The organism is Vibrio sp. 10N.261.45.E2, assembly GCF_002875705.1.
GTDB lineage: Bacteria > Pseudomonadota > Gammaproteobacteria > Enterobacterales > Vibrionaceae > Vibrio.
On record NZ_MCZZ01000008.1, the window covers coordinates 1 to 43,264 of the forward strand.

A 43,264-nucleotide genomic window follows, 5' to 3' on the forward strand; every position below is an offset into this window, starting at 1 on the left:
TGTGTATAAGAGACAGCCTCAATTGAGGAGCCTTTGCTTATTAAGTCGCTTTATTGGAGCTAAACAGAGTAGGGGGATTAAGCCTCTGCCGTTACTTTAGAGCCGCTCATCTTTTTAAGTGCAGCGTAACCAAAGCCAGTTACTAGCGTACCTGCTGCAATCGCCACTAGGTACATAAGCACTGGAGAGATAGCGCCAGGAATCAGTAGTACGAACAAGCCGCCGTGTGGAGCCATTAGCTGTGCACCAAACATCATTGATAGAGCGCCAGTTAGTGCGCCACCTGCCATACATGCTGGGATAACACGCATTGGATCTTTCGCTGCGAATGGAATCGCACCTTCAGAGATGAAGCATAAGCCAAGAACAAATGATGCTTTACCTGCTTCACGCTCGCCTGCTTCAAACTTGTCTTTCACTAGGAAAGTCGCAAGGCCCATACCTAGAGCTGGAACCATACCTGCTGCCATGATAGCGGCCATTGGTGCGTAAGTTTGCGAAGCCAGTAGACCAACACCGAATGTATAAGCCGCTTTGTTTACAGGACCACCAAGGTCGAAACACATCATTGCGCCTAGAATTACACCCAGAAGAATCGCGTTAGACGTTCCCATGTTGTTTAGGAAAGTCGTCATCGCGCTCATCACGCCAGAAACAGGACCACCTACGATGTAAACCATCACAAGACCAGTAAACAAACTCGCGATAAATGGAATGATCAGGATTGGCTTGAGGGCTTCCATAGATTGTGGGAGTTGAACTTTGTCGGCAATGAACTTAGCAGAGTAACCTGCAATGAAACCCGCCGCGATACCACCTAGGAAACCTGCGCCAGTTGAGCTAGCCAGCATACCGCCGATTAGACCTGGAGCCAGACCCGGACGGTCAGCAATCGAGAATGCAATGAAACCAGCAAGAACAGGAATCATCAGTGCGAATGCAGAACCACCACCGATAGTCATCAGTGCTGCAGCTAGTGTGCCTTCTTCTTTAAACGCTTCGATACCGAATACGAAAGAAAGAGCGATGATCAAACCACCCGCAACAACTACAGGAAGCATGTGAGATACACCTGTCATTAGGTGCTTGTACACGCCTTTCTTCTCATCAGCAGGCGCTGAATTTGAAGAGGCTGTGTGCTGGTATGGTTTAGCTTCTGCGAACGCTTTTTCCATCTCTTGCTTTGTTTTCTTCAAAGCAGGGCTTGTCGTTGTTTTGTATAGCGCTTTGCCGTTAAAACGATCCAGTGGAACGTCGATGTCGGCTGCGATGATAACCAGATCAGCGTCTGCGATTTCTTGGTCTGTCAGTTGGTTCTTCGCACCTACAGAGCCGCGAGTTTCCACTTTGATTTGGTGACCTAGGCGTTTGCCTTCTGCTTCAAGCGCTTCAGCTGCCATAAAGGTATGTGCAACACCCGTTGGACAAGCCGTAATCGCTACGATCTTTTTGCTGCCTGTCGCTGGAGAAGTTCCTGTCACTTCAACAGTGCTTTCAACTTGAGAAGCCTCTAGTACCGTTGCTTCTGCTACCGCTTTCTCTAGAAATGCTTTTGCATCTGCTGTGCACTCAGAGATAACTGCTTGGTACACTTTTTTGCCCACGAAACGTGTTTTATCAACGTTTGTGTTAGCTGCGATAACTACAACGTCGCTGCTGTCGATAGCGTCTTGTGAAACTGGAGATTCAGGTAACACGCTTGATTGGCATTCAATAGCGGCGTTCCAACCCAGTGCTTTTGTCGCTTGCTCTAACAAGCCTGCGGCGATGATGCTGTTTGCTACGCCACTTGGGCAAGCTGTGATAATGGTAATATTCATAATAAACCCTTTGTCCTATTTGGTTGCGTCTAACTGGCTAGTTGGAGCACTAAGCGACTGTAATTGGATATTTTGTAGTACTGAATCCAGCTCTTGTTGGCTGGTGATGCCCACACCTACCTGTGAAACTGCTAGCGCAGATAGGGCGGTTGCGAATTTAATAAGTTCTGGTTTTGGCATTTGTTGCATGTGACCCCAACATAGGCCAGCAACTAAGGTGTCACCTGCGCCTACTGTGCTCACCACTTGCATACGCGGTGGTTGAGCATGTAGCCATTCACCTTGGTTAAGCCACATCACGCCTTCAGCGCCAAGTGATACCACGATGTTATCGATGCCTTTTTCACTTAGGGCTTGGCCTGCGTGTAGGCATTGGTCACGTGTTGTCAGTTCGGCATTGAATAACTGAGACAGCTCTTCATCGTTTGGTTTGATTAACCATGGTTGTGCATTGATGCCGGCTTTAAGTGCGTCACGGCTGCTATCAAACAGCACCTTCTTACCTAAATCGTGTAAGCGTTGAACCCAAGAAGCGCAAAGCTCAGGAGAGATGCCTTGTGGCAAGCTGCCCGCAATCACGAAGTAATCGTGCGTTTTCGCAAGCTCTAATAAGGTTTCTTCAAATGCTTTAATTGCATCAGCATCAACAGGAACACCTGGGAAGTTGATGTCACTTACTTGGCTATTGTTTTCAACCAGTTTTACGTTGATACGAGTAGCACCATCAACACGAATGAAGCGGTCAGTTGCACCCATCTGTTCGAACAGTTGACAGAACGCTTCTTCGTTATTGCGGCCAAGGAAACCCGTTACGGTCACTTTAGCGCCAAGCTCTGAAAGCACTTTTGCTACGTTTACGCCTTTACCTGCTGCATGTAGAGAGCCTTTATTGACTAGGCTAACTGAGCCAACATTCAGTGCGTCGATAGCACCCGTCAGGTCTAGGGCTGGGTTTAGCGTAACGGTAACGGCTTTGATTTGTTTATCAGACATATCGACTCCTTAACCTTCACCAAGGCCTGAAGCGATCGCTTTGCCAATCGATTCAAGTGCTTGTGCTGCATCATCACCTTCAGCAACAAACTGAAGCTGGTGGCCGTGTTTCACGCCAAGTGCGATCACTTTCATCAAGCTCTTCGCGTTCACTTCTTTTCCATCGCCGTCTAGGTTTGATACGCGGATGGTTGATTCGAATTTCTTCGCTTCTGCTACCAGCATTGCGCCTGGGCGAGCGTGTAGGCCGTGTGCGTTTTTGATTTTGAATACTGCGCAGTTGTCATCGTCTTGAGATGCTGAAGAAACCGCTTCACCTTTTAGAAGGCCAATCACTTGTGCAACATCAGCAGTTAACAGTTGTTGCTGTTTGCCTTCGAATACCATTTTGCTTAGGTTTGCCAGAATAGATTGGTGTGCGCTGTTACAAGCAGCAAATGCCACCAATGCTTTAACTGGTGTGCCTTCGAATTCGCAGTGGTTTGCGGTAGAAACAAACGATACGCCAGTGCGAGTTACGCCTTTATCGCTACCCAACAACCACAAGCCTTGGCCTAGGTGAGTCGGTGTTTTTGTTACTAGGTCAGCAACGAATGCATTGTCTGTACAGCCTGTATTCTTAAGTAGGCCGCCCGCAACTGCAGACATTTGAATCATATCGCTTGCTGGGAACAGTAATTGAACCAAAGAAGCATCTAAGTCAGCTTCAAGCTGAACTTCGCCGTTCAGTAGGACGATAATTTCGTCTTCTGATTTCGCTTGCTTTAATTTCTCTTCAACACCGTCTGCCGCTAGCACTTTCGTTAGCTGCTTAAGGATGCCTAAGTGCTCGTCTGATTTCGCTGCAATACCAATCGCTACGTAAACACGGTTGCCGTCTGCCCAATCAATACCTTCAGGGAAGTGGTGTACCGCAACGCCTGTCTCTTTTACTAGGTCACGAGTGTCAGTGGTGCCGTGAGGGATCGCAATACCGTTGCCTAGGAACGTAGAGTTCTGGTTTTCACGGTTCAGCATTCCTTCAACGTAGCCTGAATCCACTAAGCCTTTCGCGGTTAGGTCGCCAGCAATGTTCTGGATAGCTTTGAATTTGTCATCGGCCGTTTGACCAAGAGTGATGTCAGATTTTGATAATTTAAGCATGGTGCCTCTTTAGCGTATCGCTTGAGAATTTGTGTATCGCTACGATTCAGTCTGGAGCAATATTTGCGCGTTGCTTGCTCATTGTTTTATCTTGGCTGAATCGGTTCAGCATTCAGTGTAAAAAAATTCAGCAAAGCCGATTTTGATAATCAAAATAGTTTTGCTGCGTGTCGTAATTTTAGTTTCGTTAACAACGAGAAGTTGAATCACGACAAATGACGCTCAATCCATACAAAAGGATGATTGAAGTCACTTTTCAGATTTTGCTGAATCCTTTCAGCTTTTATACTGAATCGATTCAGCATATAATTCAACTAATCCAAGGATCAGAAGATTGGTTATATGATCCTACGCACAAAATACAGGTCACCCATATGACACTAGATGAGATTGCCAAACTAGCCGGTGTGTCGAAAACCACAGCCAGCTATGTGATTAATGGCAAGGCGCAGAAATACAGAATCAGTGAAAAGACACAACAGAAAGTCATGGCAGTAGTAGAAGAGTATAACTACCGACCAGACCATGCTGCTTCGTCGCTGCGTGCTGGTAATAGCCGTTCATTTGGTTTGATTATTCCGGATCTCGAAAACAGCAGTTACGCGCGTTTAGCAAAATTGATAGAGCAGAACTCGCGTAAAGTGGGCTATCAAATCCTAATCGGTTGCTCTGATGATGATGCTGAAACCGAACGTAAAGTAGCCGAAGCTTTGGTGAGTCGTCGTATTGATGCCTTGCTGGTAGCGAGCTCCATGCCAGATGCCAATGAGTTCTACTTGAAGCTGCAAAACTCGGGTACGCCAGTCATCGCAATTGACCGTCCGCTAGACGATGAACACTTTGCCTGTGTGATCAGTGAAGACTTTGAAGCGGCGTTTGAACTGACGCATTCGATCCTTGATGACAATATTCATAGCGTTGGCTTGATAGGCGCACTGCCTGATTTGAACATTTCTCGCGAACGTCAGTTGGGTTTTGAAGCCGCAAATAAAGCACATACTCAACAAACAGGGTTAACAGAAAATAAGCCAACCGTTGTCGGTTACGGAGAACACTTTGATCGTGAATCCGGTCGAGAAGTGTTTGAGGAGTGGATTGCTAAAGGCACCGTCCCTGATGCGATTGTCACCATGTCTTACACCTTGTTAGAGGGTGTGTTGGATGTGATGGTCGAAAAGCCAGAATTGATCAATCAAGTGAAGTTGGCGACCTTTGGTGATAACCGCTTATTGGACTTCTTACCATTCAAAGTTCATTCACTGCCACAGCAGTTTGAAGTTATTGCGGATAGTGCGTTTGCACTTGCTTTGAACGCTTCAGCTAAACGCTACCAAGCGGGTATAGAATTGGTGCCAAGAAGCTTAGTCAAACGAGGCTAAACGCGGTTAGCTTGGGGCTTATAGTTAATTTAAGTTCAACAACAGCCCTAACTCTACAATAGCCACAACGCCTAGCAACAGAGCCAACACTTTCCAAAACTGGATTGGGTTTCGGTTGATCAAAGGTTGCTTGGCTTTGTGCTTTATTAGGCTCTGGTTTGGCGTGTAGAGGTCAGTAACAAAATCGCCCAACACTTGATATCTCTCATTTGGCGATTCAGCACACGCTTTTTGCAAAACCAAATCAATCCAAGCCGGCAGATCTGTTCGCTTCTGTGTGAGCGGTTGATATTCCCATTGATGGTGACGAGATTGCGCCAATGATTGTACGGTCATTTCAGAATAGGGCAGTTCGCCCGTCAGCATTTCATAACCGATGACAGCAATAGAAAACAGATCAGAGCTTGTCGTGGCCGTGTTGTACTTGATGGTTTCTGGTGCAATGTAATTAACAGCGCCGAGTGGTGTTGAGTCTTTCTCTGTTTGTTCTCCTTCCTCAATCCCCCGAACTAATACCGCACCAAGGTCGATGATTTTGATGTCACCATCGCGCTGTATCATGATGTTTTCAGGTTTTAAATCTCTGTGCACCATGTCTGCGCGTTGTAACACTCGAACGCCTTGAGTGATTTTGTCGAGTATCTCACGTACTTGTTCTAGAGAAGGGTTGGGATTGTCGTACATCCACTGTCTCAACGTGACTCCTTCAACCAATTCGCAAATTTGATATAGGAAGTGTGAATGTTCTGGCGTTGGGTAGACCTTCATTACTTTCTTGTTATTCAACAAGATGCCAGCCCATTGTTCGTTAAAGAAAGCCGTCAGTTGTGTTGGATCATCATGGTATTGAACAGAGGGGACCTTGAGTACGAATTCGGTTTGTGTTCCTTTTTGCATTACGCGATACACATGGCTTCTTGAACCTGCGTACAGCACTTCAAGCACCATAAAGTTATCGATACTTTGGCCTAGCTTTAATGCTGGTGGAATAGCGCGTTTAGAGAGCTTTTCATGAAATTCGATTAATGAAGGCGTGGGTAATTGAGTGACTTCAACAATCAAGCAGCTTACGTTGTCTGAACTGTTATGGCTTAAAGCCGTGTTACAGATGCTCTGCGCGGCATGTTCGAAATCCACATTGGGTTTGTCTATGTGTTCCCTGAAGGTGTTCGGAGAAACAAATTCATGCACACCATCGGAAGTGAGAATGAAGCGGTCGTTCTTTTTGATTGCTAGAGTTTGATAGTCAACATTAAGCTGATTATCCATGCCTAGTGCTCGGGTTAGGTAGTGTTTTTGCCCCATGTTTTTACGAGTATGATCTCGCGTAAGCTGACGCAGTTCACCGTCTCTCAATAGATAAATACGGCTGTCGCCAACATGGAATAGGTGGGCGGTATTTGATTTCAATATCACGCTGCTAAAGGTGGAAACGAGCGCGTTATGGTTAACTTGTTGAGTAGGATGAATATTCGAAACTGAGGAATTGAAAAGCCAAGAGTTGAGTGAGGTTAGGACTTTTTGGGCTGAACGTTGAATGCTCCAACTTTTCGGCGTCGCATAATAGTCATCAATAAACTGCATCACGCTGGTGTGGCTGGCTTTTTGCCCATGTTCACTGCAACTGGCACCATCGGCGATGCAGGCAACACTACCTTTGAGTTCCTGCTCTGAGCGAGTTTTAGGATACTTAACGATGATGGCGTCTTGGTTTTCATCACGCACACCTTTATTCGAATAACCGCCAAACTTCAGGGTAAGTTGGTTGTTGGATTCTGCTTTAATAGCTTGCCCTTGGCTGAATGAAATCGTCATAACTGGCCTTCTTGTTAGCGGGTCTTATTCTCACTTCCTTGAGAAAACATCTGAGAAAGAACAAAAGCTCTAGTGAACATAGAGCCTTTGAACGCAGTACCAAAGTGGTGAAACACCTTGGTACTACTCCCGATTCAATAATATCAATGCTGATACTAGCTAGAGACGTTGATTAGCGTAACGCTACCGTCATCGTTCACCTCAGCAATTTGACCATTTGGTTCTTCCATGAATAGCAGTGTGACAAAACCAAGTACGGCTGTTGCTGCAATCACTAAGAAGAAGGTTTGGTAGCTAACAAATGACAGCACAGTAAGATAAACCACTGCACCCACGTTACCGTAAGCGCCCGTCATACCGGCAATTTGACCTGTCATACGACGCTTAATTAGAGGCACTGTCGCGAAAACTGCACCTTCGCCAGCTTGCACGAAGAAAGAACATGCCATTGCTGCAACAACCGCTAACCATACCGGCCATGTGCCATCTACTTGCCCCATCGTAAAGTAACCCGCAGCAAGACCAATCGTTAGTATTAACAGAGTTGGTTTACGACCGAATTTATCTGAAATCCAACCACCGCCCGGACGAGACATTAAGTTCATAAAGGCATAAGCCGAAGCCACCATACCAGCCAGAACAGGCGTTAACTCGAAGGTGTCTGAGAAGAACAATGGCAACATAGAAACAACCGCTAATTCAGAGCCAAAGGTCGCGAAGTACAGTACGTTAAGCACAGCCACTTGCTTGAATTTATATTGGTGAATCTCAGGTACTTCTTCTTTGAATACGTTCTTATTCACTTTCCAAACTTGTGATACTTCGTAAACATACAAGGCTGCAAGTACGGCATATACACCGTAAACCGCAACGTCTGACAACATGCCAATACCTGATGGAGACAATTTCCAAGCCAGCAGAGCCAGTGCCGCGTACATCGGGATCTTCATAATGAGTAGGAAGAAAAAGTCACCCTTTGATGTCACTTCCATTGCGGTTACTTGAGCCGGTTTAAAGTAAGTCGAACCTTTTGGCGTGTCTGACACGTTTTTGTAGAAGATAAACGAGAACGCTAAGCTCATAACGCCCGTGATACCAACGGCATAACGCCAACCGTCTTCACCACCAAATGCTAGAGCGAGAGTTGGAAGCGTAAATGCCGCCGCAGCTGAACCAAAGTTACCCCAACCACCGTAAATGCCTTCTGCTGTACCTAATTCGTTGTGTGGGAACCACTCAGACACAAGACGAATACCGACAACGAAACCTGCGCCAATGAAGCCCAATAAGAAACGAGCGATGGCCGCTTGAATGAAAGAGTCTGCTAGCGCAAACATAAAACAAGGGATGGAACAGATTGCGAGAAGCGAAGAGTAGACCAGTTTAGGGCCGTATCTGTCGGTTAGCATACCAATTGCAACGCGAGCTGGAATAGTTAGGGCAACGTTGAGGATCAGGAGTGTTTTGATCTCTTCAGTCGTTAGACCAAGTGTGGTTTTTACCATTTGCAAGAGTGGGGCAAAGTTGAACCACACGACAAAGGTGATAAAAAAGGCCATCCAACTCAGGTGTAAGATTTTCATCTTGCCTGTAAATGAAAGCAGCGAGAATTTTGTGTTATCCATGGTTTAAATCCTTTAAATCTGGAAAGTATTTGCACATGCTTACTCCATAGCTCCAGTAACCCGTCGCTGGTTAGTTCAAGAGCCAAGCATGTTTTCAAATTGAAACCGAGTCACCGAAAGCTTGTTTATTACGTGCTTGTCTATTACGTATGGTGACTAAACGAGGGTGATTAACTTGCCAACGTTTGTGGTGCTAGAACCTGAATATTTGAGCCTTGTTTTCTCACTTCAAAGCGAATGAGTTGATGCTCCGGCTCTTCCAAACAAGCCCCTGTTTCCAGATGGTAATGCTGCTTGTAAAGGGGTGATGCGACATAAGGTTCACCGCTTAGAGAGCCGATGATACCACGTGACATTACGTTTGCTTTTCCAATTGGGTCGTAATTAGAAAGACCGTAGATCTTATCATTGCGTGTGCAGTAAAAGATCGCGACTTGATGCTCTGCGACTTTTGCACAGATACCAGCATTCGGGGTTAGGTCTTCTTGAGAACAGACAGTTGTCCAATTTTCCATGACAGTCTCCTTGTCGAAACATAAAACGAATATTCAATGTAATTAGGGTGATAGCCGACAGCAGTTTTCTTGGGCTGCGCCACTGTCGACTATCGATATTGGGTTTACGACACTTCCATAATCTCGATTTGATCCGCGCTAACCAGTTTTTCGTCTCTTTGGGAATCCAAAGATGGCTTCGCGGGTTTAGGGAAACGTTGCTCGCGCTCTTTAATGAATGAAAGGCTAGTGTCCATTTCTGCGCTGTTGATGTAGTGTTGGAAGCGTTTCATTTTCGCTGGGCTCTCAATGGTGGTCTTCCACTCACACTGGTACTTCTCGATGTTGAGGGCGATGTCAGCTTCAAGTTCTTCAGCAACGTTGAGCTTATCTTCAATCACGACTTGTTTGAGGTATTCAATGCCGCCTTCAAGGTTCTCCATCCATACCGATGTACGTTGTAGGCGATCTGCGGTGCGTGTGTAGAACATCAAAACACGGTCGATGTATTTAAGCAGTGTGGTTTCATCTAAATCAGTGGCGAATAGGTCAGCGTGACGAGGACGCATACCGCCGTTGCCACAGATGTACAGGTTCCAACCTTTGTCGGTTGCAATGACGCCAATGTCTTTCGATTGCGCTTCTGCACATTCACGAGTACATCCAGAAACCGCAAACTTGATCTTGTGTGGAGAACGTAAGCCTTTGTAGCGGTTCTCAAGTCGAATCGCTAAACCAACACTGTCGTCGACACCGTATCGACACCAAGTGCTACCCACACACGACTTCACGGTACGAACCGATTTACCGTAGGCGTGGCCAGTTTCAAAACCTGCATCGATTAGCTTTTTCCAGATGATTGGCAGTTCGTTAAGTTGCGCGCCAAACAAGTCGACACGTTGACCGCCTGTGATTTTGGTATAGAGGTCGAACTCTTTAGCGACTTCGCCAAGTACAATCAGTTTGTCTGGTGTGATTTCACCGCCGGCAATACGCGGAACTACAGAGTAAGTGCCGTCTTTTTGCATGTTGCCAAGGTAGATGTCGTTGGTGTCTTGCAGCTCGATGTGTTGATCTTCGAGGATATAATCGTTCCAGTAGGACGCCAGAATTGAACCGACTGTTGGTTTACATACAGTACAGCCCAATCCATTGCCGTGAGATTCCAGTAATTCATCGAAGGTTTTGATTTTGTTTACACGGATGATGTCAGTCAGTTCTTGACGAGAGTAAGCGAAGTGCTCACAGATATCGTTAGAGACTTCCACACCTAGGTTACTCAGTTCGCTATCAAGTACTTGTTTAGCAAGGGCAGAACAACCGCCACAACCCGTTGAAGCGTTGGTGGTTTCTTTTAGTGCGGCCATGGTGGTGCAACCAGCAGATACCGCGTCTTTGATATCGCCTTTGGTCACATCAAAACATGAACAAATCACAGCACTGTCTGGTAGTGCTTCAACACCCATAGCAGAGCCCGAATCGTCGGCTACGTTTGGTAGAATCAGCACTGATGGGTTTTCAGGAAGAGGCATATCGTTTTGCTTGATTTGCAGCAGTGAACCATAAGCTTCTGCATCGCCAACCAATACTGCTCCGACAATCTTTGTACCGTCTGCCGAGATGATCAGGCGCTTATAAACTTGTTCGATTTCATCGTTATAGGTATACGATTGAGCGCCTTCCGTCTTGCCGTGTACTTCACCAATACTGGCCACATCGACACCAAGCAGTTTGAGTTTGGTACTCATGTCTGCGCCAGTGAACTCAGACTCGTCAGTGCCGTCAGAGACAATATGCGAAGCCGCGATTTTTGCCATGGAATAACCAGGAGCGACTAAGCCGAAGATCTTGTTGTCCCAAAGCGCACATTCACCAATGGCGTAGACGTTATCGATGTTGGTCTGACAGTGATTGTTGATAACAATACCGCCACGTTCGCCAATCTCGACATCAGAGCTTCTTGCCAGTTCATCTTGAGGGCGAATACCTGCAGAGAATACGATCATATCGGTTTCTAAATGGGTGCCATCGGCAAAGTTCATGCGGTAACGAGCATTTTCTCCATCGACTATTTCAGAGGTCGCTTTCTCGGTATGAACCTGCACCCCAAGGTCTTCAATTTTTCTGCGCAGTAGGGCACCGCCACCGTCATCTAGTTGAACGGCCATTAGGCGAGGTGCGAATTCAACTACGTGGGTTTTTAAGCCAAGGTTTTTGACTGCGTTTGCGGCTTCTAAGCCAAGTAGACCACCACCAATGACCACGCCAGATTTACTGTCTTTGCTTGAAAGTTCGATGGCGTCTAAATCTTCGATAGTACGATAAACGTGACAGTGTTCTTGGTCGTTACCGGGAATAGGAGGAACAAAAGGGAAAGAGCCCGTTGCTAAGATCAGCTTGTCGTAGCTTTCAATGTGACCACTTTCAGTGATGACTTGCTGATTCGCTGTGTCTAGCTTGGCAACCTTTTGGTTCAACAAGTAGTTCACGCTGTTGCTTTGGTAATATTCTTCACTGGTTAATGACAGGTCATCAGCGCTTTTACCATTGAAGTAAGCCGTCAGCTGAACACGGTCGTAGGCCAGCCTTGGCTCTTCACTAAAGGTAATCACATCAAACTCATCACTCTCTGATTGTAAGATGTTATCGATAAATTTGTGTCCAACCATGCCGTTACCAACAACGACGATTTTCTTCTTGCTCATAATCCATTCCTTATTCTCGGCATCACCATCGCTCGCATCTAATTTCTAGTCGTTAGCAGATGAATACCGGGTTGAGATTCCACTCAATTCATAACCATAAAGAAAAACAAAAATGTTTTTTCTAAGTCTTGGTTTCTAGTGGAGCAAGGAGGGTGCCAGATCGAAGGTTGTTCGTTGAAATAAAATATAATGTATATTTTTCAACAATTTAAATTTTCACTGTGATACGCAATTACCCCTAAAGTGGTATGTAAAATTTTTGTTAGATTTATATAAATGAGCGTTTGTGGTGCAACTTTCTGCAAGATGGTGCAAAAGTTAAGTTTTTCTCTTGGTTGAATTCCATTTCTTCGATTGTCTCTGTTTTTTCTTTATCTAACTAATTGTTTTTATTGCAAAATATTTCAATTCCGTCGACTGGTGTTAAGTGGCGTGTTATTTGCTTGGTTTGAGTTATTACAATTATGGATAATTGAGCGAGAAACGGATGACCGATTCAAACAACGGCTGGATAAAATCGACCTGTGCTTATTGTGGTGTGGGGTGTGGAATAGAAGCGAGACCAACATCGCTAGGAAAGCTAGAAGTACGTGGTGATAAAGATCATCCATCAAACTATGGAAAGCTATGCACTAAAGGGATTGCGCTCGGTGATACCGTTACGCCCTTAGGTCGTCTTACACAGCCTGCTTATATTCAGGATGAGCAAAAACAAGAACTGGATTGGAGCAGCGCCACTCAGTCGGTCGCAGATAAATTTAACCAAACGATCGCAGAATTTGGGGCCGATTCAGTTGCCTTCTATGTTTCTGGCCAGCTGCTTACCGAAGACTATTACGTTGCCAATAAACTGATGAAAGGCTTTATTGGTAGTGGCAATATCGACAGTAATTCAAGGCTGTGTATGGCTTCAACTGTGGTCGGGCATAAGCGTGCATTTGGCGCAGACACAGTACCAGTTTGTTACGAAGATCTTGAGCAAGCCGAATTGGTCGTGATTACAGGTTCAAATCTAGCATGGTGTCACCCTGTTCTCTTTCAGCGCCTACGTGCTGCCAAACAAGCCAACCCTGCATTGAAAGTGATCGTCATTGACCCGCGCTACACCGACACCTGTGAAATTGCTGATATACATTTGGCATTGGAGTCTGGCTCAGACGTAGCGCTGTTCAATGGTTTGCTAGCCTACTTAGATGACAACGACAAACTCGATGCTGATTACATTGAAAAACACACCCAAGGCTTTACTGAAACGATTCGATCTGCAACTCAATATCGCTATACTGAATCAGGCTGGGGTGACAAAAGTGTTCCTGAGATCACAGGCTTAACAGAGCAACAGCTAAAACAGTTCTATGAGCTGTTTGCATCTAACGAGAAGGTGCTGACCATTTACTCCCAAGGTGTAAACCAATCTACCCAAGGGTGTGACAAGGTGAATGCTATTATCAACTGCCATTTAGCCACCGCGAAAATCGGTAAGCCGGGTATGGGGCCATTCTCTGTGACGGGTCAGCCGAACGCGATGGGTGGGCGTGAGGTGGGTGGTTTAGCCAATACCTTAGCGGCGCACTTCGAGTTTGGTGATCCACAATCACACCAAACCGTCAGTGAGTTTTGGCAAACTGACAGCCTAGCCACTCATGCCGGTTTAAAAGCGATCGACCTGTTTGATGCCATGAATGAAGGTAAGATAAAAGCGGTGTGGATCATGGCTACTAACCCTGTTGTGAGCCTGCCTGATAGCGAAAAAATTAAAAGTGCACTGGAGAAGTGCCCATTTGTGGTGGTGTCTGACTGTATTGCCGATACTGAAACCACGCGCTTGGCCGATATTGTGTTACCTGCACAAGGGTGGAGCGAAAAGTCAGGAACCGTAACCAACTCTGAGCGTCGAATCTCGCGCCAACGCCGAATATTGCCAAGCCCTGGAGAGGCAAAACCCGATTGGTGGATATTAAAAGAAGTGGCACAAAAAATGGGATTCAACGAGCAGTTTGAGTATCGCCACGAAGGTGAGATCTTCAAAGAGTATTGCGAGATGACTTCGCTCGATAATGAAACAGGTAAAGCGCGTGACTTATGCTTAATCGGGCTCACACAGCTGGATGAAAAAGGCTATGGTGAACTTACTCCACAGCAGTGGCCAGTGCTTGAATATCAGCCAGATATCATTGAGCAGCGCATGTTCACCAATGGCGAGTTCTTTACCGAATCAGGCAAAGCGCAGTTTATCTCGGTTGAGCATGACAAGCCTGTCGCTGATACCAGTCTTGAATTCCCACTAATCATGAATACAGGTCGAATCCGAGATCAATGGCATACCATGAGCCGCACAGGCTTGGCTGCTGGCTTAGGTGAGCATACCCCAGAACCGTTTGTCGCTATGCACCCAGATACGGTTGCTGAGCTTGGTTTAGATGAATTTGGGCTAGATGCATTCAACCACGACACGATTAATCCAGTAGTGAAGGTGCGCAGCGCACAAGGGGAATGCCAAGCGCGCTTAGTAGTGACCAAAGAGATGCGCCGTGAACAAGTCTTCATGCCAATTCACTGGAATGCCCCAACCGCCAAAGACAGTAAACCGTGTGACCTGATCTTACCTCATACCGATGCTGCATCAGGCCAGCCAGAATTCAAACACACCCCTGTGGTGGTTGAACCGTGTGGCTATCGCAGCGAAGCGGCACTGGTCAGTGACAAAGTGATGGATTGCAGTGGTTTTGATTACTGGGTTCGCCAAAGAGTGGAGGGCGGCTTTCTGTACCGAATCTCTTCATCCAAGAACCCAATGGAGTTGGTGATTCAGCTTGCAAATACCCTTGATGCCTTACCAGAACCTAACGCAGAAGCGATCAAATCACTCCATTACCACGGCAATAAATCGTTCAAGAACTACGGTTCGGCCAAACTTGGCGAATTCGGTGTGAAGCAAGCTTTTGTGGTGAACAGTAAGCTCGATAATGAAAGCATCGATTGGCTGGTGGAGTGCTTAACCCGAGAAGCCGATGAAGAGTTCGAAGCCGAGTTTTTGAGTACCATGGCGAAGTAGTTACTACTTCTCACTTTTCCATACCTATAGCAAAAACGCCGACAATTATCTCGGCGTTTTTGTTTGAATGTATAGCCCCCAATACGTGACAATTCATTGCCTGAACTGCGGTTTACTCATCATCCAACTCAAAGACTTAGGTCAAAACTGCCTAGGATTTGGTCAGTAAATCACCGAATAAGGTAACGACTCACTCACACACTGAGCTGTTTTCTGCATTTTGCTGAAACTATATGGAAAATTTCTGCTTTTCATCATGTTTGATACGGAGATAAGTAGGTAAGATTATGTTATTAAATGGATTATTGGACCTAGTGCAGCGTGCCTTGGAAACTAGACAGAATTGTTTCAGGGACAAAATGCAGAATTATTCTGTCTAATATAGCTGTTAGCTTTTCGGGGATAGCGTCGAATGTTGGAGTAAATTCAGGATAAGGAAATTGTATGATGTTTTTAAGGTTGTTATCGGTTTTAACTATCGGATTACTATCATCTGGTGTTTCAGCCGCACCTTCTCAAATAATTGGGGCTTGGTCATGCGGTGTCACGTTGCCAGTATCTTGGCTTGATGCAGTTAGTATATATGCTCCAAATGGAAAATCTACGGGAGTTGCTAATTCGCTGACCTTACAGGCAGAAGGTGATGAATTAATAGAGTTTGATCTATATGTTGAAGGCACTTGGTTAAAAGATGGTAGTGTTCTTAATACTAATATTGAGCATTTCGATATTGTCCCTAAAAATCCAGAGACTCAAAGTAAGTTACATATTATTGAGAAAACACTTGTTAATTCTGGTTTATTAAACGCAGAACAGAAAATTATCATTTTAAATGACGACACTCTAAAAACAGAAAGTAAAGATGGTATTGTAGATACTTGTAAAAGAGCGATTTCTGCGCAAGGAATTAGAGAAAAAAGCTAACAAGCATTTAAGACGGATTCTCAACGCTTGGCAATTTCAGTTTAAGTCTGCTTCAGTGCTAAATGTGGCAAGGTTTAAGGTTGGGTGGTCGCGTTGTTCACCACTTAATTCGGCTACATGGATTCCCCCCAGGTTGTCAAACATCCACTAAACTTATGTTGATGGGTTTTGGACTGCCGCTCTACATTCGGCCTACTTGTCGACGATTCGCATACGTCGTGGCCCTGATGACTTGCGCGACTGCGGTGCCTTATTCGTTAGATGACATCTAGTGTGTCCGCCGCATTAACAGGCTCTCCGCAAGTGGTCTTAACCTATCTCCATCATTAGCGTCTGCAATGACCCGGTGGGTTTAACTCTTTATGCTGCTTAAGGTTTTACTTAAGCAGCATAGTTTTCATATTCTGTTTGATTGTGTAAAAGCGACCATATAATTCGTGCGTTCTTCGCGGCAAGTGCCACTATTGCTCGGTTCATTCCTCTTCGTTCCAGAACGCCTCTGCACCACTGATTTAACTTATCTTGCTTGTCGCCAAGGTTGGCAATCACGGTCCTTGCGCCGTGAACTAATAGTGTTCGTAAGTATTTGTCGCCGTGTTTGGTTATCCGACCTAACCGAGGTTTTCCTCCTGTGGAATATTGCTTTGGTACTAGTCCTAGCCAAGCAGAGAAATCACGGCTTTTATCAAATTGAGAACCATTGCCTATCGAAGCGAGTATCGCAGTCGCGGTCTGAGGACCAATGCCCCGAACCTTCATCACTCGTTGAACATTAGTGCTGACCTTAGCAAAAGAATCGAAGACTTGCTCAGTATCGGCGATACGTTGATTGAGTTCGTCAAGGTGGTGATAAGCATCGGCTATCACCGTTCTTGCGAGGTGTGGCAGTTCATTTTCTGCATCTTCGAGCATTAAGGGAACGTGTTTCATTAACGAAGAGCGGCCAACAGGAATGATCAACCCGAATTCAGAAAGCAGGGCACGCATGCGATTCATAAGCGCGGTGCGTTCACGAACCCAATGCTCTCTCATTCTATGTACCGATAGGATGGCTTGTTGCTCGGGGGATTTTACGGGCACAAAGCGAGTTGATGGCCGCTGAACAGCTTCGCATATGGCAACAGCATCATTAAGGTCGTTCTTTCCCTTAGTTCGATAAGGAACTACGTATTTAACGGCCATAATACGGGCGTCGTGACCCAGTTTATTGAGTGTTCTTGCCCAATAATGTGCACCACCACACGCTTCAACGCCTATACGCATGAGTGGCATATTTGCTATTGTAGTCAGTAGTTTAGAGCGAGTTACCGACTTATGAAGTATGACCTTACCATTTTGGTCTACGGCATGAAGACTAAAGTGGTTTTTAGCTAGGTCGATACCGCAGAAATAAGAATAATCAGACATGGTGCCTCCGATGCATTTAAGTACCACATAAGTGTGGCATATCCTCGGTAGGGGGAATCCATGTCATTCGTTAGTTGCATTTGAATACGAATAAACAAGAATATTGGGAATATACAAAATGTGGAAAAAAGTTTATCTAGTGATTATCCATGTATTAGCTGTTATCGGTATTTCCACTGTTTATCTGTCTGTATCCGCTAGCCTAGGAGTCGACAAGCAACGCACTGTTGTTGAGCGTCCAGAAGGGTGCTTAACTGGGGAAAGCGATAAAGTATTTAGCCCAGAGGGAAAACGAGCAATCCATGCAAAGTTTTCGCAGTGCCCAGACAGTGACAATATAATGCAAGTGTGGCTTCAACCAGATGTAACTGTGACTAGGTACGAACTTATCTACGAGTCAGTGTATAACTCTGATGAGGTCATTGATATTTCATGGCGTAATGCGGGTGAAATTGTCATTGGAATTCCAAGTACCGTATATCCCTCATCCGTAGTATCGAACCAAAGTGATGTAGACGTATACGTAGAGAATAAATAGCGTTGGTAAACAACAACTAACAAAGAATTTAAGAGTGATTCGCCCTTACACTGTCGTCGTTCTTACCTGCTTAGTTAGAATCAAATAGCTAATTATTCCACCGAAGACGGGGATGCCTAACGAGAGAAATAGGATAATCCCTTTTCTCTGAACTTCACTGTTAGCTAGTACGATTATGAGGGGCAATAGCCAAGTAATGACCGCAGATATGAAAAGAGATGCACCTAAAATTGTAAAAGCGATTTCATTGTGAACGCCTGAATAGTTGACTACAAAACTTAGTATCAACATGAGCCAAAACATAGCAATAGATTGTTGTAGTAACCTCAGCATTTTCATTAGTCTAGAATTCCTACTCAAGCAATAAATGTGGTCAATGTAAGCTTTTGTTAATTTGAAATCTAGGGTTGTTCCATTCCAGGTATGGGAGTGTGATGTTTACGACGTGCATATACAAAGCATTTTAGAGGGATTCGTAACGCTTGGCGGTTTCGCTTCGCTCACAGTATGGCAAGCGTTTTTCACCCCTAAATTGGGCGTCATACCTCAATCAATCATCTAACCTTTTCATCGCTTTACGGTAAACATCGTTACGTTCGCGTTTTCCTACTGCTAAGACGGTTACGATGATGACATCGTCTTCAACTTTGTAGACGAGACGGTAGCCCGATTGACGCAACTTAATTTTATACATGTTGTCAGCTCCAGAAAGCTTTGAAGCTGGAACATGTGGGTTATCTAAACGCTCGATTAGCTTTTTCTTAAATTGTTGTTGTAGAGTAGAGCCAAGCTTTTTCCACTCCTTGAGTGCGCTCTTTTTAAAGTCGAGTTTATAGGTCATCAATGTTTACCGAAATGCTCTCTTCAGATTCACGCTCTTTAGCGATAGCCAGTAGTTCGAGATCTTCGAGTCTGTCCATCATCATTTCGTACGCTTCGGCAGGTACACAATAAAATGCTGGCTCATTTCGGTTTAATACAGCAACAGGTTCACCGTAAGCACTAGTCGCAACTTTCATAGGGTTAGCCTTCAACTCAGTAATGCTTGCAGCAACATCGGCTAAAATTCTAGTGGTCATACAATCGGTCTCTTAAATGGTCTTTATTTTGGTCATTTTAGCCTTAGCCAAGCGGTATAACAAGTTGCTTAAGAGTGATTCGTAACGTGCGGTATTTTTACTATGCGTCGGTTTATGTGTTTAAGATAATATGCGGAGGCTAAGATGTTGCGTTGTGCACATCTTAGCAAGGCGTTCTGAAAATCACCTAAAATAGGGAACATCATGTTTGAACCAATTGAAATCGATATGGATGAATTGCAGCTAGCCATTTCTCTTCCTGAGTTGGACTCTGTGCCAAATGGTGTTTTCATCCCACTTGAAGATATCTTGGACTTTTCATCGCAGGATTCTAATTTTGATGCGCTTTTCGTTTCTGGACTGTACCCAGAACAAAGTAAAACGTTAATTCAAGCATGCGCAGGTAAAGCGCTTGAGTTGGTTAATTTTGAAAACCCTTCAAATGATTTAGCTGCAATCCATGATGTTGTTCTGAATTTAGTTGGTAAGCTTTTCTCAGATGAAATGCCGAATAATATCGATATTGCTGATATTAGAAACCTCAATCAATCTTCTGATTTCCTATTTGCTTTTAATCGTAAGAGCTCCGCTCTAGATTTTATGGCAGCTCAGGCGCTTGGAGTGATAGTGGGTGGAGTTTATCTTGCTCATGGAGGGACAGAGCTAGATGAGTATGAAGCTGTAAATAAAGAGCTCACTAACCACATTTCTGAATATGGTTTTCTTTGTTCCAGTTTTTACGGTCTAGGACGTTCAGAGTGTACAATCTTGCTTGGTGTTAAAAGTTAGGTGCACGTGGTGAAGCATTTCCATCGTAATGCATTTAAGGCGGCTTACTGAGGCTTCTGCGTCGCGTTGTTCACTAAAGGCTAGCGGTTTAACTAACCTATGCTTGCTCTTACATCTGTAATCGTGATGAAGAGTTTGTTTTCAGTGTCTTGTAATGCTTGAAAGCCATAGTGTTCATAGAAATGCTTTGTGCCGCCTTTGGCATTAACGATAACAACTGGAAATGCAACACTATCGTTAATTGCCAATAGTTTCCTGAGTGCGTCGATAAATAGCCATTCACCAAAACCTTTCCCTTTATATCGGTCGTCGACAGTAAGACGAGCAATCAGGCCACATCAAGATGTCAAACAGGGCGCCACTAATAGGCGCCCTTTGTGTTAGTTGGAAACGCTGTAAGTGTCGTAGTCGCGAAGTAAGAAGAGTGCGATACAGGCTGCGAGCATTGGCCAAGAGGCAAAAACAGTAGGTTATTGAACGGGTCCATGTATTTTCCAAAAGAGGCGAAGGTGGAACCTGCGTGCAGGACTAAAATCGCACCGTAGGTGTACTTCTTCCACATGCCCACGACGAATGCGCCTAGAAATCCGAGCTGAGCAACACCCATAGCCATTATCGCGTTGTCCGAGATGTTGATGCCGTAAAAACCGGACAGTACTTTTGTCGCGTGCTCAGGGACAAGGATCTTATCCAAGCCCCAGAACAAGAAAACGATAAAAATGCCAATTCTTAGCAGTAGTAGGCTGGTCGCCAGTTTGGTTTGAAGTGTCTTTTCCATGCTATTCCTTTAATGCATTCAAGATGCGATGACGTTAAATATTCATCAAAGGAGACCCATGGTCTTCGAGTTTTCTTTCGCGGTTTTTCAGTGCCTTATGTAACAGGGCGTTTCTGGTTGGTTTGTACCTCAGCGTTATCGGACTCAAAATACTGTTGCTTGAGTAGGCTGATGGTTAGGCTTATTGGCATTGGCTTATAGAAATAGAAACCTTGGATATAGTCGACACCTAGTTTAGACAAGACTTTCACTTGTGATTCGTACTCGACACCTTCAACGATGACTTGCATGCCGAGCGTGCGTGATAGTTGCAGCATAGACTCTAACAAAGGGATACCAAAGCTGGATTCGTCGGATATGTTTTTAACGAATACACGATCTATTTTGAGAATGCTAAAAGGGAACTGTCTTACGAAATCTAACCCTGCGTAGCCTGTACCAAAATCATCAATCGCAACTCTTACGCCCATATTCGATAGCTTGGTTAGGTTGTCTCTAATTTTGACCATATCGGCATCAGAACACTCACCATCTTCTGTTACTTCAAATACCACCTGCTTGAGAATCTCAGGGTGTCTTTTGAAGATGCTAATCACTTTGTGAGAGAAGTTACTGTTGGATACTACGTTGCGGCTGATATTGACGCTGATGTACTTGGATTCAAATACATCTTGGTTGCTTTTTAAGGTAGTTAATACTTCACGCAGCACAAAATAAGTCAACTCTTCAATCAACCCTAAGCTTTCAGCAAGCGGAATGAAAATAGCAGGGGAGACGTTGCCTTCAATCGGGTCGTTCCACCTCAAAAGCGATTCACATCCAACAATTTCAGTGGTTTGTTGGTTCACGATAGGCTGCATATGAACATGTAGATGGTTGTTTTTTAATGCACTAGACAGTGAATATTCTAAGCTGCGTTGGCTCTGTTTTTTGTGCTTGATAGAAAGGACACAAATGGTCGTGATTCCGGCAACAAGAAAGCCGAACCATAAATGGCTCACCATAAAGTGTAGGTAAAATTCATACCCAATATACGAGGTAATGGTCAGTGGGTAGGTGTCTGACTGTATGCGTACCTTGGCAAAGTGTGAACCAGGGTCGGAAGGGTGGATATCCCTTTTTATTACTTCGACCTTAGCGTTAATTCCATGGCTATTGAGGCTTGTCTCTACAATGTCATAGATGAAGTGTGGGGGAATCATTAGGCTCACACCAGCATCGTCTTGGTTTGAGAAAATGAGCATGATGGACTGAACTTGGGTGATGGCCGAGTTGGAATACGACAGCGTCGTTAAATTCGGATCGTCATTAAGGCGTTGTCTGATGGTGCTGTACAGGCGAAACGAAACATCCCCATCAGTCGTTGAACAGTAAAATCGATTCTGTTTATTGAATACGGCTGCTTCTTTTACCCAATCGGCTTCAAAAACATTTTGTCTAAGTTGCCTCACTATCATGTCGCAGGATTGATCAGGTTGAGTTTCAGATAGAAAACGGTCAAACCTTGATTGGATTCCTTCCAGCCTTGTTTCGACTAACTTTGATGAGTCTTCGGTTAATGTTTGGTAGTGAGATGGCGTAAAGGGAATGAGCAGTGCCATGGAAAAAAAGAAAGAAATGGCAAAGAAGAACGAAGTCTTGGCAAAGTGTTGATACTTAATATCCATATGAAGAAGAGCATGACCGATTGGTGTGAGCAATCAATTTAATTTATAAATTTAACGATTACGTAGCAATAGCAATAATAAATATTGTGAATGCGCGCATGAATTATTGATAAAGATAATGTGTTTTGATTTTTTACCAGAAAAATCTTGATGTTATCTCGATTTTTCTCAGTAAAGTTTACGTTATTTTACAGTATTCATACGAATAATAAATATTTATAACCCCATAAAATATGCTGTTATTTGGTGTGCGAATCGAGGAAACATTAAGCAATAAACTGTGTTTTAATTAATAGGAATATATCATCGTCAAATGTACTGACGACCGTATTAAGGGTTTTTATGAAAAGAGTGCTATCCGTGTTCGCATTGGCTTATTTCTCATGTTTTGTATTTGCAGACGAACGTATGGTCGACTGCGACAATGCGATGAACACTTTAGAGATCAATCACTGTGCTTCTATTGAACTTGAATCTGTACAAACAGAGCTAGACAAGTATCTTGAGGCTAGCTTTGAACACAACGCGCATGACGCAGAGTTGGTAAAGTCAATTAAGAGTGCTCAAGAGACTTGGCAAGCTTACATGACGGCGCATTGCGACTCTGTGTATACCCAATGGCGAGATGGCTCAATTCGAGGGCTGATGGCGCTCTCATGCAAAACTAAGTTAACCAAGCAACGCACACATGAGGTGTGGGAAAACTTCTTAACTTATATGGATAGCACGCCCGCGGTTTTACCTGAGCCTAAGTTAACGCCCTAGGCAGTTTTGAAGTGCGTACAAGACTGTGCGCTTGCTTCAACCTTTGCTATTCGAATAAGAAAGCGATAATGGATTGTTTTATTTTTCCGTTCTTAGTTTCAAGTTTGAAGCATTACCCAGCAAGGATTCGATTTTGAATAATGTCAGCATCACCCTTATTCAGCTTGAAGTTGAATATAAAAACAAACAAAAGAATATTGATTCGGTCTCTGACCTTTTAGAAGCGGAGTCTTCAGTCGGTGATATTACTTTACTGCCTGAACTGTTCACTACTGGATATATTTTTAACGATGCGGAAGATATTCATGAACTGGCCGAAGACTTCAATGACAGTACGACTATTGATTCATTAACTCAGCTAGCAGCGAAGCATCACACCTTGATTGTTGCGGGTATTGCAGAGGAAGAGCTAGGCGAGTATTACAACAGTGTGGTAGTTGTCGATGCTTCTGGCTTACGACATAAGTATAGAAAAGTCAGCCAAACGAAGTTTGATAAAGCGTACTTTTCTAGAGGGAGGGAGCTCCTTACTTTTGAGCACAAAGGGTTTAAGTTTGGTGTCGCGATTTGCTTCGATATCTGGTTCCCGGAGATCATGAGAAAGTATCAGTCGGTTGACGTTATTCTTCACCCTGCCAACTTCGGCGGGCATCATAGCTTTGCTATTGCTCAAACAAGGGCGTTAGAAGAGGGTTGCCACATCCTAACGTGTAATCGGGTTGGACAAGATGTGGTTGATGCCTTTACCGCGACTTATTGCGGTGGAAGCAGAGTCTACTCACCGAAAGGAGAGTTAGTTGCTCAACTCAATGAAAAACAATCGGTAGAAACCGTGAGTATTCAAGATCTTTCGATTGCTCCGCAATACAACGGCATTGATGTCGAAGAAGAGATACTGAAAATTACGGCTTTGTTAGACCGTTAAGCCGTTAGAAGGCGACTCGAGCGACATAAGATCGAAAAGCGCAAGGTGTTGATACCTTGCGCTTTTTTTTGGTTGAAATTTTGCTAAGCCTTATCGTTTACTTGATTCTGGTACTTTGATGCAGTGGCATTTTTCATCCTTTGAGCTTGATGGATATTTACCATCAGTCGGTTGAGGAGTTTTTGTAGCAGTTCAATATCGGGCAGTTGTTGATTTTTTGCCTGAACCTCTAACTCAAGCGCTTGTTTAGAAAGCATATTCAAGCCTAGGTTCAGCGACATCCCCTTAATGGAGTGTAGGGTACGGCATAGTGGCTCTAGTTCTTTCGCTAAATAGTATTGGATGACGCGATCAACCGATTGTTCAAACTCAATAATGGTTGAATCGATAAGCAAACTGAAGCCTTCTGCGTCGTCTTTAAGTATGTGTATCACTTCTGAATGGCTAATCTCTTCTTCCGTTAATCTTAATGTCTCAATAGGCTTACGGTGAAGTTCGACGATGTTTTCACTATGGCTCGCGCTTTCGGCGGAACCTGTTTGTTTAGGCAGTCTACTCGAAAACTGTTGTAGGGCATCAAAGAAGCTCTCTTGTTGCAGAGGCTTGGTAAGAACATGGTCGACGCCCGCGTGAATAAAGTTGTCATGTGCTTCGCGGAACACATCGGCGGTGTAGGCGAATATTAAGGTGCCGAGCTTGAGCTTCTCGCGAATGTAATGGGTTGTCTCGACGCCATTCATCTCAGGCATGTGGTTGTCCATCAAAATCAGGTCATACTGAGTGGTTTTGAGGCGCTCAATGGCCAGTTTACCGTTCTCTGCGTGTTCAACATGGTGACCAAGCTTTTCGCAGAAACCTTGTGCCACGATCGCGTTAATTCGGTTGTCTTCCACCAATAAAATACTTAACGAATCACAAGTCAGGTCTTCTGTATTGGTTGCGGGCGTGATGGTGTTGGTTGTTTTACTTTCTTGCCATGCGATAGGCAGTGTTATTTGGAATTTCGTTCCAAGCCCAACCGCGCTCGTTAGTGTGATTTCTCCGTTCATGAGATTAACAAGGTTTTTTACGATCGCTAAGCCAAGCCCCGTACCGCCGAATTTTCTTGTTGTCGAAGTGTCTGCTTGCTCAAACGAATTAAAGACTTGTTCGTGTTTCTCTTTGGGAATGCCAATCCCTGTATCCGTTACTGTAAGAGTTAGCTGATTGTTTGCTCGGTTGAGATCGGCTTGAATGGCGACATGTCCCTCTTTAGTGAATTTTGTCGCATTGCCACCCAAGTTGAACATGATTTGGCGTAGTCTTGCACAGTCACCAATAAGTTGGGTGTTTTTCGGTATGTTGTTTTCGATTAATAGACGAATCCCTTTTTCATCAGCCAAGGGCTTGAGGGCGCTGCACACTGGTTGCATTACTTGGACAAAGTTAAAGGGTGCAATGTCTAGCTCGAGTTTGTTTTCCTCAACTTTCGAGAAGTCTAGAATGTCGTTGAGTATCGTCATTAAGTGGTGGCCAGAATCGAGAATGAGGTTGATGTTCTCTTTGGTGTCTGGCTCTTGGGTTTGGCTTGCTATGATCTGAGAGATCCCCAATACGCCATTCATTGGTGTCCGAATCTCGTGACTCATGGTGGAAAGAAATTCACCTTTCGCTTTTACGGCCGCTTCTGCTTTGGTTCGCTCAACGATCAAAGCGTGATTTTTTTCCCTCATTTCAAGGTCACTTTGTACTAAGTTCGTCGCCATTTCTTGGAAGCTTCGAGCGAGCTGAGCGACTTCGTCTTGGGTATTTTTATCAGAATCTAATTGTAGCGTTGATGCACCTTGCTTAAGGTGACCAGCGGCTACTTGGTTGGCGGCTTCTAGCAGGGTGTGCAGTCTTCGTTTGATTCGCTTCGAAGACCATGTCGCGACCAAGAGCGAGATAAACACAGAAAACAGTGTGCCGAGAATCAGCACATAACTGGTTTGATTGGCAGAGCTTTCAGATTTTGCAGCTCTGACACTGATGAGTTGTGTCTCAACTTCAATGAATTGAGCGATTTCTTGACGGATCTTGTCAATCAGTTGTTTTCCGGTTTGTTTTTGAGTGAGATAGACGACACTTTCCATGTCTGCCTCACCTTTATTGACGAGGTTTCGCTGCATGATCTCTTTCTGTCCGGACTCTTTTAACCATGTCTTGTGGATTTGATCTATTTGTTGGAGGCGTTTTACTTGAGGTGTGTTATCACTCACTTGATCTGCGAGGGTTTGAATTTTTTGCGGCCATACATCTAATGCCAAGTGGTAGGGTTCTAAAAATACAGGGTCGCCAGTAATTAGATAACCACGTTGTGCCGTTTCCATATCAATGGTTAAGCTGAGTAGTTCTTGTGCGCGTGCGATGGCTTTATGAGTGTGAATCACCCAGTTATTGTCTTTGACAATCGTGCGGGTATTCTCATGAACAGAAAAAGCGACGATAAGCATCAATGCAATAGGGATAAAAAAGCTAAGTAACAGCTTTTTTTGTAGGGGTATATTGTCGAACCAACCCGCGATCATAAAACAGCGCTCTCCATGTCGATGTTATTTTTACTGTTAGTGTAGATGATAATGAGTCGCTAAGTGAGTAAATAGTTGCTTAGGGCTTGTATGCATATTTTACTGAACGGCGATTGTCTCTAAATAGGGGAGGCAGGCTGTACTCCGTTTTTGTGTCCCGGGCACAAAAAAAGCTAGCTCGATAGCTAGCCTTCAATTTTGCCTTTGGCGTGTTAGCACAATGAATTTGGACTTCTTGCCATGCTCAATCAGCTTTACTCGCTAAATCGCTTTTACGCTGCTTCGTTCTACAAGAGTCGGCTCAAGCTCAACGACTTGCGGATAAGCGTCTGGAGTTTGTAATCTGCTTAAAAGCGTATCCACGGCCGCTTTACCCAAACGGTGTTTTGGCTGGTGGACGGTGCTGAGCGCAGGTGTCATGTATTTAGATAAGTGGATGTCATCGTAGCCAATGATCGACAGGTCATTCGGGATAGATGTGCCATCTTGAGCAGCCGCGTGAATCACGCCCATTGCCATCATGTCATTGCTTACAAATATCGCCGATGGCATTTCGCCACGCGCTTTTAATGTTTGGTAAGAATCAAAGCCGCCATCACATTCAAAGTTGGACTCAACAATCCAGTCAGGGTTGATCTCTAATCCCACTTCTTCCATTGCTTGCTTAAAACCTTGATAACGAGACGAGGCTTGGTTGCGATGCAGTGGACCCGTGATACAACCAATTTTAGAATGACCGTTATCAATCAAGTGCTTGGTCGCCATGTAGCCACCTTGGTGCGAGTTATCTTGAATCTTGTCGCTGGCAAACAGCATTGGGCCCCAGTCCATGACCACAACAGGCAGTTCTGGATAGCGTTCAAACACATCGATATGTTCACCTTCAAGGGTCGAGCACATCAACATCAAGCCATCGACACGCTTTTGCAGCAAAGTGTCGATGGACGATTTCATACGCTCGCTGTCACCTTCGGTGTTGCACAGGATAAGGTTGTAGCCTTTTTCGTAGCAACGACGTTCAACCCCTTTCACTACTTCACCAAAGAATGGGTTGGTCGAGGTAGTAACCAACATGCCCAAGGTTTTGGTTTGCTTCATTTTCAAACTGCGAGCCAATGCCGAGGGTGCATAATTGAGTTCTTTAGCCGCATTGTTGACACGCTCAGCAATCTCTTCACTGACAAAACGTGACTTGTTAATCACATGGCTCACGGTAGAAGTCGAAACCTTTGCGAGCCGAGCGATGTCTTTCATTGTTGCCATAAAAAATCCTTGTGGGAGTAACTTGCCACGTTGCGCGATATTCTGCCTGAAAACAGGGGCTTATGCTTACTTATTTATAGTTTGAGAGCTAATGACTAAGCCGATAAACGTTCTGCTAAAAACGCGTCTGTTTCTGCTCGGCTTGGAATAGACGTTTGAGCGCCAAAGCGAGTCACAGAAATTGCTGCCGCAGCGTGAGCAAACTTAATTGCGCGCTCAAGTGGCATATCTTCAAGTAAGCCTGTTACCAATGCACCGTTGAAGGTATCACCCGCAGCGGTTGTGTCCGTTGCTTCAACGCGGAAGCCTGCGATTAGCTCGCCTTCACCAGCTTCATTGCCTTGACCACCTTTTTTACCTTGACCGCCATGACTTACCCAAACACCTTTAGCGCCAAGTGTGATCATCACAGTCTCGATGCCTTTTGCATGCAAAGCCAAAGACGCTTGGTGAGCCGATTCATTGTCTGTCACGGTAATGCCCGTCAGTACCTCAGCTTCAGTTTCGTTTGGTGTAATCACATCAACACAAGCAAGCAGTGAATCTGATAAAGGGCGAGCAGGGGCAGGGTTCAGAATAACTTGAGTGCCACTTTCTTTCGCTATTTTTGCAGCGTATTCAATACCTTCAATTGGGGTTTCAAGTTGAGTAAGAAGATACTTAGCCGCGCGGATTTTTTCTAGGTGCGGTTCGATTTGTTCACAAGTCAGTTTGTTGTTTGCTTCTGCAGAAAGGCAAATACTGTTTTCGCCTGTTGCGGATACTTGGATCATCGCAATGCCAGTCGGGGTGTTGTCTGCAACGATAACACCGTCGATGTTGATGCCATCTTTAGCGAAGTCTTGACGAATGTTGATGCCGAATGGGTCGTCGCCTACGCAGGCGATAAAGCCAATGTCTGCGTTTAATCGCGCAGCTGCAACCGCTTGGTTTGCGCCTTTTCCACCAGGGATGACCTGATAGTTACCGCCAATCAAGGTTTCACCCGGACGAGGGAACGAAGGAACTTGCAGTACGTGGTCAGCGTTTACGCTACCTAAAACAATCAGTTGAGTCATGATACGAGCCTTATGATATATCGTATTTGAAAATGCATGGGTCTTTCTCATGGTGTTAAGTGCGCTCTCGTTTGTGAGCGGCATGAGAAACAGCGATGCACTGTCGGGTTTTGCTTTTTGTTTTGAGTCAGTGAGCTAATGAGTTAAGCAAAGCAGGGGATAGGGGACCCCTGCTTTATATCGCGTTATCTAGTCACTATTATTTAGCGATGATTTTTAGAGGTACTGGTACGTACTCGTCTACTGTTTCGCCTTTCAGTACTTTGTCTGCCATTTCGATACCTAGAGAACCGATTAGGTCAGGCTGTTGTGCAACCGTTGCGCCAAGTAGGCCACGGTTAACAGCTGCGATGCCGTCGTCTGTACCATCAAAGCCAACGATCATCACTTCTTTACCTGAAGCTTGAACTGCGCGAAGTGCACCAAGTGCCATCTCATCGTTTTGAGCGAATACAGCTTGAACATCTGGGTTAGCTGCAAGCAAGTTTTCCATTACGTTCAGACCTTTAGTACGGTCGAAATCAGCGGGTTGGCTTGCAAGAAGCTCTAGGTTGCTGCCGTTTACTGCGTTCATGAAGCCTTCACCACGTTCACGAGCTGCAGACGTACCAGCAATACCTTCAAGTTGGATTACTTTTGCTTTTTCGCCCACTTTTTCCATGATGAAGTGACCTGCCATTTCACCACCGATTACGTTATCAGAAGCGATGTGGCTCACTACGTCACCACGGCTTGCGCCACGGTCTAGTGTTAGTACTGGGATGTTTGAACGGTTAGCCATGCGAATTGCGTTAGACACAGCATCTGAATCTGTTGGGTTGATCAGGATTGCCTTAACACCACGAATGGTTAGATCTTCAATGTTCGAAAGCTCTTTGCTTGGGTCGTTTTGAGAATCAAGAACGATAAGCTTATAGCCTAGCTCTTCAGCTTTCGCTTCTGCACCATCTTTCATGGTTACAAAGAATGGGTTGTTCAATGTAGACAGAACGATTGCCATTGTATCTTGCGCCTGTGCAGACACGGATACGGTTGTAGAAAGAAGAGCAGCAGAAATAAGAGTCGCTATTTTTTTCATGGTGTAAGTCCTTTGTGTAGGGTGAGCTAGGAGGTGAGTCCTAGCTCGTTGTTACATTATTTATAGATTTAATGTTTATAGGTTTATTACTGATAGATCTTTTATAACGATGCTTTTTTGTAGAAAAAGCAGGGTGTTGCATTGACTCAAACTAGAGCCTTATTTGTTTTTGTTGTCGACCAATACCGCCAGAAGAATAACCACTGCTTTTGCAATCATCTGGTAGTAAGAAGATACGTCTAGTAGGTTTAGGGCGTTGTTTAGGAAGCCGATAATCAGTGCACCAATCAAAGTGCCCATGATGCGACCACGACCGCCAGCTAAGCTTGTGCCACCTAATACCACGGCTGCGATAGCGTCTAGCTCATAACCCATACCTGCGGTTGGTTGAGCAGATGACAAACGAGATGCCACGATGATGCCTGCCACTGCTGCTAGCAGACCACAGATTGCGTAAACGCCGATTTTCACTTTGTCTACGTCGATGCCTGATAGGCGAGTTGCTGATTCGTTGCCACCAAGCGCGTAAACGTAACGGCCAAAGCGTGTGTGGTTAAGTAGGTACCATACTGCTGCGAATACCACGACCATGATCCAGACTGGAACAGGGATGCCCATTGCATAGCCTGTACCGAACCAAGCGAATGCGTCTGCTGTGTCAGTGAAGCCTGTTGAGATAGGGCGACCGTCGGTGTAAACCATGGTCACGCCGCGTAGTAGAGTCATGGTAACAAGCGTTGCGATGAAGGCTTGAACCTTACCCTTGGCGATAATCACACCACTGATAGCACCTAATGCTGCACCAGCCACTAGAGCCGTTGGCACTGCGATCATCACTGGGATTTCCATACCAATCATGCTGGCTGCGAATGCGCCACAAAGCGCAAGAACAGAACCAACACTCAGGTCGATACCTGCGGTTAAGATAACCAGCGTCATACCCACAGCGATGATTGCGTTAACCGAGGTTTGGCGCAGAATGTTTAAGATGTTGTCGACAGTAAAGAAGTTCGGGTTTAAGAAAGAAACGACAACAATCAGGAAGATCAAAGCAATCAATGACTTTTGATCAATCAGCCACTCTTTGCTGATTAACGGTTTTTTCGTTGGTGCTTCAGTTTCGTTTGTTTTGCTCATGGTTTTGGTACTCATGCTGCGTCCTCGTTGATCTTTTTACCGACCGCACACGCCAGTAATAATTCTTGGTTTGCTTCTTTAGCATCAAATTCACCGCTTACACGGCCTTCATGCATCACCATGATGCGGTCACTCATTCCTAACACTTCTGGCATTTCTGATGAGACTAAAATGATGCTCATGCCGTCCGCTTTAAACTTATTAATGAGTTGGTAAATCTCTTTCTTCGCACCGACATCGACACCACGCGTTGGTTCGTCGAGAATCAGTACTTTTGGTTTGGTCATCAAGCCTTTAGCGATAGCCACTTTTTGTTGGTTACCACCAGAAAGGTTGCCAATAATCTGTTCGCGAGTCGGGGTCTTGATGTTGAACAGCTTGATGAAGTCATCTACCGCAATTACTTCGTCTTTATGTTGGATTTGACCGCTTTTGGTCAGCAGATCCAGTGAACAAAGAGACATGTTCTCTTTCACTGAAAGCCCAAGCACTAAGCCGTCACCTTTACGGTCTTCAGAGATGTAAGCAATACCATTGGCCAAGCCATCTTTCGGGCTTATTGGGTTGATGGTTTTGTTCTCTAAGTTGATGACACCGCGCTCACTTGGAAGGGCACCGTAAATCACTTTCATTAGTTCAGTACGCCCTGCGCCCATTAGGCCAGATACACCTAAGATTTCGCCACGCTTTAGCGTAAAGCTCACATCGTGAACACCAGCCCCTGTCAGGCCGATGACTTCAAGACAGGTTTCACCGTGACTTTGGGCGATACGTGGATATTGTTCGTCCAATTTTCGGCCAACCATCATTTCGATTAAGCCATCTTCGTCTGTGTCTTTTACTTCGCATTGACCAATGAACTTGCCGTCACGAAGCACAGTGATGTCGTCACAAATCTCGAAGATCTCTTTCAAACGGTGAGAAATGTAAACAATGCCGCAGCCTTCATCACGTAGCTCGTTAATCACCTTAAACAGAGATTCGGTTTCAGTATCGGTTAGGGCATCGGTCGGTTCATCCATGATGATGACCTTAGATTCAAACGATAGGGCTTTCGCGATCTCTACCATTTGTTGCTCACCAAGACTTAGCTGACCTAAAGGTGTTTTTGAGCTGTGTTTTACATTAAGACGTTTAAGTAACTTGTCTGCTTCTTGGTACATCTCGTTCCACAAGATGCGACCCATGGTGCCGGTGATTTCACGACCTAAGAAGATGTTCTCGGCGATGGTTAACTCAGGGATTAGGTTCAATTCTTGGTGAATGATACTAATGCCTGCTTGTTGAGAATCACGCGGCCCTTTAAATGCAGCAGGCTTTCCTTGGTAGGCGATAGTACCGCCATCTAAGTGATAGATACCCGTAAGCACTTTCATCAGCGTTGATTTGCCTGCACCGTTTTCGCCCATTAACGCCATTACGCGTCCTGGGTAAACGTTGAGGCTTGCCTTATCCAGTGCTTTCACACCAGGGAAGGCCTTCTCAATTGAGCTAAGTTCTAAAATGGCTTGAGTCATGTCGGTTCCTTTACTCGGGGCCAGTTGTATTTGGTTGTTCTGTCTATGTATTGTTTTTGGTTCAGTGATGACACTGAGCTGTCGTTGCGTTTTGTTTGAGCTAAAAGGTTACGCCAGCTTGGAAAATGACATTTGCATATGGCGTGCATTCACCAGTGCGAATAACCGCACGGCTATCATGAGTGCGCTGTTTGAACTCTTCATGAGTGATGTAAGTAATCGAAAGCGATTTGCCACAACGTGCTTCCTCGGTTTTGATTAAATCGATCAGCGCAGCGTGGTGTTCTGGGCTTACTTTCGCAAACTCTTCTGCAATCACAACGCCTTCAATTTGAGATTCATCCAGCATGGTTTTTACGGTTTGCTGAAAGCTTGGTACACCGTGAGTCAAAGCAAGATCAATACGAGTTACTTGATCCGGAATCGGCAAACCTGCGTCACAAATCGTGATTTCATCTGTGTGGCCAAGAGTCGCCACTAGGTAAGAGAGTTCAGAGTTGATTAGAGTACTTTTTTTCATATCACGACCTATCGAAAAATAACGCTTGATGGGTTGAGAACAGCTCAAGAAAAGCCATCGAAACGTTTCGATAGTGATAATAGTGTCTGATTTATCATTTGCACTATTCACTTTCTTAGAGTGTGATAATGATCATCGAAACGTTTCGATGGGGTGTTTTTTGGTGATCTCAGTCACCGCTATTGATTGCATAAATCTTTTACATGGCTTCAATTGATAGCACATAGCCGAACTTGCTGATGGTGATTATCTGAATGTTTGGTGCTCTCAATCGTGCGAAAACATTGCGCAGGTTATAGATGACGTTTGCAAGGGCATGAGGTGACGACAGTTCTCCATTCCAACACACATCAACAATATGCTCTCTTGAAATCGGCCTTCCCACATTTTCCAACAACAAACAGAGCACTGCCAATAGGTGAGGGCGTAAGATGATTCTGTTTCCTTGTTGATTGGAAATCGTTCGAGAGTCGATATCAATGATTAAGCCGTTGAGATTTATGATTTGGGTCATCGTGTTGTTGTTCGTCTTATGTTGAATGGTGGAGGTTGATCGGGGTGTTCGTTAGGTGTGCTAATAATTCAAAGCGCGCGGATTATGCGAAATAACACCACTCGTGAAAGTAAGCGTTCGTAAGCTCGCGAGAAAAAATCTAAAAATGGGATGGTTTGAAAGTTAAAAGGGAGTTTTTCTTTAGAGGTGGCGGGGTTTTATTTCTTTCTTATTCAGCATGTTATTAAGTTTTTACTGTTTGTGTTGGCTGAAGTTACAAAGTGATTATGTTTTTATTTATTTTTTTGTTTTCTGTGAGATTAACCTGCTTGCCAATTCGACGGGGTGTCGGATAACTCTAACAAGATTGTGCAGCACAGGAAGGCGAAACAATCTTGATTTGCAATAAGTAAGGTCAAGCAGTAATGAACAACAAATTTATTCTAAGCATTGCGCTTATGTCAGCATTTGCAGCAAACAATGTAATGGCAGCGGATAGTGGTTTCTACCTAGGCGGCGCAATCGGTACGTCTGGTGTTGATGATGGCGGCATTTTTAATTCTGTAAATGTACCCGTTAGCTTTGAAGCAGAAGACAACACATATCGCTTGATTGCAGGTTATAAATTTGATCGCATCATTGCGATTGAAGCGCAGTACACGGACTTTGGTGATGTTGTTGCTAAAGTTCCAGGTAGTAATGATGGTTTCGCTTGGACACCTCAAATCTTTTCGGTAACGGCTAACCTTGGTTACACGTTTAATAATGGCGTTCGTCCATTTGGTACGATCGGTTTATCTTCAGTTGACTTAGACATGAAGCTTGCTGATGGTTCTCGTCCTTCTGGTTCGGACTTTGATGATACGGGTACTGGCGTGCGTTACGGTGTTGGTGTCGAATATACGTCACCTACAATGCCTTCACTGAGCTTTCGTCTAGCATACGAAGCTGATGCTTTTGACATTGAAGATTACGAGTACGGACATAAGACAGAAAATACTGTTGTTCTGGACTCTTTCTACCTAGGCGCAACTTACAACTTCTAAGTTTCACACTTTGTTAAACGGTAAATCGGTTTCTAAATGGGACGTCGGTTGGCTCAATCCGTTTGGCTAAAGTGGAAAGCCGCAGTTATTGACTGCGGCTTTTTTAATACTTATCTTTTGTGAATCACGATTGAGGATGTTATCGAATCGCTAAGCCTCACGAATATGAGCGGTAACAGAGACGACCGCATGATCAGTACTGAACTGGTCGTGTTCAAAGCTTGGATTGATCAGGTGATGGTCTAACACCGTGTAACTAGAGATCTCCATTAAGCTTGATGAGTTCTGACAGTCAAATTCGTTCGACATCAAGATGTAATCCAGTACAGAACCAGAGGCGCCGTAGTAGTGAGTTGGTATGCGCTGTTCAAGCAAGTCTTCTTCATGTAACTGATGGTAGAGAACCCAACTGTCTCTTAATCGGAAATGCGATAACCAATGTCTGCTCGCTTCATCTCGGTTCAACGAATAGCTCAACAGCCCTTTGAACTCATCGTTGAATAGGGGCTTGTTAAAATCGCCCATCAACACAACAGGTTGGTCTGTTTGGTAGCGTTGATTGGTGATGTATTGATGCAGCATTTGAGCTTCGAGACCGCGTTGGACACTCGATAACCAAGAACCAAGTTGTTCCTGATGAAGCTTAACCAATGTGTCGCTTTGCGGTTTATTATCTGTTGAGTTGCCACTGGATTCTTGCGGTTCAGCTTTGGGTTCTGTCGGACGTTGCGATTTGAAGTGCACTACATAACAATCGGTTGAACCTAAATGGGGTAACGTAATCGTTGCGTGGACAGGCGTTCGGTTGAATGAGAATTTGTCGCCAAGGTTGAAGGCTGCCAGTAATTTTGAATCCGGTGTCACAGGCTGCACATTTTCAATCGGGTAACGGGAAGCAATACCAACGACAGGTGAGGTGTATAGGTAATCATCTTCAACGTGTGCGCTATCGACTACTGCAAAGTAAGGGTAGCCAAGCTCATTCATCAGTTGTTCTAAAGAGTGCGGGCTAAATATCTCTTGAAAGCCAATCACATCACAGTCAGATGAGCGGATCGCTTCGACTATCCAGCCTTGTTTCTTTTGCCACTCCTCGAAGCTATAGATGTTCTCAAAATCATAATAAGCATTCGGTGGTTCGAGGTAGTTCAAAAGGTTGAACGTTGAGAATGTTATTTGGTTTGGTTTGTTCAAAGTGTCATTCCATTTAGACCTAGGCAGCAAGGATACTCCAGTAAAGTATAGTTTGTTGATTATTTAGAGGTTAAATTTCACTTTCGAAGCGAATGCCAGTTTTCGGGAGTTGATGTCATCCGAGTGAACGAGATTACAGTGTTCCAGTCTTACCCGACATATTGCCAATGCAAAGACCACCAAAGCTAACTGTATCGAATTACTTCGAGTTGAACCGAGTAATTTGTAAATAAACCGTCAGAGATGAAGTGCTGATGGTTTTATTAGTTATTACATGATGTTAGATTTGAACCTATACTTGATTTAACGGCATGCATTCAAAGCCGATTAATCAACTTGAATATAGAATTCACGACATTTGAAGGGAGAGTCAAATGGGAACAGTTTTTCGACGCAAAGCCTCGCAACGCACTCAGTTTTTCAGGTTTAATTTGAAGTCATGTGCAGTCATGTTGCCGCTAATTGCTTTACACCCCTCCGTTACTCACGCTTCTGATACCGAATCAAACCCTGCTGTCACTGTTATTGAAACCACACAATTGGTTGGTTTTGGTGAAGCAAAATATCCAGCCGATTTTACTCACTTCGATTACGTTAATCCTGATGCGCCAAAGCAGGGCAAAGTGACCTATGGCAGCATAGGTACCTACGATAGCTTTAATCGATTCGGTTCCCGCGGCGTTGCTGCAAGTTATACCGGAGAGATTTACGATACCTTGATGTTTTCTCCGAGCGATGAGATTGATGCCTATTATCCATTGATCGCTTCAAAGGTTCGCTATGCCAGTGATTTCACCTGGATGGAAATCGATATCAATCCAAAAGCCAAATTCAATGATGGCGAACCTATTACGGCTCATGATGTGGCATTCACCTTTAATAAATTTTCAACCGAGGGTGTGCCTCAATACCGTGTGTATTACAAAGAAATTAAGTCAGTCACCGCGGTGTCTGATTTAGTAGTTCGTATTGAGATGGAGAAGCCAAACCGCGAGAAGTTGTTCAGCTTTGCTCAGAGCACTCGTGTATTGCCAGAACATTATTGGAAAGATAAGAAGCTGTCTGAACCTCTAAGTGAGCCGCCGGTAGGTAGTGGCCCTTATAAGATCATCAGCTATAAATCGGGTCAAAGCGTGACTTACGGTTTAGATGAAAATTACTGGGCAGCCGATCTGCCTGTTAACGTCGGTCGTAATAACTTCAAGGAAGTGCAATACGATTACTACCGTGACGACACCGTAATGCTAGAAGCCTTTAAAGCAGGGGAGTTCGATCTTCGAACGGAAAACTCGGCTAAGTTTTGGGCCAACTATTATACAGGCGCAAACTTCGACAAAGGTTACATCATCAAAGAAGAGATCAACCATGAGAAGCCAGAAACGACTCAAGGTTTTGTCTTCAACATTCAATCTACTGTGTTCTCAGATCCTAAAGTGCGTGAAGCGTTAACCTACGCGATGGACTTTGAGTGGATGAATAAGAACATGTTTTATGGACAGTACAAGCGTACTCGTAGTTATTTCCAAAACACCGATTATGAAGCGAAAGGCTTGCCAAGCGAAGCTGAAGTTGAACTGCTGTCTCAGTACAAAGACCAAATCCCACCGCGAGTGTTCACCGAAGAATTCCAACCACCTGTAACCGATGGTAGCGGCCGTATTCGTAGCCAAATGCGCACAGCTTTCAAATTGCTTAAAGAAGCGGGTTGGGTGCTGAAAGACAAAGTGATGACCAACGAAAAGACTGGCAAGCCGCTGTCATTTGAGTTGTTGATTTACAGCCCAACCACGGAGCGTATTGCAACACCGGTTCAAAAGAACCTTAAGCGTATGGGCATTGAGATGAAGATCCGTACCATCGATACGACTCAGTACATCAAGCGCTTGCGTGACCGAGATTTCGACATGGTCTCTTCGTCATTTTCTGCAAACCCTTATCCTAGCCCGAACTTAATGATTGTTTGGAACTCTAACTACATTGATTCTACTTACAATACTGCAGGTGTGATGGATCCAGTAGTTGACGCGTTAACAGAAGAAATTGCGCGTAACCAACAGGACCCTGAAAAGCTGCTTACGTTAGGTCGCTCTCTTGACCGAGTATTGCAGTGGAATTTCTACAACATCCCTCAATGGCACGTTGGCGAATACCGCGTAGCGATGTGGGACAAGTTTGAGCGTCCAAATGTATTACCTAAATACGATTTAGGTATCGATACATGGTGGATTTCAGAAGAGAAGGCGGCTTTGCTTCCTGAAAAACGTCGCTAGGAGTTAGTTAGCATGGCCGCGTATATATTTCGGCGTTTACTGTTGGTGATCCCCACGTTGTGGGCGATAATCACCATCAACTTTTTTATTATTCAGATCGCCCCTGGTGGCCCAGTAGAACAAGCCGTTGCCCAATTAGAAGGGCACAACTCTGGCATCATGGAACGCTTTTCTGGTGGTGGACAAGAATTTGATTTAAGCGAAAGTGATCAAGCATCTGCCAGTGGCTATAAAGGCTCGCGCGGGCTTGATCCGGAAGTGGTTGAAGAGATCAAAAAGCAGTTTGGTTTCGATAAGCCGATTCACGTTCGCTATTTTGATATGTTGAAAAATTACGCGACCTTTAATTTTGGTGAAAGCCTGTTTAAGGGTGGTAACGTGATTGATTTAATCATTGAGCGTTTACCTGTCTCTATCTCCTTGGGGTTGTGGAGTACCTTAATCATCTACGTGATTTCGATTCCCTTAGGCATTATGAAGGCGATACATCACGGCTCTCGTTTTGATATTTGGTCGAGCGCGGTGGTGATCGTCGGCTACGCAGTGCCTGGCTTCCTGTTTGCGATCATCCTGATTATTTTGTTCGCAAGTGGTAACTATTTCAGTTGGTTCCCATTACGTGGCTTGGTATCGAGTAACTTCGACCAGCTCAACTGGTATCAGCAAACTGGCGACTACTTCTGGCACCTAGCATTGCCTATTTTTGCTATGGTCATCGGCGGCTTTGCTACTCTCAGCATGCTGACTAAAAACTCCTTCCTTGATGAAATCAACAAGCAATACGTGGTGACCGCGCGAGCGAAAGGTTTGGATGAGAGCAGCATTCTCTACAAGCACGTTTTCCGTAATGCCATGTTGATAATTATTGCTGGTTTCCCAAGCGCATTTATTAGTATTTTCTTCACGGGTTCTATGTTGATCGAAGTGATGTTTTCACTCGAAGGTATTGGCTTGCTTGGCTTTGAGTCCACGATTCAGCGTGATTACCCAGTGGTGTTCAGCTCTCTCTATATCATGACCTTGCTTGGCTTGGTGCTGAGCATTATCTCCGACCTAACTTATACCTGGGTTGATCCTCGAATTGATTTTGAAGCGCGTTAATGGCGAACGAATAAAAGGTATTGATAGAAGATGTTTAACAACCCTTTAGCAGAAGCTCGTTGGTTACGTTTTAAAGCAAACAAGCGTGGTTTTATTTCCCTTTGGATATTTACCATCTTGTTTGGATTGAGCCTGTTCGCGGAAATCATTGCCAACGATAAGCCACTCTTGGTTTCTTATGATAATCAGTGGTTTGTGCCTGTTATCAACGAGTACGCTGAGACGGAATTTGGTGGTGAGTTTGAAACCGAAGCCGACTATAAAGATCCATATGTCATCGAACTTATTGAAGACAACGGCTACATCGTTTGGCCAATCATTCCGTTTAGTTACGACACCATTAACTTCGATATTTCAGGAGCTGTGCCATCTGAACCTGATTCCGTGAACTGGTTAGGAACCGATGATAAAGGGCGAGATGTATTGGCTCGTATCATTTATGGGTTCCGTATCTCAGTTCTGTTTGGTTTTATTCTGACGATTGTGTCGAGCGTGATAGGCGTGGTGGTTGGGGCAACGCAAGGTTACTACGGTGGTTGGGTGGATCTGTTTGGACAACGCTTCATTGAAGTCTGGTCTGGAATGCCGACCCTATTCTTGTTGATCATTCTGTCGAGTTTTATTGAGCCGAATTTCTGGTGGTTGCTGGGGATTATGGTGTTGTTTAGTTGGATGAGCTTAGTCGGTATCGTGCGAGCCGAGTTCTTACGCTGTCGTAACTTCGATTATGTACGTGCCGCGCAAGCGATGGGTGTTGATGACAAACGCATTATGCTTCGTCACATGTTACCCAATGCGATGGTTGCATCGTTAACCATGATGCCGTTTATCCTTTCAGGCTCAGTGACCACGTTAACTTCATTAGATTTCCTGGGCTTTGGTCTTCCTGCGGGGTCACCTTCATTAGGTGAGCTGTTAGCGCAAGGTAAAGCCAACTTGCAAGCACCTTGGCTTGGCATCTCTGCTTTCGTCGTGCTTTCACTGATGCTGACGTTACTCGTCTTCGTAGGTGAGGCGGTACGCAATGCCTTCGACCCACATCAACAGAAGTAAGGATAGGTTATGACTTCAAATACAGCTCCTGCTTCTCCAGTTTTAACCATCGACAAATTGTCGGTCGGTTTCGGGCGGAAAAACTCAATCGAACAAGTGACACAAGATGTCTCTTTGGAGATATACAAAGGTGAGACACTCGCGCTGGTGGGCGAGAGTGGTTCAGGCAAATCGGTTACGGCTAATTCGATTTTAAAGCTGTTACCAAAAGGTTCATCTCATTACTTAAACGGTAAGATCAATTTCTCTGGCACCGATATTCTGAATTGTTCTGAAAGACAGCTACGTGGGATTCGTGGTGGTCGTATCGGCATGATCTTCCAAGAGCCTATGGTGTCGCTTAATCCGCTTCATCGAGTCGGAAAACAGCTGGTTGAAACCCTAGCGATTCACCGTGGTATGCGAACCAATAAAGCTCAAGCTTTGGCTATTGAATGGCTTTCTAAGGTTGGTATTCGTTATCCAGAACAAAAGATATCGGCTTACCCACATGAGTTGTCTGGCGGTGAACGTCAACGCGTGATGATTGCAATGGCACTCATCAACGAACCTGAGCTACTCATTGCTGATGAGCCGACTACGGCGTTGGATGTATCGGTACAAGCGCAGATCCTTGATCTTCTCAAAGATTTACAGCAAGAACTCGGTATGGCGATGCTCTTCATTACCCATGACTTAAGTATCGTCCGTAAGATTGCCGACAGAGTCGCGGTAATGAAAGATGGTCGCTTAGTTGAAAGTAACGATTGCCAAACATTGTTCAACGCACCAACTCACCCTTACACGCAAAAGCTCATTAACTCTGATCCTAAAGGCTTACCTGTTCCTGTTTCTCCGCAAAGTGAACCTCTGCTCAATGTCGACCAGCTGCGTGTTTGGTTCCCGATTACGGGCGGTCTGTTCAAGCGAACCATTTCTCATGTTAAAGCCGTAACAGACATGGAGTTCAGCTTGAAGAAGGGACACTCAATCGGTTTGGTTGGGGAGAGTGGTTCTGGTAAATCGACCACTGGTATGGCGATACTTAAGCTGGTGGAGAGCGAAGGGTCAATTACCTACTCGAAGGAACAGCTTCAAGGTCTAGACCGAAAACAAATGCTCCCGTTCAGAAGCCGTATGCAAGTGGTCTTTCAAGACCCATTCTCGGCGTTGAACCCAAGAATGTCGGTCGCTCAAGTGATTGGTGAAGGCTTGCTCGTTCATCAACAACTTGGTGAAGCAGAGCTCGACCGGCGCATCTGTGATGTAATGAAAGAGGTCGACCTCGATCCTGAAACTCGTCACCGTTATCCAAATGAGTTTTCGGGCGGCCAAAGACAGCGCATTGCGATTGCGCGAGCTCTGATTCTCAAGCCGGAGTTTATTCTGTTAGACGAACCTACATCTTCGTTAGACAGAACCGTCCAAGCGCAAGTGCTGGATCTACTGAAGTCACTTCAAGAAAAATACGGTCTCACCTATTTGTTTATCAGCCATGATTTGAATGTCGTGAAATCGCTGTGTCATTACACTATCGTGATGAAAGCCGGAGAGGTGATTGAGAAGGGGGATACAGAGACTTTGTTTGGTAATCCGCAACATGAATATACTAAGCAACTTGTCAGTCTTTCGAATGTTGGTGGGGCTCTATAGCGCGGGGGAGATGATTAAAACAAATGACTTCTGGTTCAATTCAACATGGTCATTTGTTTGTTTTACGATTACACTGCGCCCAATATTCCAGAAGTACACATTTAGGTAGAGGTCACCATGGACCAAGAACATTACGAAGACGCTGATTACGAAGGCTACGAGCACGGTGAAGAAGGCGAAGAGATTGAAATCGAAGCCATTGGTATCGATGTATCGTCTCAGCCAATCGAGCTCTATAAAGTGTTTAAGATTGCTAACCTAGTTAGCGGTGGCGGCGAAGCTAAGCACATTATTTCGGAAGGCTACGTAGCGGTAAATGGTGAACTAGAAACGCGTAAGCGTCGCAAAATGTACGATGGTGACTTTTTCGAATTCAACCAAGAATACTATGTAGTGGTGTGTGATCAGCCAGTACAAGAAGAAACAGAAAAGCCAAAACAGAAAGAAGCGCCTAAGAAAGACAACAAGGCGAAGAAAGGTCAGTCTAAAAAGGACTCTAAGAAGAAAGAGTCTAAGAAAAGCAAAGCAGAAATGCTAAGCGCAAAGGCTGAACCAAAGAAAGAGAAAAAAGAGAAGAAACCGAAAAAGAAAGCGGATACGCCTAAGCCAACACGTGACGATAAAAGCGGCCGTAATTCGATTGAATTCTTCTAAATTATAGCTCTAGATTACTGCTCTAAACTACTGCGCTAAACTGTTGTTCTAATATTATTATTCTACAACGTTTAACCTCGGTTTTGCGTCAAGCAGATACCAAAAGGCTCACTGTGATAGTGTAATGCCGATCGTTTAAGAAGACTTGAACGATCTTGCAGTTAGCAGATAATCCCCATCAACAACGTTGATGGGGATTTTTTATGCTTGAACAAGAATTAGCAATGGCACACGAGACCATTGAAGATGCCGACAATTATGAATCTGTCGTCGACGCTATTCAGATTGAGTGGATAGAACAAGCTCTTCTTGAAACCAATAAAGCGAGCATAAGACGCCGCCGACTTCCCGCTCAGCAAGCTGTCTGGTTAGTTATTTGGATGGGGCTGCAACGCAACATGTCTATCAAAGAGGTATGCAGTTCATTAGACATTGCACTTCAGCCTAAACCTGAAAATAGCTGGTCTCGTGTTGCACCTAGTGTCCTAACTGATTCACGCCGACGTCTAGATGAGAGTCCATTAGCGGCTCTGTTTCACATAACGGTAAAGGCTTGGAACGGGGATATCCTTCAACAAGATAAAGACTTAGAGCTTAATGTTCTTGCTGTCGATGGGACAACATTTAGGTGTCAAGATTCCCCAGAGAACGCTGAAGAATTTGGGTTCATCTCTAAAAAATTGAAACCTTACCCTCAACTTCGTTTAGTCGCTTTGATGTCAACAGAAACTCGAATGATTATGGGGGCAGCTTTTGATGGCTGTCATGTCGGTGAAACGACCTTAGCTAAGCGTCTATTCA

General features: G+C 44.7%; 33 protein-coding genes and 3 pseudogenes. 14 read left to right on the forward strand and 22 right to left on the reverse strand.

The genetic code is table 11. From position 1 onward, the window contains the following. Positions 1–77 precede the first annotated feature (77 nt). The 3 genes from fruA to fruB are packed head-to-tail and all read right to left on the reverse strand — an operon-like array spanning position 78 to position 3,956. A complete protein-coding gene (gene fruA, locus BCT34_RS00265) occupies positions 78–1,820 on the reverse strand; it encodes a PTS fructose transporter subunit IIBC (protein ID WP_076650867.1) in 1,743 nt (580 codons plus the stop codon). Positions 1,821–1,835: 15 nt separating this feature from the next. Continuing rightward, positions 1,836–2,813: a 1-phosphofructokinase gene (gene pfkB / locus BCT34_RS00270; RefSeq protein WP_076650868.1), complete on the reverse strand. Its 978-nt coding sequence runs from the start codon at positions 2,811–2,813 to the stop codon at positions 1,836–1,838. A 9-nt stretch (positions 2,814–2,822) separates the two neighbouring features. Continuing rightward, positions 2,823–3,956, reverse strand: coding sequence for a fused PTS fructose transporter subunit IIA/HPr protein (gene fruB / locus BCT34_RS00275; RefSeq protein ID WP_076650869.1), 1,134 nt, complete (start codon positions 3,954–3,956; stop codon positions 2,823–2,825). A 374-nt stretch (positions 3,957–4,330) separates the two neighbouring features. Here fruB and cra point away from each other — a divergent pair, with 374 nt between their 5' ends. Then, the gene (gene cra / locus BCT34_RS00280) at positions 4,331–5,335 is read left to right on the forward strand and encodes a catabolite repressor/activator (RefSeq protein ID WP_076650873.1); all 1,005 of its coding nucleotides are present in this window, start codon (positions 4,331–4,333) and stop codon (positions 5,333–5,335) included. Positions 5,336–5,359: 24 nt separating this feature from the next. On the opposite strand, the gene BCT34_RS00285 is transcribed toward cra, so the two are convergent. The 4 genes from BCT34_RS00285 to nirB form a co-directional block, all read right to left on the reverse strand. Beyond that, entirely contained in the window at positions 5,360–7,150 is a 1,791-nt protein-coding gene (locus BCT34_RS00285; RefSeq protein WP_076650870.1) for a bifunctional protein-serine/threonine kinase/phosphatase, read from the reverse strand. A 155-nt stretch (positions 7,151–7,305) separates the two neighbouring features. Beyond that, positions 7,306–8,775, reverse strand: coding sequence for a NarK family nitrate/nitrite MFS transporter (locus BCT34_RS00290; protein WP_076650871.1), 1,470 nt, complete (start codon positions 8,773–8,775; stop codon positions 7,306–7,308). A 170-nt stretch (positions 8,776–8,945) separates the two neighbouring features. After that, a complete protein-coding gene (gene nirD / locus BCT34_RS00295; RefSeq protein WP_076650872.1) occupies positions 8,946–9,290 on the reverse strand; it encodes a nitrite reductase small subunit NirD in 345 nt (114 codons plus the stop codon). Positions 9,291–9,394: 104 nt separating this feature from the next. Continuing rightward, the gene (gene nirB / locus BCT34_RS00300) at positions 9,395–11,974 is read right to left on the reverse strand and encodes a nitrite reductase large subunit NirB (protein ID WP_076654805.1); all 2,580 of its coding nucleotides are present in this window, start codon (positions 11,972–11,974) and stop codon (positions 9,395–9,397) included. A gap of 472 nt (positions 11,975–12,446) precedes the next feature. Between nirB and BCT34_RS00305 the strand changes: the two genes are divergently transcribed. Continuing rightward, positions 12,447–15,029 carry a nitrate reductase gene (locus tag BCT34_RS00305; protein ID WP_076654804.1) on the forward strand — a complete coding sequence of 861 codons (2,583 nt, stop codon included), beginning with the start codon at positions 12,447–12,449 and terminating at the stop codon, positions 15,027–15,029. 444 nt (positions 15,030–15,473) lie between these two features. Continuing rightward, a complete protein-coding gene (locus BCT34_RS00310; RefSeq protein ID WP_076654803.1) occupies positions 15,474–15,953 on the forward strand; it encodes a hypothetical protein in 480 nt (159 codons plus the stop codon). 381 nt (positions 15,954–16,334) lie between these two features. Here the strand turns inward: BCT34_RS00310 and BCT34_RS00315 are convergent, their stop codons facing one another. Next, positions 16,335–17,360, reverse strand: coding sequence for an IS110 family transposase (locus BCT34_RS00315; RefSeq protein ID WP_076654802.1), 1,026 nt, complete (start codon positions 17,358–17,360; stop codon positions 16,335–16,337). A gap of 118 nt (positions 17,361–17,478) precedes the next feature. On the opposite strand from BCT34_RS00315, the gene BCT34_RS00320 reads away from it, so the two are divergent. Next, a complete protein-coding gene (locus tag BCT34_RS00320; RefSeq protein ID WP_076654801.1) occupies positions 17,479–17,898 on the forward strand; it encodes a hypothetical protein in 420 nt (139 codons plus the stop codon). A gap of 550 nt (positions 17,899–18,448) precedes the next feature. Here the strand turns inward: BCT34_RS00320 and BCT34_RS00330 are convergent. Both BCT34_RS00330 and BCT34_RS00335 read right to left on the reverse strand, forming a co-directional pair. Continuing rightward, entirely contained in the window at positions 18,449–18,739 is a 291-nt protein-coding gene (locus tag BCT34_RS00330; protein WP_020840746.1) for a type II toxin-antitoxin system RelE/ParE family toxin, read from the reverse strand. After that, a complete protein-coding gene (locus BCT34_RS00335; RefSeq protein WP_005377003.1) occupies positions 18,729–18,977 on the reverse strand; it encodes a type II toxin-antitoxin system Phd/YefM family antitoxin in 249 nt (82 codons plus the stop codon). Before BCT34_RS00335 ends, BCT34_RS00330 begins: the two co-directional genes overlap by 11 nt. A gap of 204 nt (positions 18,978–19,181) precedes the next feature. On the opposite strand from BCT34_RS00335, the gene BCT34_RS00345 reads away from it, so the two are divergent. Then, positions 19,182–19,766, forward strand: coding sequence for a hypothetical protein (locus BCT34_RS00345; protein ID WP_076654799.1), 585 nt, complete (start codon positions 19,182–19,184; stop codon positions 19,764–19,766). Positions 19,767–19,858: 92 nt separating this feature from the next. On the opposite strand, the pseudogene BCT34_RS00350 reads toward BCT34_RS00345, so the two are convergent. The 3 genes and pseudogenes from BCT34_RS00350 to BCT34_RS00360 form a co-directional block, all read right to left on the reverse strand. After that, a pseudogene (locus tag BCT34_RS00350) lies at positions 19,859–20,101 on the reverse strand (GNAT family N-acetyltransferase); the annotation flags it as partial. Between the two features lie 45 nt (positions 20,102–20,146). Next, positions 20,147–20,544, reverse strand: a pseudogene (locus BCT34_RS00355) (hypothetical protein). 95 nt (positions 20,545–20,639) lie between these two features. Then, positions 20,640–22,211, reverse strand: coding sequence for an EAL domain-containing protein (locus BCT34_RS00360; RefSeq protein WP_076654798.1), 1,572 nt, complete (start codon positions 22,209–22,211; stop codon positions 20,640–20,642). A 342-nt stretch (positions 22,212–22,553) separates the two neighbouring features. Here BCT34_RS00360 and BCT34_RS00365 point away from each other — a divergent pair, with 342 nt between their 5' ends. Both BCT34_RS00365 and BCT34_RS00370 read left to right on the forward strand, forming a co-directional pair. Then, a complete protein-coding gene (locus BCT34_RS00365; RefSeq protein ID WP_076654797.1) occupies positions 22,554–22,976 on the forward strand; it encodes a lysozyme inhibitor LprI family protein in 423 nt (140 codons plus the stop codon). Between the two features lie 133 nt (positions 22,977–23,109). Then, positions 23,110–23,901, forward strand: coding sequence for a carbon-nitrogen hydrolase family protein (locus BCT34_RS00370; protein ID WP_076654796.1), 792 nt, complete (start codon positions 23,110–23,112; stop codon positions 23,899–23,901). Positions 23,902–23,984: 83 nt separating this feature from the next. Here the strand turns inward: BCT34_RS00370 and BCT34_RS00375 are convergent, their stop codons facing one another. The 8 genes from BCT34_RS00375 to BCT34_RS00410 all read right to left on the reverse strand — a co-directional run bounded on the left by BCT34_RS00375 (position 23,985) and on the right by BCT34_RS00410 (position 33,534). Next, complete coding sequence (locus BCT34_RS00375; protein ID WP_083702839.1) at positions 23,985–26,447, reverse strand: CHASE3 domain-containing protein; 2,463 nt, start codon at positions 26,445–26,447, stop codon at positions 23,985–23,987. Between the two features lie 261 nt (positions 26,448–26,708). Then, a complete protein-coding gene (locus tag BCT34_RS00380) occupies positions 26,709–27,710 on the reverse strand; it encodes a substrate-binding domain-containing protein (protein WP_076654795.1) in 1,002 nt (333 codons plus the stop codon). Between the two features lie 95 nt (positions 27,711–27,805). Beyond that, positions 27,806–28,768 carry a ribokinase gene (rbsK, locus tag BCT34_RS00385; protein ID WP_076654794.1) on the reverse strand — a complete coding sequence of 321 codons (963 nt, stop codon included), beginning with the start codon at positions 28,766–28,768 and terminating at the stop codon, positions 27,806–27,808. A 199-nt stretch (positions 28,769–28,967) separates the two neighbouring features. Continuing rightward, on the reverse strand, positions 28,968–29,846 hold the full coding sequence (rbsB, locus tag BCT34_RS00390; RefSeq protein WP_076654793.1) for a ribose ABC transporter substrate-binding protein RbsB: 879 nt from the start codon (positions 29,844–29,846) through the stop codon (positions 28,968–28,970). Positions 29,847–30,005: 159 nt separating this feature from the next. Continuing rightward, entirely contained in the window at positions 30,006–30,998 is a 993-nt protein-coding gene (gene rbsC, locus BCT34_RS00395; RefSeq protein ID WP_076654792.1) for a ribose ABC transporter permease, read from the reverse strand. Beyond that, on the reverse strand, positions 30,995–32,500 hold the full coding sequence (gene rbsA / locus BCT34_RS00400) for a ribose ABC transporter ATP-binding protein RbsA (RefSeq protein WP_076654791.1): 1,506 nt from the start codon (positions 32,498–32,500) through the stop codon (positions 30,995–30,997). The genes rbsC and rbsA overlap by 4 nt, the downstream gene beginning before the upstream one ends. A gap of 100 nt (positions 32,501–32,600) precedes the next feature. Beyond that, positions 32,601–33,020 carry a D-ribose pyranase gene (gene rbsD, locus BCT34_RS00405; RefSeq protein WP_076654806.1) on the reverse strand — a complete coding sequence of 140 codons (420 nt, stop codon included), beginning with the start codon at positions 33,018–33,020 and terminating at the stop codon, positions 32,601–32,603. A gap of 199 nt (positions 33,021–33,219) precedes the next feature. Next, positions 33,220–33,534 carry a helix-turn-helix domain-containing protein gene (locus tag BCT34_RS00410; protein WP_076654790.1) on the reverse strand — a complete coding sequence of 105 codons (315 nt, stop codon included), beginning with the start codon at positions 33,532–33,534 and terminating at the stop codon, positions 33,220–33,222. Positions 33,535–33,938: 404 nt separating this feature from the next. Here BCT34_RS00410 and BCT34_RS00415 point away from each other — a divergent pair, with 404 nt between their 5' ends. Then, positions 33,939–34,559, forward strand: a complete 621-nt coding sequence (locus tag BCT34_RS00415) for a porin family protein (protein WP_076654789.1) — start codon at positions 33,939–33,941, stop codon at positions 34,557–34,559. 150 nt (positions 34,560–34,709) lie between these two features. Here BCT34_RS00415 and BCT34_RS00420 read toward each other — a convergent pair whose 3' ends face one another. Then, the gene (locus tag BCT34_RS00420; RefSeq protein WP_076654788.1) at positions 34,710–35,753 is read right to left on the reverse strand and encodes an endonuclease/exonuclease/phosphatase family protein; all 1,044 of its coding nucleotides are present in this window, start codon (positions 35,751–35,753) and stop codon (positions 34,710–34,712) included. 374 nt (positions 35,754–36,127) lie between these two features. Between BCT34_RS00420 and BCT34_RS00425 the strand changes: the two genes are divergently transcribed. From BCT34_RS00425 to BCT34_RS00450, 6 genes and pseudogenes are all read left to right on the forward strand, one after another. After that, a complete protein-coding gene (locus BCT34_RS00425; RefSeq protein ID WP_076654787.1) occupies positions 36,128–38,023 on the forward strand; it encodes an extracellular solute-binding protein in 1,896 nt (631 codons plus the stop codon). Between the two features lie 12 nt (positions 38,024–38,035). After that, a complete protein-coding gene (locus tag BCT34_RS00430) occupies positions 38,036–39,124 on the forward strand; it encodes a microcin C ABC transporter permease YejB (protein ID WP_076654786.1) in 1,089 nt (362 codons plus the stop codon). A gap of 30 nt (positions 39,125–39,154) precedes the next feature. Beyond that, a complete protein-coding gene (locus BCT34_RS00435; RefSeq protein ID WP_076654785.1) occupies positions 39,155–40,177 on the forward strand; it encodes an ABC transporter permease in 1,023 nt (340 codons plus the stop codon). Between the two features lie 9 nt (positions 40,178–40,186). Beyond that, a complete protein-coding gene (gene yejF / locus BCT34_RS00440) occupies positions 40,187–41,809 on the forward strand; it encodes a microcin C ABC transporter ATP-binding protein YejF (protein WP_076654784.1) in 1,623 nt (540 codons plus the stop codon). 117 nt (positions 41,810–41,926) lie between these two features. Beyond that, complete coding sequence (locus BCT34_RS00445) at positions 41,927–42,463, forward strand: RNA-binding S4 domain-containing protein (RefSeq protein ID WP_076654783.1); 537 nt, start codon at positions 41,927–41,929, stop codon at positions 42,461–42,463. Between the two features lie 203 nt (positions 42,464–42,666). Next, a pseudogene (locus tag BCT34_RS00450) lies at positions 42,667–43,264 on the forward strand (IS4-like element ISVbsp1 family transposase); the annotation flags it as partial.

Excerpts from the sequence above, each read along its gene's own strand:
- BCT34_RS00415 (WP_076654789.1), top strand. The coding sequence starts at position 33,939 with ATGAACAACAAATTTATTCTAAGCATTGCGCTTATGTCAGCATTTGCA.
- cra (WP_076650873.1), top strand. The coding sequence starts at position 4,331 with ATGACACTAGATGAGATTGCCAAACTAGCCGGTGTGTCGAAAACCACA.
- BCT34_RS00310 (WP_076654803.1), top strand. The coding sequence starts at position 15,474 with ATGATGTTTTTAAGGTTGTTATCGGTTTTAACTATCGGATTACTATCA.
- nirD (WP_076650872.1), bottom strand. The coding sequence starts at position 9,290 with ATGGAAAATTGGACAACTGTCTGTTCTCAAGAAGACCTAACCCCGAAT.
- BCT34_RS00360 (WP_076654798.1), bottom strand. The coding sequence starts at position 22,211 with ATGGATATTAAGTATCAACACTTTGCCAAGACTTCGTTCTTCTTTGCC.
- BCT34_RS00315 (WP_076654802.1), bottom strand. The coding sequence starts at position 17,360 with ATGTCTGATTATTCTTATTTCTGCGGTATCGACCTAGCTAAAAACCAC.
- BCT34_RS00435 (WP_076654785.1), top strand. The coding sequence starts at position 39,155 with ATGTTTAACAACCCTTTAGCAGAAGCTCGTTGGTTACGTTTTAAAGCA.
- rbsA (WP_076654791.1), bottom strand. The coding sequence starts at position 32,500 with ATGACTCAAGCCATTTTAGAACTTAGCTCAATTGAGAAGGCCTTCCCT.
- fruB (WP_076650869.1), bottom strand. The coding sequence starts at position 3,956 with ATGCTTAAATTATCAAAATCTGACATCACTCTTGGTCAAACGGCCGAT.
- BCT34_RS00345 (WP_076654799.1), top strand. The coding sequence starts at position 19,182 with ATGTTTGAACCAATTGAAATCGATATGGATGAATTGCAGCTAGCCATT.
- nirB (WP_076654805.1), bottom strand. The coding sequence starts at position 11,974 with ATGAGCAAGAAGAAAATCGTCGTTGTTGGTAACGGCATGGTTGGACAC.
- BCT34_RS00430 (WP_076654786.1), top strand. The coding sequence starts at position 38,036 with ATGGCCGCGTATATATTTCGGCGTTTACTGTTGGTGATCCCCACGTTG.
- BCT34_RS00380 (WP_076654795.1), bottom strand. The coding sequence starts at position 27,710 with ATGGCAACAATGAAAGACATCGCTCGGCTCGCAAAGGTTTCGACTTCT.
- BCT34_RS00285 (WP_076650870.1), bottom strand. The coding sequence starts at position 7,150 with ATGACGATTTCATTCAGCCAAGGGCAAGCTATTAAAGCAGAATCCAAC.
- BCT34_RS00365 (WP_076654797.1), top strand. The coding sequence starts at position 22,554 with ATGAAAAGAGTGCTATCCGTGTTCGCATTGGCTTATTTCTCATGTTTT.
- BCT34_RS00290 (WP_076650871.1), bottom strand. The coding sequence starts at position 8,775 with ATGGATAACACAAAATTCTCGCTGCTTTCATTTACAGGCAAGATGAAA.
- yejF (WP_076654784.1), top strand. The coding sequence starts at position 40,187 with ATGACTTCAAATACAGCTCCTGCTTCTCCAGTTTTAACCATCGACAAA.
- pfkB (WP_076650868.1), bottom strand. The coding sequence starts at position 2,813 with ATGTCTGATAAACAAATCAAAGCCGTTACCGTTACGCTAAACCCAGCC.
- BCT34_RS00375 (WP_083702839.1), bottom strand. The coding sequence starts at position 26,447 with ATGATCGCGGGTTGGTTCGACAATATACCCCTACAAAAAAAGCTGTTA.
- fruA (WP_076650867.1), bottom strand. The coding sequence starts at position 1,820 with ATGAATATTACCATTATCACAGCTTGCCCAAGTGGCGTAGCAAACAGC.
- BCT34_RS00320 (WP_076654801.1), top strand. The coding sequence starts at position 17,479 with ATGTGGAAAAAAGTTTATCTAGTGATTATCCATGTATTAGCTGTTATC.
- rbsK (WP_076654794.1), bottom strand. The coding sequence starts at position 28,768 with ATGACTCAACTGATTGTTTTAGGTAGCGTAAACGCTGACCACGTACTG.
- BCT34_RS00335 (WP_005377003.1), bottom strand. The coding sequence starts at position 18,977 with ATGACCACTAGAATTTTAGCCGATGTTGCTGCAAGCATTACTGAGTTG.
- rbsD (WP_076654806.1), bottom strand. The coding sequence starts at position 33,020 with ATGAAAAAAAGTACTCTAATCAACTCTGAACTCTCTTACCTAGTGGCG.
- rbsB (WP_076654793.1), bottom strand. The coding sequence starts at position 29,846 with ATGAAAAAAATAGCGACTCTTATTTCTGCTGCTCTTCTTTCTACAACC.
- BCT34_RS00330 (WP_020840746.1), bottom strand. The coding sequence starts at position 18,739 with ATGACCTATAAACTCGACTTTAAAAAGAGCGCACTCAAGGAGTGGAAA.
- BCT34_RS00425 (WP_076654787.1), top strand. The coding sequence starts at position 36,128 with ATGGGAACAGTTTTTCGACGCAAAGCCTCGCAACGCACTCAGTTTTTC.
- rbsC (WP_076654792.1), bottom strand. The coding sequence starts at position 30,998 with ATGAGTACCAAAACCATGAGCAAAACAAACGAAACTGAAGCACCAACG.
- BCT34_RS00445 (WP_076654783.1), top strand. The coding sequence starts at position 41,927 with ATGGACCAAGAACATTACGAAGACGCTGATTACGAAGGCTACGAGCAC.
- BCT34_RS00410 (WP_076654790.1), bottom strand. The coding sequence starts at position 33,534 with ATGACCCAAATCATAAATCTCAACGGCTTAATCATTGATATCGACTCT.